This window comes from Romboutsia weinsteinii, from assembly GCF_002250835.2.
Classification (GTDB): domain Bacteria; phylum Bacillota; class Clostridia; order Peptostreptococcales; family Peptostreptococcaceae; genus Romboutsia_A; species Romboutsia_A weinsteinii.
Window position 1 is genome coordinate 1 of the sequence record NZ_NOJY02000020.1, and the last position, 57,671, is coordinate 57,671.

Annotated in this window: 60 protein-coding genes and 1 other annotated feature (1 of these 61 running past the window's edge); of the genes, 17 read left to right on the forward strand and 43 right to left on the reverse strand. The window is 28.5% G+C overall.

Features of this window, described 5'->3' with window-relative positions:
- The 13 genes from CHL78_RS11840 to CHL78_RS11900 all read right to left on the reverse strand — a co-directional run.
- Positions 1-417 (reverse strand): SLC13 family permease (locus tag CHL78_RS11840; protein WP_147295820.1); only part of this gene is annotated, 417 nt, incomplete at its 3' end.
- 100 nt (positions 418-517) lie between these two features.
- Complete coding sequence (locus CHL78_RS11845; protein WP_094369440.1) at positions 518-1,342, reverse strand: hypothetical protein; 825 nt, start codon at positions 1,340-1,342, stop codon at positions 518-520.
- A 91-nt stretch (positions 1,343-1,433) separates the two neighbouring features.
- Positions 1,434-2,273: a sporulation peptidase YabG gene (gene yabG, locus CHL78_RS11850; protein ID WP_094369439.1), complete on the reverse strand. Its 840-nt coding sequence runs from the start codon at positions 2,271-2,273 to the stop codon at positions 1,434-1,436.
- 115 nt (positions 2,274-2,388) lie between these two features.
- Positions 2,389-3,546, reverse strand: a complete 1,158-nt coding sequence (locus CHL78_RS11855) for a DUF116 domain-containing protein (RefSeq protein ID WP_094369438.1) — start codon at positions 3,544-3,546, stop codon at positions 2,389-2,391.
- 258 nt (positions 3,547-3,804) lie between these two features.
- Positions 3,805-5,232 carry an MATE family efflux transporter gene (locus CHL78_RS11860; protein ID WP_094369437.1) on the reverse strand — a complete coding sequence of 476 codons (1,428 nt, stop codon included), beginning with the start codon at positions 5,230-5,232 and terminating at the stop codon, positions 3,805-3,807.
- A 280-nt stretch (positions 5,233-5,512) separates the two neighbouring features.
- The gene (locus CHL78_RS11865) at positions 5,513-6,298 is read right to left on the reverse strand and encodes an endonuclease/exonuclease/phosphatase family protein (RefSeq protein ID WP_094369436.1); all 786 of its coding nucleotides are present in this window, start codon (positions 6,296-6,298) and stop codon (positions 5,513-5,515) included.
- Between the two features lie 2 nt (positions 6,299-6,300).
- Entirely contained in the window at positions 6,301-7,962 is a 1,662-nt protein-coding gene (locus CHL78_RS11870; protein ID WP_330408626.1) for a PTS transporter subunit IIBC, read from the reverse strand.
- A 44-nt stretch (positions 7,963-8,006) separates the two neighbouring features.
- On the reverse strand, positions 8,007-9,668 hold the full coding sequence (locus tag CHL78_RS11875) for a glycoside hydrolase family 13 protein (RefSeq protein ID WP_094369382.1): 1,662 nt from the start codon (positions 9,666-9,668) through the stop codon (positions 8,007-8,009).
- Positions 9,669-9,913: 245 nt separating this feature from the next.
- Positions 9,914-11,044 (reverse strand): hypothetical protein, encoded by a 1,131-nt coding sequence (locus CHL78_RS11880; RefSeq protein WP_094369383.1) that lies wholly within the window; start codon positions 11,042-11,044, stop codon positions 9,914-9,916.
- Positions 11,045-11,123: 79 nt separating this feature from the next.
- On the reverse strand, positions 11,124-13,103 hold the full coding sequence (locus CHL78_RS11885) for a GTP-binding protein (RefSeq protein WP_094369384.1): 1,980 nt from the start codon (positions 13,101-13,103) through the stop codon (positions 11,124-11,126).
- 58 nt (positions 13,104-13,161) lie between these two features.
- Complete coding sequence (gltA, locus tag CHL78_RS11890; protein ID WP_094369385.1) at positions 13,162-14,574, reverse strand: NADPH-dependent glutamate synthase; 1,413 nt, start codon at positions 14,572-14,574, stop codon at positions 13,162-13,164.
- Complete coding sequence (locus tag CHL78_RS11895; protein WP_094369386.1) at positions 14,574-15,467, reverse strand: sulfide/dihydroorotate dehydrogenase-like FAD/NAD-binding protein; 894 nt, start codon at positions 15,465-15,467, stop codon at positions 14,574-14,576. Before CHL78_RS11895 ends, gltA begins: the two co-directional genes overlap by 1 nt.
- A gap of 299 nt (positions 15,468-15,766) precedes the next feature.
- Positions 15,767-17,005 carry a VanW family protein gene (locus CHL78_RS11900; protein ID WP_094369387.1) on the reverse strand — a complete coding sequence of 413 codons (1,239 nt, stop codon included), beginning with the start codon at positions 17,003-17,005 and terminating at the stop codon, positions 15,767-15,769.
- Positions 17,006-17,256: 251 nt separating this feature from the next.
- Here CHL78_RS11900 and CHL78_RS11905 point away from each other — a divergent pair, with 251 nt between their 5' ends.
- Positions 17,257-17,850 carry a hypothetical protein gene (locus CHL78_RS11905; RefSeq protein ID WP_094369388.1) on the forward strand — a complete coding sequence of 198 codons (594 nt, stop codon included), beginning with the start codon at positions 17,257-17,259 and terminating at the stop codon, positions 17,848-17,850.
- A gap of 45 nt (positions 17,851-17,895) precedes the next feature.
- Here the strand turns inward: CHL78_RS11905 and CHL78_RS11910 are convergent, their stop codons facing one another.
- From CHL78_RS11910 to CHL78_RS11920, 3 genes are all read right to left on the reverse strand, one after another.
- A complete protein-coding gene (locus tag CHL78_RS11910) occupies positions 17,896-18,687 on the reverse strand; it encodes a GNAT family N-acetyltransferase (protein WP_094369389.1) in 792 nt (263 codons plus the stop codon).
- A 103-nt stretch (positions 18,688-18,790) separates the two neighbouring features.
- Positions 18,791-20,707, reverse strand: coding sequence for an ABC transporter permease (locus CHL78_RS11915; protein ID WP_094369390.1), 1,917 nt, complete (start codon positions 20,705-20,707; stop codon positions 18,791-18,793).
- Complete coding sequence (locus tag CHL78_RS11920; protein WP_094369391.1) at positions 20,694-21,461, reverse strand: ABC transporter ATP-binding protein; 768 nt, start codon at positions 21,459-21,461, stop codon at positions 20,694-20,696. Before CHL78_RS11920 ends, CHL78_RS11915 begins: the two co-directional genes overlap by 14 nt.
- A gap of 216 nt (positions 21,462-21,677) precedes the next feature.
- Here CHL78_RS11920 and CHL78_RS11925 point away from each other — a divergent pair, with 216 nt between their 5' ends.
- The 7 genes from CHL78_RS11925 to CHL78_RS11955 all read left to right on the forward strand — a co-directional run bounded on the left by CHL78_RS11925 (position 21,678) and on the right by CHL78_RS11955 (position 27,988).
- On the forward strand, positions 21,678-22,352 hold the full coding sequence (locus CHL78_RS11925) for a response regulator transcription factor (RefSeq protein ID WP_094369392.1): 675 nt from the start codon (positions 21,678-21,680) through the stop codon (positions 22,350-22,352).
- Positions 22,353-22,365: 13 nt separating this feature from the next.
- Complete coding sequence (locus tag CHL78_RS11930; RefSeq protein WP_094369393.1) at positions 22,366-23,370, forward strand: sensor histidine kinase; 1,005 nt, start codon at positions 22,366-22,368, stop codon at positions 23,368-23,370.
- Between the two features lie 98 nt (positions 23,371-23,468).
- On the forward strand, positions 23,469-24,590 hold the full coding sequence (locus CHL78_RS11935; protein ID WP_094369394.1) for an efflux RND transporter periplasmic adaptor subunit: 1,122 nt from the start codon (positions 23,469-23,471) through the stop codon (positions 24,588-24,590).
- A complete protein-coding gene (locus tag CHL78_RS11940) occupies positions 24,590-25,282 on the forward strand; it encodes an ABC transporter ATP-binding protein (RefSeq protein WP_199534042.1) in 693 nt (230 codons plus the stop codon). The genes CHL78_RS11935 and CHL78_RS11940 overlap by 1 nt, the downstream gene beginning before the upstream one ends.
- A complete protein-coding gene (locus tag CHL78_RS11945; RefSeq protein WP_094369396.1) occupies positions 25,276-26,508 on the forward strand; it encodes an ABC transporter permease in 1,233 nt (410 codons plus the stop codon). The genes CHL78_RS11940 and CHL78_RS11945 overlap by 7 nt, the downstream gene beginning before the upstream one ends.
- 203 nt (positions 26,509-26,711) lie before the next feature.
- Positions 26,712-27,113 carry a hypothetical protein gene (locus CHL78_RS11950; RefSeq protein WP_094369397.1) on the forward strand — a complete coding sequence of 134 codons (402 nt, stop codon included), beginning with the start codon at positions 26,712-26,714 and terminating at the stop codon, positions 27,111-27,113.
- A gap of 113 nt (positions 27,114-27,226) precedes the next feature.
- Complete coding sequence (locus tag CHL78_RS11955) at positions 27,227-27,988, forward strand: nitroreductase family protein (protein ID WP_094369398.1); 762 nt, start codon at positions 27,227-27,229, stop codon at positions 27,986-27,988.
- Between the two features lie 78 nt (positions 27,989-28,066).
- Here CHL78_RS11955 and CHL78_RS11960 read toward each other — a convergent pair whose 3' ends face one another.
- Both CHL78_RS11960 and CHL78_RS11965 read right to left on the reverse strand, forming a co-directional pair.
- On the reverse strand, positions 28,067-28,600 hold the full coding sequence (locus tag CHL78_RS11960; protein ID WP_094369399.1) for a (Fe-S)-binding protein: 534 nt from the start codon (positions 28,598-28,600) through the stop codon (positions 28,067-28,069).
- Between the two features lie 13 nt (positions 28,601-28,613).
- Entirely contained in the window at positions 28,614-29,519 is a 906-nt protein-coding gene (locus CHL78_RS11965) for a DMT family transporter (RefSeq protein WP_094369400.1), read from the reverse strand.
- A gap of 268 nt (positions 29,520-29,787) precedes the next feature.
- Between CHL78_RS11965 and CHL78_RS11970 the strand changes: the two genes are divergently transcribed.
- Positions 29,788-30,666: a polysaccharide deacetylase family protein gene (locus CHL78_RS11970; RefSeq protein ID WP_094369401.1), complete on the forward strand. Its 879-nt coding sequence runs from the start codon at positions 29,788-29,790 to the stop codon at positions 30,664-30,666.
- Positions 30,667-30,706: 40 nt separating this feature from the next.
- Here the strand turns inward: CHL78_RS11970 and CHL78_RS11975 are convergent, their stop codons facing one another.
- The 5 genes from CHL78_RS11975 to CHL78_RS11995 all read right to left on the reverse strand — a co-directional run bounded on the left by CHL78_RS11975 (position 30,707) and on the right by CHL78_RS11995 (position 35,084).
- The gene (locus CHL78_RS11975; RefSeq protein WP_094369402.1) at positions 30,707-31,057 is read right to left on the reverse strand and encodes a DUF4870 domain-containing protein; all 351 of its coding nucleotides are present in this window, start codon (positions 31,055-31,057) and stop codon (positions 30,707-30,709) included.
- A gap of 62 nt (positions 31,058-31,119) precedes the next feature.
- Positions 31,120-31,401 carry a BMC domain-containing protein gene (locus tag CHL78_RS11980; RefSeq protein ID WP_094369403.1) on the reverse strand — a complete coding sequence of 94 codons (282 nt, stop codon included), beginning with the start codon at positions 31,399-31,401 and terminating at the stop codon, positions 31,120-31,122.
- A 251-nt stretch (positions 31,402-31,652) separates the two neighbouring features.
- Positions 31,653-32,855 (reverse strand): tyrosine--tRNA ligase, encoded by a 1,203-nt coding sequence (gene tyrS, locus CHL78_RS11985; RefSeq protein ID WP_094369404.1) that lies wholly within the window; start codon positions 32,853-32,855, stop codon positions 31,653-31,655.
- 47 nt (positions 32,856-32,902) lie between these two features.
- Positions 32,903-33,148: a binding site (T-box leader), on the reverse strand.
- A 114-nt stretch (positions 33,149-33,262) separates the two neighbouring features.
- On the reverse strand, positions 33,263-34,096 hold the full coding sequence (locus tag CHL78_RS11990; protein ID WP_094369405.1) for a glycerophosphodiester phosphodiesterase family protein: 834 nt from the start codon (positions 34,094-34,096) through the stop codon (positions 33,263-33,265).
- Between the two features lie 19 nt (positions 34,097-34,115).
- Positions 34,116-35,084 (reverse strand): DUF2232 domain-containing protein, encoded by a 969-nt coding sequence (locus tag CHL78_RS11995; protein WP_094369406.1) that lies wholly within the window; start codon positions 35,082-35,084, stop codon positions 34,116-34,118.
- A gap of 160 nt (positions 35,085-35,244) precedes the next feature.
- Here CHL78_RS11995 and CHL78_RS12000 point away from each other — a divergent pair, with 160 nt between their 5' ends.
- From CHL78_RS12000 to CHL78_RS20775, 4 genes are all read left to right on the forward strand, one after another.
- A complete protein-coding gene (locus CHL78_RS12000) occupies positions 35,245-35,688 on the forward strand; it encodes a GNAT family N-acetyltransferase (protein ID WP_094369407.1) in 444 nt (147 codons plus the stop codon).
- A 385-nt stretch (positions 35,689-36,073) separates the two neighbouring features.
- Positions 36,074-36,634, forward strand: coding sequence for an accessory gene regulator B family protein (locus CHL78_RS12005; protein ID WP_094369408.1), 561 nt, complete (start codon positions 36,074-36,076; stop codon positions 36,632-36,634).
- A 12-nt stretch (positions 36,635-36,646) separates the two neighbouring features.
- Entirely contained in the window at positions 36,647-36,775 is a 129-nt protein-coding gene (locus CHL78_RS21345; protein ID WP_274541852.1) for a hypothetical protein, read from the forward strand.
- A 629-nt stretch (positions 36,776-37,404) separates the two neighbouring features.
- Positions 37,405-38,037: a sensor histidine kinase gene (locus tag CHL78_RS20775; RefSeq protein WP_158540687.1), complete on the forward strand. Its 633-nt coding sequence runs from the start codon at positions 37,405-37,407 to the stop codon at positions 38,035-38,037.
- A gap of 37 nt (positions 38,038-38,074) precedes the next feature.
- Here the strand turns inward: CHL78_RS20775 and CHL78_RS12015 are convergent, their stop codons facing one another.
- The 3 genes from CHL78_RS12015 to CHL78_RS12025 all read right to left on the reverse strand — a co-directional run bounded on the left by CHL78_RS12015 (position 38,075) and on the right by CHL78_RS12025 (position 40,437).
- A complete protein-coding gene (locus tag CHL78_RS12015) occupies positions 38,075-38,542 on the reverse strand; it encodes a hypothetical protein (protein WP_094367704.1) in 468 nt (155 codons plus the stop codon).
- A 108-nt stretch (positions 38,543-38,650) separates the two neighbouring features.
- Positions 38,651-39,871: an N-acetylmuramoyl-L-alanine amidase gene (locus CHL78_RS12020; protein ID WP_243446430.1), complete on the reverse strand. Its 1,221-nt coding sequence runs from the start codon at positions 39,869-39,871 to the stop codon at positions 38,651-38,653.
- 107 nt (positions 39,872-39,978) lie between these two features.
- Complete coding sequence (locus CHL78_RS12025) at positions 39,979-40,437, reverse strand: metal-dependent transcriptional regulator (RefSeq protein ID WP_094367705.1); 459 nt, start codon at positions 40,435-40,437, stop codon at positions 39,979-39,981.
- 149 nt (positions 40,438-40,586) lie between these two features.
- Between CHL78_RS12025 and CHL78_RS12030 the strand changes: the two genes are divergently transcribed.
- Together CHL78_RS12030 and feoB are read left to right on the forward strand one after the other, a co-directional pair.
- Positions 40,587-40,814 (forward strand): FeoA family protein, encoded by a 228-nt coding sequence (locus CHL78_RS12030; RefSeq protein ID WP_094367706.1) that lies wholly within the window; start codon positions 40,587-40,589, stop codon positions 40,812-40,814.
- Between the two features lie 22 nt (positions 40,815-40,836).
- Positions 40,837-42,414, forward strand: a complete 1,578-nt coding sequence (gene feoB / locus CHL78_RS12035; RefSeq protein ID WP_116041483.1) for a ferrous iron transport protein B — start codon at positions 40,837-40,839, stop codon at positions 42,412-42,414.
- Positions 42,415-42,451: 37 nt separating this feature from the next.
- On the opposite strand, the gene CHL78_RS12040 is transcribed toward feoB, so the two are convergent.
- The 13 genes from CHL78_RS12040 to CHL78_RS12095 form a co-directional block, all read right to left on the reverse strand.
- Complete coding sequence (locus CHL78_RS12040) at positions 42,452-43,921, reverse strand: recombinase family protein (RefSeq protein ID WP_094367019.1); 1,470 nt, start codon at positions 43,919-43,921, stop codon at positions 42,452-42,454.
- The gene (locus CHL78_RS20565; RefSeq protein WP_147295821.1) at positions 43,830-44,048 is read right to left on the reverse strand and encodes a hypothetical protein; all 219 of its coding nucleotides are present in this window, start codon (positions 44,046-44,048) and stop codon (positions 43,830-43,832) included. Before CHL78_RS20565 ends, CHL78_RS12040 begins: the two co-directional genes overlap by 92 nt.
- Before the next feature lie 397 nt (positions 44,049-44,445).
- Positions 44,446-45,312: a hypothetical protein gene (locus CHL78_RS12045; protein ID WP_094367018.1), complete on the reverse strand. Its 867-nt coding sequence runs from the start codon at positions 45,310-45,312 to the stop codon at positions 44,446-44,448.
- The gene (locus CHL78_RS12050) at positions 45,312-46,034 is read right to left on the reverse strand and encodes a hypothetical protein (protein ID WP_094367017.1); all 723 of its coding nucleotides are present in this window, start codon (positions 46,032-46,034) and stop codon (positions 45,312-45,314) included. The genes CHL78_RS12045 and CHL78_RS12050 overlap by 1 nt, the downstream gene beginning before the upstream one ends.
- A gap of 119 nt (positions 46,035-46,153) precedes the next feature.
- Positions 46,154-46,642 carry a P27 family phage terminase small subunit gene (locus tag CHL78_RS12055; protein ID WP_094367016.1) on the reverse strand — a complete coding sequence of 163 codons (489 nt, stop codon included), beginning with the start codon at positions 46,640-46,642 and terminating at the stop codon, positions 46,154-46,156.
- 304 nt (positions 46,643-46,946) lie between these two features.
- Positions 46,947-47,600 carry a hypothetical protein gene (locus CHL78_RS12060; RefSeq protein WP_094367015.1) on the reverse strand — a complete coding sequence of 218 codons (654 nt, stop codon included), beginning with the start codon at positions 47,598-47,600 and terminating at the stop codon, positions 46,947-46,949.
- Positions 47,593-47,826, reverse strand: a complete 234-nt coding sequence (locus CHL78_RS12065) for a hypothetical protein (protein ID WP_094367014.1) — start codon at positions 47,824-47,826, stop codon at positions 47,593-47,595. The genes CHL78_RS12060 and CHL78_RS12065 overlap by 8 nt, the downstream gene beginning before the upstream one ends.
- A 195-nt stretch (positions 47,827-48,021) precedes the next feature.
- Positions 48,022-48,534 (reverse strand): hypothetical protein, encoded by a 513-nt coding sequence (locus CHL78_RS12070; protein ID WP_094367013.1) that lies wholly within the window; start codon positions 48,532-48,534, stop codon positions 48,022-48,024.
- A gap of 11 nt (positions 48,535-48,545) precedes the next feature.
- Complete coding sequence (locus tag CHL78_RS12075; RefSeq protein ID WP_158540688.1) at positions 48,546-49,103, reverse strand: hypothetical protein; 558 nt, start codon at positions 49,101-49,103, stop codon at positions 48,546-48,548.
- A 56-nt stretch (positions 49,104-49,159) separates the two neighbouring features.
- Positions 49,160-49,339, reverse strand: coding sequence for a hypothetical protein (locus CHL78_RS12080; protein ID WP_094367011.1), 180 nt, complete (start codon positions 49,337-49,339; stop codon positions 49,160-49,162).
- Positions 49,340-49,351: 12 nt separating this feature from the next.
- Positions 49,352-50,395: a hypothetical protein gene (locus tag CHL78_RS12085; RefSeq protein WP_094367010.1), complete on the reverse strand. Its 1,044-nt coding sequence runs from the start codon at positions 50,393-50,395 to the stop codon at positions 49,352-49,354.
- Between the two features lie 219 nt (positions 50,396-50,614).
- Entirely contained in the window at positions 50,615-51,925 is a 1,311-nt protein-coding gene (locus CHL78_RS12090; RefSeq protein WP_094367009.1) for a hypothetical protein, read from the reverse strand.
- A 161-nt stretch (positions 51,926-52,086) separates the two neighbouring features.
- Positions 52,087-52,866, reverse strand: a complete 780-nt coding sequence (locus tag CHL78_RS12095) for a hypothetical protein (protein WP_094367008.1) — start codon at positions 52,864-52,866, stop codon at positions 52,087-52,089.
- A 93-nt stretch (positions 52,867-52,959) separates the two neighbouring features.
- Here CHL78_RS12095 and CHL78_RS12100 point away from each other — a divergent pair, with 93 nt between their 5' ends.
- Positions 52,960-53,382 carry a hypothetical protein gene (locus CHL78_RS12100; RefSeq protein ID WP_094367007.1) on the forward strand — a complete coding sequence of 141 codons (423 nt, stop codon included), beginning with the start codon at positions 52,960-52,962 and terminating at the stop codon, positions 53,380-53,382.
- A 251-nt stretch (positions 53,383-53,633) separates the two neighbouring features.
- Here CHL78_RS12100 and CHL78_RS12105 read toward each other — a convergent pair whose 3' ends face one another.
- The 3 genes from CHL78_RS12105 to CHL78_RS12115 all read right to left on the reverse strand — a co-directional run bounded on the left by CHL78_RS12105 (position 53,634) and on the right by CHL78_RS12115 (position 56,336).
- Positions 53,634-54,428 carry an abortive infection family protein gene (locus tag CHL78_RS12105; protein ID WP_094367006.1) on the reverse strand — a complete coding sequence of 265 codons (795 nt, stop codon included), beginning with the start codon at positions 54,426-54,428 and terminating at the stop codon, positions 53,634-53,636.
- Between the two features lie 223 nt (positions 54,429-54,651).
- The gene (locus CHL78_RS12110) at positions 54,652-54,837 is read right to left on the reverse strand and encodes a hypothetical protein (RefSeq protein WP_094367005.1); all 186 of its coding nucleotides are present in this window, start codon (positions 54,835-54,837) and stop codon (positions 54,652-54,654) included.
- A 131-nt stretch (positions 54,838-54,968) separates the two neighbouring features.
- Positions 54,969-56,336, reverse strand: a complete 1,368-nt coding sequence (locus CHL78_RS12115) for a DEAD/DEAH box helicase family protein (protein ID WP_094367004.1) — start codon at positions 56,334-56,336, stop codon at positions 54,969-54,971.
- Between the two features lie 193 nt (positions 56,337-56,529).
- On the opposite strand from CHL78_RS12115, the gene CHL78_RS12120 reads away from it, so the two are divergent.
- Positions 56,530-56,859: a hypothetical protein gene (locus tag CHL78_RS12120; RefSeq protein WP_094367003.1), complete on the forward strand. Its 330-nt coding sequence runs from the start codon at positions 56,530-56,532 to the stop codon at positions 56,857-56,859.
- A 261-nt stretch (positions 56,860-57,120) separates the two neighbouring features.
- On the opposite strand, the gene CHL78_RS12125 is transcribed toward CHL78_RS12120, so the two are convergent.
- Positions 57,121-57,671, reverse strand: the 3' portion of a protein-coding gene (locus CHL78_RS12125) for a hypothetical protein (protein ID WP_094367002.1). The gene runs 106 nt beyond the window's last position; only the last 551 of its 657 coding nucleotides appear in the window; the start codon falls outside the window, past its right edge — the gene reads right to left on this strand; it ends in the stop codon at positions 57,121-57,123.

Here is a 57,671-nt window from a genome sequence, read left to right on the forward strand (position 1 = left end):
ACTTACTAATAGGGGGATTATTGGTAAATTATATTCTACGGCTATATATAAAAGCATGTACGTAAATAACAATACTACTGTCAAATTATTCATAAACAATGAACATGCATACATAACAATAGGTATTATTATCATCAATAATGATTTTTTTCCTTTTGATGATGTTATAAACATATACCCAATGTAATCAATCAATCCTAAATCTTCAAATATTTTTGTAAAAATAGCTAATACTATTATAAGTACTACTATTTCACTTGGAAATTTTGCAAATGCTGCATTTACATCAAATGCTCCCGTTAATGATCCAAGTATTAATAATAATCCCGATCCCATCAACGCTATTGGTGTCCTGTGTTTACTAAAAAACACCATACCTATATAAGTTAATATAGATACAATAACTACAAAAATCATCTAATTTCCTCCAATATTTTTTTTAAAAAAAGTGTATACCAAAATCTTCAGTATACACTTTTTTGCTATCTATTTAAAATAAACTTGATATAGCTAAATACTAGTTACATCTATTCAAAGAAACTACTATTCTAACTACATCTGATTCTTTTACTCCTTTGACTTTATCCTCTTCTCTTAATACGCAGCTTCCCTCTGAATTTCTTGTGAATTCAAGTTCTGCATCTGGGTTGTCCCCAGCTCTTGCGCCTTCTACATGAAGATTACATTCAAATGGTATACATATTGTTGAATGTCTTAATACACCATCTATTCTAACTGGATCTAGAGCATCTTTATCTTTTTTACCATCTTTATCTTTTTTTCCGTCTTTATTATTCTTTCCATCCTTATTGTTCTTACCGTCGTTGTTATCTTTATCATTTTTTCCTTCTCTGTCATTTTTTCCTTCTCTGTCATTTCTTCCTTCTCTTTCATTTTTTCCTTCCCTGTCATCTCTTCCTTCCTCTTCCTCTTCCTTGCTTCTATATAAGCATGAACTTCCACCATCCATATAGTTCATATAATCACAATATGCACAATTGTCTCTTTCGTCTTCTCCATCTACTTCATAATATTGATCTGAGTATAAATTTTTCCTTTTAAAATCGCTTAGTCTATCAATGTCAGGTTTTTTAGCTGTAGTATATAAGATGCTTTTATATATATATCCTTTTACAGAAACAAAATCATCATCTTTTACTTCGGCTCTAAATAACCCAACAGCATTATTTACATCTACTATATCTAGTATCTCATCATGTTTTGGTGGCTCAAACATTACATCTGTTTCTACAAGTTCATGATGTGTTACAGTAGCTTCTACAACGCTAGGCTTATGCGGTCTGTCATAGTCACTAGCTTTCTTATAATACTTATTGTTCATGTAATAACCCCTACCTTTTGACTGTATTTTATGAAATTAGGTTTTTTGTTCCTACTACATATTATTACTTCAGTATTATTTTGTTACTATTTTAGTATATTTTCTTGTTCTTAAATACAGGCTTTATTTCCCTTGATTGGCCTCTTGTTTCCATGCCTCCGATTCCACCCATGCCTCCAAATGTATCCTTAACCGCCTCCTCTACATCAATAAATTCTCTTATAGATGTTGTTGCAATTTGATACGCTAGAAGTACAGGATCTAAGTGATGAATTAAGGTCCTGTTTGGTGAACTTGCAAAGTTTGCGCCAGCATCAATTAACTCTTCGTAATAGGATTGACATCCACCTGCAAAAATTACTAGTTGGTCATAATTAGGATTAAAAATCCTTGCTTTTTCTACACTTTCTTTGAAATATTTTGAATTTCTATAATTATCTATATCACTCCAATTGTTATATCCTCTAGCTAAATTATCATGCCCTGTAATTATAAGTATGCTAGGATTATGCTCCTTTAAAAGACTTACTATTTTTTCTGGCTGCTCAGATTCATTTAAATATATACCTACTGCTGGTATTTCTAACATATTATAATTTTCTATACTCTTATTTAAGTAATAGTTATCTCCATCAATATGAAGTATCTTCCCAATTTTTTTCAAATTATCAAGGTTATTTCTGCTAAAAATATTTGTATTTTTACATTCATAAATTAAACTACTTAATCTATTACCCATAACTTTGTTTATATCATGCTCTTTTATTTCATATTCTTTTTTAGAAAGTATATTTAGATCATCAATACTTGCATCTGCAATTAGACGAAAAGAGGTTCCTTTTAGTATTGCAATATTATTATTCAGTTCACATATCCTAAAGCAAATATCATTATTATATGAATTTCTTGTAACAATGTTTCCTACTTCCATTAAGTATTCTCCTTTTTCTTTGACTAGCGATATTAGGGTGTTTAAGATATTTTATGTGTGTATATTATAGATTTGTGATAAAAATAAATAAAAAATAAGAAATAAGAGTAACCTCTTATTTCTTATTTGAATAAATTATTAATTGTTTTAGTCTTTTAAAATTAATATCCGTCATTATAGGTATCTCTCTCCAGTGATTTTTACATCCACAGTAATCTAATACTATACATTGCGGCTTAAATCCTAGTCTAATAGCTTTTAAGCCTCCTGAAACTAAGTTCAGTACACAAGCTATACCTATTATACCTATACTTTCGTTATTTTTATATTCTAAGTTTAGCATAGATGCTTCGTGAGGAATTATAAGCACCTTATATCCATATTTTTCTACCATATTGCTCATTTCATTAATATTACATTTCCTACTGCAATGTTTACATATATATCCATTTCCTTTTTTTTCACTTAAGCATGTACTTTCTGTTTGACACATACATGATGGCAAAAATATAAACTTTTCTGATGTTCTTAAAAATTCTTCTCTATATGATTTATTCATAATTTCTGCACTTACCATATTAAAAAAATATTGTATTTCACCTTTACCACAATATATAATGTCTTCCTTATTAAAATGTTTTTCCTTGTACTTTTTTAAATACATATCTACATTTTCACTGTATTTTCCTAGTGAATTTTTACAAATATCATTTAGATGGTTACTAAGACTCATACATGTATTTAAAAAATAGTTAATATAATTACCATCTTTCGTAGATAAAAATATTTCCCAGTTCTTTAATCTTAATACCTCTTCTTTAAAATCTCCACTAGCATTCATCCATTTTATTAGTAACTTTAAATTTCCTAATGATAATGATTCAAAGTTATATCTTTTCTTCATTAGTATTTTTGTATTAAGCTTACCTCTAATTTTATCTATCTTGACTTTGTATTCTTGTTTTCTGTCCCTCAAATTATTTAAAACTTTAAAAATAGGTTCTATAGTAGGATTAAATGCCCTTGCATAATCATTATATTCAATTAGCATTACACCAATAAGTAATAATTCAATTCCATATTCTGCTCTACTTCTAATCTTTTCTAAATCTTTATATTCTATAAAAGTGATAATACCATTTATATATTCCTTTCCATCATTCAATACTTTTGTTGCTATATCATCACTTATTCTATCTACAATCTCATAGTAATCATCAGAGTCATCATCTCCTAATGATAAAGAGTATGTTACACAGTTAATATCTTTCACTTAAGCCATCCTCCAACATATTTATAATATTTAAGCTTTTATCATTTAGTAAGTTCTGTATATCATAACTATAGTATATATTAATAAATTTTCATCAATTATTTTAAATAATATAATCTTTATTTCTATTCATCATGATAAAGATATTCTTTTAAATATATAAATGTTACTATCTTTCTTAATTTATAATATTTATTTTCTAAATAAAAAAGACCCAAATAATTAAACTTTGAGCCTTTTATAATCAATATATTCTGCTTAATGTTTTGAATCAGAATCTAGAGCCAATTCTTTTTTCATACATTGTAGTTTCTTGCTATCTGATTCTTTTTCAGATTCTTGCTGTTTTTTCTTATAGCTACTTAATTCTCTAAAAAGAATAATCCCTGTTATTGTAGTAGATAAAAAATCTGCAAATGGTTGCGCCATCCATATTCCTGTAAGTTCAAAAAATCTTGGTAATATCATTACTGCAGGTATTAATAAAATTACTTGTCTTAATAAACTAAGTACCATTGCTTGCTTTGCCTTACCTATAGATTGTATAAAATTTGTACCTGTAACAGATATTCCTACTATAGGTAACATTATCGAATAAATTTCTAAACCTTTTATTGATATCTCCATTAATTCTGGATCAGAGTTAAACATTCCAACAATCATTTCTGGGAATAATCTTATAAAAATGTAACCTATACATAATACTCCTGTTGCTGCCGCTAATGATGCCAAATACGCCTTTTTTACTCTATGGTAGTTTTGTGCCCCGTAGTTAAATCCTATAATTGGCTGTGATCCTTGATTTAGTCCAAATATAGGAGTCATTAGAGTAATGCAAATTGAAGAAATTGTAGTCATTGCTCCTATAGCTAAATCGCCACCATACGTTCTCAAAGCATTGTTTGCTATTACTTGAACCATACTTGCTGCTAGTTGCATCGCAAATGGCGATACTCCTATTGCACATACCGAGATAATAATCTTTTTATCTAATTTTAAAGAAGATCTTTCAAATTTTAAATTAGACTTTCCTGATAGATAGTAATAAAGGCTCATTATAGCAGTTAAGCCTTGAGAAATAACGGTTGCGACTGCTGCACCTTGTATTCCCATATTAAACTTATATATTAATGTAGCATCTAATATTATGTTAGTAATACATCCAATTATCATTATTCCTGCTGATATTTTAGGACTACCATCAGCCCTTATTGTGTGATTTAGCGAGAATGCTAACAAGTTTACCACAGTACCCATAAGTATAATCTTTATATAATCTTTTGCATAAATTAAGGTATTTTCACTTGCTCCAAATATCATTAGCATTTTGTCTACAAATAATAGACCTACTACGGATATTATTATTCCTGTAATTACAGCTAATGTCATTGCATTTCCGATATGTTTTCTTGCCTCTTCAACCTTGCCTTGACCTAGTTTAATTGATATGTTAGTTGTCGTACCAATACCAATTAACATCCCAAATGCAAGTATTATCGTCATTATTGGCATCGTTACTCCAAGGCCTGTTATTGCCATTGGCCCAACCCCTGGTATGTTGCCAATGAATATTCTATCCACTATATTGTACAGACCATTTACCATCATTCCAATAATAGCGGGTACAGAATATTTTAATAATAATTTACCTATAGACTCTGTTCCTAATGTTTGTTCCCCGTTCATTTTCTATACCCCTTTCCTTAATAGTTTACAAATAGTTGCATATACAACTATATATCAAAAAAAATATCAATTAACTTAGTCAATTTGATATTTCTTTGCTTAGAATACTTATTTTAATATTCACTATTAATATTTTATTCTATATTGATAATATTGCTACTATATTACTTGTCATTTATATAAATAGTTAAAGGAGTCTATAGCCTCCCTTAAAAATATTATTAAGTTTCTCTACCATATATTATATAGTAAATTTACTAATATTCCAATTTTTTATTAATTAAAATTCTATTTCCACTCCATAATGATCTGATACTATATTTTTATTTATATTATTAAATATTACTTTAGAGTTTTTTACTGAAATATTTTGATTTGTAAAAATAATATCAATTCTTAAATCTTCTTTATTTTTATCCCACCCAGCAATGTTACCTTTAACAGTAATTCCTTCATCTGTTTCTTTAGCTAAAGTAAACGTATCATACATTCCTTTACTTAAGATATAATCATACCCCTCATCTTTTTTATATGCACTATTATTAAAGTCTCCCATTAAGAATACTACCTCATCACTAAAAGCACTATCTATTATAGAATCTATCTGATGAGTAAATGGTTCTTCTTCATCTCCCCACCAACCTAAGTGACAAGAATAGAAACTCATGTCTTTTCCTTCATAATCTAGAGTTGTTTTTATAATATTCCTGCTTTTCCAATAGCTTGTATCATTACTTATAGTGGCAAAAAAACTTTCTCTTCTTTTTATCGGAAGTTTTGTCATAATACATACTCCCTCTTCATATATCTTATATCCTATATGAGACATATCCCAGAAGAATTCATAATTTAAATTGCCAAGACTTTGTAGTTCTCTCTGAATTAATAACGCAAAATTATCTTCTTTTATATTTTCATATACTATCTTACTATCTATTGATTGATTAATTTCTTGCAATGCTATTACATCATAGTCATTTTCATCTATAACTTTAGCAATATACTTTATCTTTTCTAATGTATTTTCTTCTTGCCAAGCATGGCAATTTAATGTTAATAATTTCAAATCTACGCTCCTAACATGTCCAAAATATTCGACTTAATAACATCTGCTTTGGGACCATATACTGCTTGAACCCCTTTATCTTTAATTATTAGTCCTAGTGCTCCAGCACCCTTCCATTCTTTGTTATCAGCAACTTTACTTGTATCTTTTACTGTTACTCTTAGCCTAGTCATGCAGGCATCTACCTCTACAATATTATCAGGTCCACCTAACAATTCTATAATTTTAACTGATAAATCATCTTGTGATATTGACTTGTTTGAAGGTTTATTATTATCATCATCTTCTTCAACATAGTTTCCCTTACGACCTGGAGTTGCTATATTAAATTTCTTAATTAAAAAATTGAATATTACAAAGTTTAGACCAAAGAATGCTACACATGATAGTATAAAGTTTACTATATCCATTGTCAATCCAGCTTTTACCATCATTGGAGTACGAGTAATAAACTCTATTATTCCAAAAGCATGTACCCTTAAGTTTATTATATCTGCAATAGCAAATGCAAGTCCTGTTAGTATCGCATATGCTACATATAGTATTGGTGATACAAACATAAACATAAATTCAATTGGTTCTGTAACTCCTGTTAAGAAGCAAGCCAATAATCCTGATATAAATATAGGCTTATATGCTTTAACTTTATCCTTATCTACGTTCTTAAACATGGCCATAGATATTCCTGCAAGTGAAGCAGTAGATAATATTACTTGTCCTGCTTTAAATCTTGCTGGTGTAATTGTATTTAAAAGACTTGTATACTCTGCTGTGTTTCCTACACCCTTAAAGTTTATTAAATCTGTTATCCATGCAAGCCATAATGGATCTTGACCAGCAACCATTGTCCCTTGAGCTGCTCCTGTAGCTATTTCGTATATCCCACCAAGTTCTGTATAGTTCATAGGTACAGTAAGCATGTGATGTAGACCAAATGGTAATAATAATCTCTCAAGTGTCCCATATACAAATGGTGCTAACACTGGTGCTGTATCCTTTGAACTTGCTATCCACATTCCAAATGAGTTTAATGCTCCTTGAATAAATGGCCATACTATTGATAGTACTATTGCTGCAATAACCGATCCAATTATAACCACAAATGGGACAAAACGTTTACCATTAAAGAAAGACAAAGCATTAGGTAATTTATCAAAATTATAATATTTATTATATAAAATCGCACCTAAGAAACCAGATATTATACCTACAAATACACCCATGTTTAATGCTGGGCTACCAAGTATTGATGTAAAATAGTCTTTTACTATAAGATTTGCTCCTGTTAGAGAACTTATAGTTGCATCTACATCTAGTAACATGTCTGAATTTACTCCAAATATTGCTCCCGTAGTACGATTAATTAAAATAAAAGCGATTAAAGCGGCAAATGCTCCACCCGCACGATCTTTAGCCCATGAACCACCTATAGCCACTGCAAATAGTATATGTAAGTTTCCTATTATTCCCCATCCTAAATCTTCAACAACTCTAGCTATTGTAGTAACTATACTAGCATCTGATGACATACCTATTAATTTACCTATAGATATCATCAATCCTGCTGCAGGCATAACTGCTATAACTACTAATAGCGCCTTTCCAAATTTTTGCCAAAAGTCAAAAGATATTAGCTTTCTCTTATTTCCCATTGAATTTTCCATGTCTGTTATCTCCCACCTTAATAATTTTTAATAATAAATTTTTCCTATATTTTATAAAGCCTTGCTTCCCATGGCTTTAAATCTATCATTGTTGTATCCCCATGTTTTTCAACTTTGTAATTTGAAAGTTCTAAGTTTTTATATTTTAAATTTATATCTTCATAAGAGTATGTATTTTCTTCATTACTTAAATTACATAATATTAAAAATTTGCTATTATCTAACTCTCTTTCATATGCAAAAATATTTTCATCTTCTTCCAAAATAAGATTGTATTTCCCATATACTAAGGATTTATTTTCTTTTCTTATTTTAATCATATCTTTGTAGAAGTTATAAATAGAGCGTGGATCATTAAGTTGTGCTTCTACATTTATATCCATATAATTTTCATTAACTTTTATCCATGGAGTACCTTGTGTAAATCCTGCATTTAGTTTATTATCCCATTGCATAGGTGTTCTTGTGTTATCTCTTGAAGTATTGCATATATCATCAAGTACAAGTTCTTTCTCTTCTCCCAATTCAATTCTTTCTCTATACTCGTTTTTTGTTCTTACATCATTGTAGTCGTCGATATCATCAAATTTTATATTTGTCATGCCTATTTCTTGACCTTGATATATAAATGGTGTTCCTTTATGCATAAAGTATACTAATCCTAGAGCTTTGGCACTTTCTTTTAAGTACTTTTTATCATTACCCCAAGATGAAACTATTCTTGTTACATCATGATTTTCAATATACAAAGCATTCCATCCTATTTCCTCTAAGTTCTTTTGCCACTTACTCCATATCTTTTTTAAATTACGTACACTAAATCCTTCTTCTCGACTATTATTCCATAAATCAATATGTTCAAATTGAAATAGCATATTAAACTTCCCATTTTCTTCTCCAACCCAAATGTCAGCCTCTTCTGATTTTACTCCATTGGCTTCTCCAACAGTCATAATATCGTATTTATCAAAAGTTTCTTCCTTTAACTCTTTAAGATATTCATGTATACCATCAATATTCATATGCTTAGTAAAAGATGGTACATATTTTAAATTATTAGTATTTTCAATATCCTTTAATCCTTCTTCTTTATTTATATGGCTTATAGCATCTACCCTAAATCCATCTATCCCCTTATCTAGCCACCAGTTTATCATTTTATAAATAGCTTGTCTCATATCTTTGTTCTTCCAGTTAAGATCTGGTTGTTTTGAACTAAATAAATGAAGGAAGTATTCATCAGTATTTTCATCATATTCCCAAGCTGAACCTTTAAATATACTCTCCCAGTTATTTGGCTCTTTATTCTCTTTTCCTTCGCTCCAAATATACCAATCTCTTTTTTCATTATCTTTAGAAGATCTAGATTCAACAAACCATTCATGCTCATCACTTGTGTGGTTAATAACTAGATCTATTATCAGCTTCATATCTCTTTTATGTACTTCGCTTAACAATTCATCAAAATCATCCATTGTTCCAAAATCATCCATTATATCTTGATAATCGCTTATATCATATCCATTATCATCATTAGGCGACTTATAAACTGGGCATATCCATATTACATCTATCCCTAAATCTTTTAAATAATCTAATTTAGATATTACTCCTCTAATATCACCTATACCGTCATTATTGTAATCCATAAAGCTTCTAGGATATATTTGATAAGCAACTGCTTCCTTCCACCAACTTTTTTTCATATAACCCCTCCCAAGTGCAACCGTTTGTCTTTTTGTCAAAAATATATATCTGAATAATCATCCAGATTTTTACATGCATCTTTTAAATTTTATATTTTATAATAAGAATATAACATATGCTGCAAATGTTTTCAACTTTTTTAACTATTTATTTTATATTTTAATATACATGTCATGCAATCGATTGTCCTCTCAAATAAAAAAGATAGATTTATTTCTAAATAATAAATCTATCTTTTTTATTTTTACTCTTCCGTACTTTCTAATGCTTTTCTTCTTTCTTGTATTGATTTTACAAGGTTTTCAACCTCTTGTGATGGTTGTTGAGGTACCGCTTTATAATCTTTAAGAAGTATTTCAAGTGGAGGAGTTCCTTGTTGTGCTTCTTTTTTCCAATTCAAATTATTTTGTTTTTCTAGAAGTACCCCTGATGATCCACCTATGTCATAAGCTTCTTCATCAGGTAATCCAAAGAATCTTTCAGCATCTAAATTGTAGTCCTCTCTTATCATATCTTGATAAAATTTAAATGCTTCTTCTTCACTTATACTTAAACCTTCTATTGAGCGCATATTAGTAGCCATATCAAAATATCTAGCAGTTCCTTCTAATATATCTATAGATTTTGTAAGCTCATACTCCTCCTTATTATTTTTTTTATATTCTTCAAACCACCATTTTGCAGATTCTAAGTATTGTTGTTCTTTTTCAGGTTCTAGTATAGCTTTGTTTAATGCATTGATTATTTCTAATCGTTGCGTTCTTGCACTAAAGTTTTCCACTCCTTTAGTTAATAATTCTTCTTGATCAGTCTCTTTTATTTTCCATGTGCTTTGGTAATTATGAAATTCCTCATGTACAGTAAATGTAAATAGCATACTAGAATTAGGTAATGCTTTAAACTCACCATTATCATATGGATTATTGAACATCTCTGGGTCCACTTCTACTTTTATTGTTGGCTTTCCATTTAAAGTATTTTCAGAACTACTAAACATAAATGGATTTCCTTGAGCTTTAAATTTATCTGGTAAATCTTTGGCATTTAGTTTATTAATTTCTTTATCTGATGATATAAGCCAAGCATTATTTCCATTAGCCTCTACGTAAAGTACGTTATACTTTGAAAAATCTACTCCAGGCCAAATCTTATCTAAATCATTCCATGTACTCCATATTTGTTGTGCAACTCTTAATATATATTTATCCATAGTCATATTTGACCATTCTCTCTCCAGGTTTTCGTATGGCACTTCATTTATATCCATATTCATAGATATTGGCTTAATTTCCATATCATCTTTTTTATTACAAGCAGTCATACTAAGTAAACAAGTAAATGCTAGTATAGGTATAAAAACTTTCTTCTTAAGCATAATATATTTCCTTTCACATCTTGTATATTTAAACATAGTATGCCTAATTATTAATATTTTAGACGTTTTTACATTATATTTATAGACAATGCATAAAGGCTTTTGCATCTTGTGATATGACTGTATATGCTTGTCCTTTAGAGCAAAATATAGAATTTGAAGTATATTGGTTATCTAAGTTTTTATTGTAAGCCTTTCTTTTTATTATCTCTTCGTGATTATGACATTTATCATATCCGTCAAATATAAAACTAACACTTCCTCGTCCTTTAGTAAATGATGTCAATTCCATACTGTAATCCATAAAAGTTGCTACAGGTCCACGTCCATTTATTGTACTTTTATCATTATAAAGTTCTGGTGGCTCAAACTCTCCAAAATATTTTTGTATATCAGATAAAACCCTTCCTAAATACTCCGTATTTACCTCTATTCTAAACTTATAATATGGTTCTAATATAATATTTTCTACCTGCTCTATCCCCTGCCTCAATGCTCTTAATGTTGCTTCTCTAAAATCGCCTCCACTTGTATGCTTGTTATGAGCTCTTCCATTGAGTAAAGTTATATTTAAATCAGTTAATTCAAATCCTCCTAATATTCCTCTATGAACTTTTTCAAATATATGAGTTTTAACTAAATTTTGATGACCTAACTGTAAATTATCAACATGAGCAATACTTTTAAAGGTAATACCTGAGCTTCTAGGCGCTGGCTCTATTTTCAGATGTACTTCTGCATAATGGCCTAATGGTTCAAAATGTCCATATCCTACTGTATTTTCACATATAGTTTCTTTGTATAGTATTTCACATGGCCCAAAGTCTACGTATATACCAAATCTTTCCTTCATAATTTCTTTTAATATTTCTAACTGTATCTTTCCCATTACATGAATATGTATTTCTTTTAGAGTATCCTCATAATCTATATTTAGTGCCGGTTCTTCACTTTCTAAGATCTTAAAATATCTAAAAACATCATTTATATTTAAAGAACTATCAAATAATAATTTCGACTTCATATTTGGTATTAATTCTACTTTATTTGAACTAGTAAGCTTATCTAGAGTATTTTCTGTGTCCCCAATAGTTATATAGTCTCCCGGTATAGCATCTGTAATCCCTAGTACTGTAAAGAGTTGGCCTGCCTGTACATAGTTTTGCATTGTAAACTTGCTGCCATTGTATAGTCTTATATTACTAATTTTATTATATATTTTTTCATTATTTTTGATATATTTGACTTCATCTCTTGGCTTAATACTTCCCTCTAATGCTTTAATATATGTTAGCCTTTTGCCATTTTCATCGTGCTTTATTTTATATACAGTACCAACAAAATCACCATCTTTTTTATAAGATGTGTATGTCATCTTATCTAATATATCGATGAATTTACTTATACCTACATCTTGTAGTGCCGATCCAAAATAACAAGGATAAATCTTACTTTTTTTTATCATACTCTTCATAGAGTCAATCCACAATTCTTCTTCATAATTTCCGTCCAAATATAATTCTAATAAATCATTATTTCTATCTGCAATAAACTCGATAAGATTCTCACTCAAACTATTTTCATTAAAATCTTCAGTAATTTCAATTACATCTTCACTCAAGCTCCTATGTATTTCTTTTAATACCTCGTCTTTATTGGCTCCATCTCTGTCCATTTTATTTACGAATATAAAGGCAGGAACATTATATTTTTCTAATAACCTAAATACTGTTTCAGTATGAGACTGTACTTTTTCAACTCCACTTATTATAAGTACTGCATAGTCCATTATTTTAATAGCTCTTTCCATCTCTGGTGAAAAGTCTATATGTCCAGGAGTATCAATTAAATAATAGTTTGAATCATTATATACAAAGTTCCCTTGTTCAGAAAAAATTGTTATCCCTCTATTCTTTTCTAATATATGGCTATCTAAAAATGTATCTCTATGATCTACTCGTCCTCTTTTTCTAATAGTATTTGTATGGAAAAGCACCTGTTCACAAAATGTTGTTTTTCCTGCATCTACATGAGCTAATATTCCTACTGTCTTGTTCATCTTTTCTCCTTACTAAAAAGAGAGGGTGAAACTTTCCCCCTCTCTTTACTATAATAATTTATGCATAATGTGTTTCTTTTTGGTTAGCTTTTTCTTTGATGTATTCATCAATTGCCGCTGCCGCTGATTTTCCTGCTCCCATTGCAGATATTACAGTTGCTGCTCCCGTTACTGCATCTCCACCAGCATATACACCTTCTTTAGATGTACATCCATGTTCATTGGCAACTATACATTCCCATTTATTTGTATCTAAACCATCTGTAGTAGAAGTAATTAATGGATTTGGATTTGTACCAAGAGACATTATTACTGTGTCTACTTCTAATACAAATTCAGAACCTTCAACAACAATTGGTCTTCTTCTACCAGAAGCATCAGGTTCTCCTAATTCCATTTTAACGCATATCATTCCTTTAACATCTCCATTTTCATCAACTAAAATTTCAGTAGGATTTGTTAATGTATCAAATATCACGCCTTCTTCTCTTGCATGGTGTATTTCTTCTGCTCTTGCTGGAAGCTCTGCATCACTTCTTCTATATACTATGTGTGTCTCTGAACCAAGTCTTAAGGCAGTTCTTGCTGCATCCATTGCAACATTTCCTCCTCCTACTACTGCTACCGATTTACCAAGTCTGATTGGTGTAGCATAATCTTCTTTATAGGCTTTCATTAAGTTTACCCTTGTTAAGAATTCATTAGCTGAAAATACTCCATTAGCATTTTCTCCATTTATTCCCATAAACTTAGGTAGACCTGCTCCTGACCCTATAAATACTGCTTCAAATTTTTCTTCTTCTAATAATTCATCAATAGTTATTGTTCTTCCTATTATTACATTTGTTTCTATCTCTACACCTAATTTTTTAATATTATCTATTTCAGCTTGAACTATCTCTTTTTTAGGAAGTCTAAACTCTGGTATTCCATAAGTTAATACTCCTCCAGCTTCATGCATAGCTTCAAATATTGTAACATTATAACCTCTTTTAGCTAATTCCCCAGCACATGCAAGCCCAGCAGGTCCACTACCTACTACAGCAACTTTTCTACCGTTTTTAGGTTCAGTTTTAGTAAGATCTATATTATTCTCTCTTGAGTAATCCGCTACAAATTTTTCTAACTTACCGATTGCTATAGCACCAGCTTTTCTGGCAAATACACATTTACCTTCACATTGATTTTCTTGTGGACATACTCTTCCGCAAACTGCTGGTAATGAGCTACTTTCAGCTATAACTTTAGCTGCACCTTCGATATTCTCTTTTTTAAGTTCCTCAATGAAACCAGGAATATCTATACCTACAGGACATCCTGCTACACATTGAGGCTTTTTACATCCTAAGCATCTTTTCGCTTCTACTACTGCATCCTCTAAAGTGTACCCTAAACAAACCTCGTCAAAATTGCTTTTTCTTACACCAGCTTCTTGTTCTCTTGCTGGTACTCTCCCCATTTTATTAGCCATTATATATTCCCCCCGCATCCACATTTTGCATGATGGTGAGTATCTCCTTCTTCTACCTTTAAGATAGCTCTACCCTCTTGAGTCTTATACATGTTTTGTCTTCTCATTGCCTCATCAAAATCTACTAGGTGAGCATCAAATTCAGGCCCATCTACACATGCAAATTTAATTTTATTTCCTACACTAACTCTACAAGCTCCACACATACCTGTTCCATCAACCATTATTGGATTTAAACTAACAGTTGTAGGAATATTTAATTCCTTTGTCATCATACTCATAAACTTCATCATTATCATAGGACCAATTACTATAGCATGATCATAATTTTTTCCTTGATTTTGAACTAAGTCTTTCAATAAATCTGTAACCCTACCGTCAAATCCATAAGATCCATCATCAGTAGATATATATAAATTTTTAGCTGCAGCTCTCATCTCTTCTTCTAAAATAATTAATTCTTTATTTCTAGCACCAATTATTACATCCACATCTAGGTTATTTTCTTTAAACCATTTTACTTGCGGATATACAGGCGCAGAACCAACTCCTCCAGCTATAAAAATGATATTCTTATTCTTTAATTCTTCTATATTTTCTTCTATAAATTCACTCGGTTGACCTAATGGACCAACAAAATCCATTACATAGTCACCTTCATTAAGTAGTGCCAACTCTTTAGTTGATGCACCTACAGTTTGAAACACTATAGATACAGTACCTTTTTCTTTGTTGTAATCTGCTATTGTAAGAGGTATTCTCTCACCCTTTTCATCATTTTTAACAATTATAAATTGTCCTGGCTTAGAAGCTTTAGCTACCCTAGGAGCTTCTATATCCATTAAATAAATATTGTCTGTTAATTGAACTTTTTTTACTATCTTGTTGTTCATTTCCCTATTCTCCATTCTCCATTGTGATAAATATAATAAAACACATATTAGTTTAGTAAGCATTTCCCCCAGCTTACTAAATTTTTTAAACAAATATTAAATCTTCTATATAAATTATACTATTATTTGGTAATATTTTAAACAATAAATAATATTTTTTTAACAACATATTGTATCTTGTATAGATAATTATTTTACTTATAAAACAATGTACGCATATTCTGTCAACAAGTATTTCTAGTCTGTGCATTTAATCTTTAAAATCTGAAACTAAAAAAGGTGTGTAATATTACACACCTCTACTTCATCTTATATTTATTGTTAGAGATAAGCTCTTCTCTAATCTTATTATTTTCCTCATCTAAATAAATTCTATAAGTCTTAACCATTATCTTTTCTTTCTCATATTTTTCTTCGCATTTAAGATATATTCTTTCTCTGTCTTGACTGCATCCATAAATTTTTGAAGTAACTGCTCCGTTGTTTACTATATTTTTTATATACACAGGGTGAGAGTATGGATTTTTAAACTTTAAGTCTGTATATCCATAAGATACAGCAGCATCTCTACCCTTAGGTGCATACCTTGACGGATATGTATGATTGTGAACTTCTTCTATTTCCATACCAGCTAACAAAGCAGCATTATATATTGTAGTTGAAACTTGGCAAACACCACCACCTTCTCCATTAACATATCTACCACCTACAATAACTTTAGCTGATTTATATCCGTTACTCCAGGTTCTAGCACCTGTGGATTTATTATATGAGAAAGTATCCATCGGCATAACAAGCCTATCACTGCTACTTTTTCCTGCTACGTGAATGTTGCTCCCTCTAGAGGTATGATCATTAAATCCTGTACTGTATTGTCCCAAAATAGTATCGATTGAATTTACATCTTCTGTTGTTATTGTTGGCTTTATAATATTAATAGGAAGATCTGTATTTTTTATTTGTTTCTCTGCTAGCATATTATATATTTCTTCTTTTAATTTTACCACATCAAGTTCTATTCCTTCTTTTGAAGGTGTCCTAACTATTTCTCCTGAATCCTTAATTTCTAAAGTAGCTTCCTGTACTTGAACATCTATTTCTTCACTTATTTTATCAATAATTTCAGTTAGTTTTACTTCATCATAACTAGAGTGCAAATTAACTTCATATGTCCCCGCAAAGCTTAAATTAACAATCCTCTTTATATTATCTAGATTATCTTCTGATCTAGTATACTTATACGCTTTTTCAAGTGAATTATCTACATTAAAATCTAAGTCAATGTCTTTAGGATATATCCTCCATACTTTATCATTATATTTTAGTTCAATGGTTTTTGGCTCATATACTTGGTTAACTTTTAATTTTGCTTCACTTAAATTTAGTCCACCTATATCTATATCTTGTATAAATATGTTTTTAAATATTTTTTCATCTTTAGAACTTGCAGTTTTCTGCATCCCTAACATCAAAAACGAACCTAATAACAAGCTTATTATTAACATTAATTTCAATCTATATCTTGTAAATTTTAACATATTTTACTCCTTACATATTAATTATATAATAGTATTTTTACCCATTAATTTTTTAATATTCTTCATTGTAATTGTCTATAAAATTTCATGTTAAAAACCTTATAAAAATATGTAATTTTGTCGAAATTTGTGATATAATATTCAAGCATAACATATACCCATTAATTAAAGTAAATTTACAAAAAACTTAAAAAATATATATAATCATCAGTATACTTAATTTTAGTCTACTCAGTTTAAGGAGGTTTATTTTGACAAAGAAAATAATAAAGGAAATAAAGCTATCAAAAAGAAATGGAATTCTTTGTGAAAATTTGTACGGTGAACTCCGATATATTACACAAAATAAATTTGATGATATTATTGATTTATACAATAGAGTAGAATCGCAAATGGATAATAAGAATTGGCTTAAGTTCCGTGACGTGTTTTATTTAAACGACGTACTACATAACGGGGGATTTATCATTGGCTGTTATATTGATGATATCTTAGTAGCTTCAGCATTATGTGAAGAGCCTAGCGATAGTTATACAGAATGCTTACATGAAATTGGAATGACTTTAGAAGATATTAAAAATACTTATGCATCTGGTTATGTAATGGTTGATCCGATGTATAGGGGCAATTCCCTTCATCGTGTTTTGTTAGAGAGCAGGATAGATGTATCTATAGAGAAAGATAAAAAGTTTATAGTAACTGCTATTGCCGTAGAGAATGTATATAGTTTGAGAACGGTTTTAAATCTAGGGTTTGAAGTAAAAATGCAGCAACAAAATGAACTTGGTACTCTTAGAAATATTCTTGTCAAAGAATTGATATCTGATTCTGCTATTACGGCCTAATTAAAAAAGAGATATTAAATAAGTTAATATCTCTTTTTTTTATTTTTATTTCTCAATCAACATCGTCCACTTACCTATTTCTGTAAACCCGATACTATGATAAATTTTTCCAGCTTTAGGATTATCATAAAATAAACATAAATTTTTTCCTTCATTCAAGACATCATAACATAATTTAGATAAGCATTTACTTACTAATCCCATATTTCTATACTCTAATTTAGTTGCTACTCCAACTACCATAGTTGACTTACTATTTTCTGCTGTTGTCTGGGCTACACTTATTATCTCCTTTTTTTCATTCTCTATATAATATACTCGACCACTTCTATCTTTTATTTTTCTCATTACACTTTCCTCAGTAACTCGTGGCGTGTCTTTAAATTCCTCTATAGTATCTATTAACTTACAAATTCTTATTGCATCATCTTTTTTCGCTATTTTTACGCTTTTGTCAAAGCCCTTTAGTTTAGTTTTATTTATAAGTTCACAGAAATATGTATTTTTTTCTTTCTTATTCTTTAGTAATGGTTTGAATTGCTCAACAATATGCTCTTCTCCTGATATTAATTTACTACCTTTATATGAGGATATAATCTCTTTAAATCCACTTACATCTTCATTTAAATCGTCATAGTAAGGAATAAAATTTTCCGAGTATCTCAGTAGTACTGCCTTTATCTCATTATTTTTATCAAATTTTCCCCAAACATCTTGACGCATGTCATTAAATCCGAAGTTTTCTATATCTCCTATTATAAATAAGTTTATAGAAGAGTTCCTACTTAAATAATTTAATACTTTTAATCTATCATTTTCATTTAATTTTCTTATCATATCAATTCCCCCCTTCAGTATTTACAATAAATTCTATGTTCCAGTTAATTCATCCTTTAAATAAATAGACTGTAGCAAATCATTTACTACAGTCTATTTCATCTTATCTATCTATTATCATATTTTGTGCATATTTTAATGTTATAAAATAATAAATAAAGTATCCCGCGTAATAGGCAGCTAAAGTAATTGCTAGTGGAACTACTATACTTCTTGGAATAAGTAATTGCACAATTGACATAGCAAATAAATTATGCAGTGTCCCTATTATTAATGGGAGTAAAAATACTATTTTTAACTGTTTAGATATTATTTTTTCTATATCTTTATTACTTGCCCCAAGCTTTTTAAGCATTATATATCTATCCTTATCATCGTATATACTTGAAAGCTGTTTAAATAGTATAATACTTCCAGTGCAAAGTAAAAATACAAGAGCTAAAAATACACCAATGAATAAATATAACCCACCTGATTGTATATAGGTATTATACATTATCTTCTTAGATGTAAAGTTAAATGGATAATTAAATTCCATACTATCATTTATTAATTTTTCCATTTCCTGTGCCATCTCTAAATTATCACCTGAAATATCTATTATTCTCAATATCCTTGTATTACTACTATTTTTTATTTCATTAAAAACAGTATCTTTTACTACTAATAATTCCATGCTAGATTGTGTATTTAGCAAGCTATGATTAACTTCATTTTTAACCATAAAGTTATTTTTATATCCACTCATTACTATTGCAGATCCTTTTAGATTTTCATATGCTATTGCACCAAATTCATCTGATATATAATACGTATTGTCTTTAGAATTTAAGTTTTCATATGGTTTATTTTCATACTCTTTTAACTCCCTATAATCACTTTCTTTTATAAGTTCAATATTCGTGTTATACGGTTTTATTTTCCCATCTATCTTGCTTTTTAATTTATAAGATATCTCACTTTCAACTAGCTCTATACTCTTATCTAGTTGAATATTATTATACGCCTTAAATTTTTTTAAGATTTCATCTATTTTACTACTAATGATTTTATTGTCTTCTCTTATAGTATAAGAATATTTATAGTTTTCATTAACATTTCTATTTATATCATAGTAAAGAGATGCAGTAAATCCAAGTATTGTAGCACTTGTAGCGATAAGGATTGCAATAGTTGCAAGTATTTTAGAGTTACTTTGGATTTTATAACTAAGCTCTGAAAATGCGATTAAATTTCTACCTTTGTAGTAAATTTTCTTATTTTTCTTTACCATACTTAGTATTAATTCTATTGCAGATGAAAAGAATAAAAACGTACCTGGAATTATTGGCACTAATATTAAAGGTGATAGTGTTAGGTACCCAAGAATAAATTTACTTTTTGCTATTGTATAAGCAATTATTATAAGTAATATTCCTAATAATCCTTTTATTTTATAAAATTTATTTTGACCAGTTTTTTCTCCTTCTTTTTTAAACAATTCTATTAACTTCGTCTTTTTTATAATAATTGTATTTCTAACTGCAACTATAATAAATATTATCATAAATATTATTATAGTCTTATTTAATGCCTTGACACTTAAATTCATATTAACGATTATAGCTTCTCCCATCATTTTTACAAGCATCATAGTCATTATCTTAGAGAATAAAAATCCTAAAATCACACCTAACAGTATTGCTCCAGCTCCCATAATAAGAGTTTCGTAAAAAAATATTAATCCTATTTTATTCTTTCTCATACCCAACATGGAGTACGTTCCTATTTCCTGTTTTCTTCTATTTAAGAAAAACGAGTTTGAGTAATATATAAAAGCAAATGAAAATAATGCAATAACAATTGATGCACTATTAATTCCTGCTGTTGTCTTAGATCCTAATGTACTTAGTGCATCATTATATTGTATTGATTTAAAGCTAAAAAATATAAATACGCTAAATACTATAGATATAAAATACATTACATAATTAGAGAAGCTTTTTTTTACATTTTTTAGTGAGATATTAAATAAGTTCATTTTTGTCAACTCCTCCAAGTAATGCTACTGTATCAATAATTTTATGATAATACTCCTTAGTATTCTCTCCTTTTACTAATTCTGTAAAAATGATTCCATCTTTAATAAAGAGAATTCTATCGCAGTAACTAGCACTCATTGGATCGTGCGTTACCATAAGTATTGTTGCCTTGTTTTCTTTATTAAGCTTAGAAAATGAATCTAGTAAACTTCTAGCAGATTTTGAATCTAGTGCTCCTGTAGGCTCATCAGCAAGTATTAACGATGGCTTACCAACTACTGCTCTACACACGGCTCCTCTTTGCTTTTCTCCTCCTGACACTTCATATGGATATTTATCTAATGTATCTAATATGTTTAAACTCTTGGCAACTTCTTCTACTCTCTCTTCAATAAGTGATACTTTTTCATTTTTAAGAGAAAGAGGTAGCATAATATTTTCTTTTATTGTAAGAGTTTCTAGAAGGTTAGAATCTTGAAATACAAACCCTAAATTATCTCTTCTAAAATCTGCAACTTTATTGCTACTCATTTCACTTATATCTTGATTATTTATATAAACTTTTCCAGAACTTTGAATATCTATAGTTGATATAATGTTTAATAGTGTTGATTTACCAGCACCAGAAGATCCCATTATTCCTACAAATTCACCCTCTTTTATATTAAAGCTTACGCCTTTTAATGCCTCATATTTTGCTCCTCTTTTTCCATATTGCTTCTTAATATTTTCAACTTTCAAAATTTCTCTCATAGCTATCTCCTTTTATATTTTATATGTCTATTATATATTTTGCTTTATTTGTAAACCATTTATTTATATTAAGATAATGTTACATTTTTGTAAGTGTACAACATAAGTGTTTATTTATATGTAAAATATGATTAAATATAATAATGATAAGGTAACATAAAAATATATTATATATTAAGGCTAATATATAATCGACAAAATATAGGGAGGTATTAAATGTTTAAAATAATGATTATAGAAGATGATGCATCACTTAAAAATCAAATAGGCGATGCATTATCTAAATGGGGACACAGTGTTCATAAAATAGAAGATTTAGAAAATATTCTAAGTGAATTTAAGAGTTTTGATCCTCAGCTTGTGCTTCTTGATATTAACTTACCATTTTATGATGGTTTTCATTGGTGTAATGAAATAAGAAAAATATCTACAGTACCTATTGTATTTATTTCTTCTCGAGATTCAAATATGGATGTAATAATGGGAGTAAACCTTGGTGCTGATGATTATATACAAAAACCATTTTCTATAGATGTACTAATTGCTAAGGTTAATGCTCTACTAAGAAGAACCTATAATTTTGCTGATGACTCATCTGATAAAATTATACATAGCGGAGTTACATTAGACTTGTCTACTGCTGTGGTTTCCTTTAATGAGCAGTCTATAGAATTAACTAAAAATGAACTTAAAATATTACATGAACTTATGAAATATAAATCTCAAATAGTAAGTAGAGATAAGCTTATGAAAAAGTTATGGGATAGCGACTGGTTTGTTGATGATAACACATTAACTGTAAATGTAAATAGAATAAGATCTAAACTTAGAGATATTGGATTGGAAGAATTTATAGAAACTAAGAGAGGATTAGGCTATATAATATTATAGCTATTGATATTTTATGAGATTTTTAGATTTTTTAAAAGATAAAATAGGACTTTTGGTATTTAACTTTATTTTTTTATTTTTTACTGTATTAGTAGTGTTACTATCTCCTATAGGAGAATCATTAATTGGCAGTGTCATATACATTATAGTAATAAATCTTGTCTTGATATCACTCTTTCTTGTTATAAGTTATTTTAGAAAGTCAAAGTTGCTGAGTGCCTTAAAGGAAGATATAAACACCAACAGCTTTAGAGAAATAACTTTTTTAAAGCCAAATAATGAAGAAAGCATTTATATAGATATAATAAAGCAATATGAAAAAAAGTGTGAGCAAATCTTAAATAAAAATGCTGATAGATATGAAGAAAACCAAGCAATAATGAATATGTGGGTTCATGATATTAAGATGCCTATATCAATAATAAAACTTATTATTGAACAAAATGAAGTACCTTCTTTCGAAAATACCCTAGATGATATCGATAATGAAGTTATGAGAATAGAAAATGCAGTAGAAAGAGTATTATATCTCTCTCGACTTGAGAATTTTCATAGAGATTTTCTAGTTCAGTCAGTAAATCTTGAAAAAATTATAAGAGAAGTCATAAGAAAATATTCTAAGTACTTTATTAGTAACAAAATAACCCTAAATTTACAGGCTTTAGACTATACTGTTTTGTCAGATAAAAAATGGTTACTATTTATATTTGATCAGCTAATAGGAAATGCTTTAAAATACACTAATAAAAATGATTCTATATCAATATTTGGTACAATTAATAATGGTTTTATTGAAATACATATAAAAGACAGTGGATGTGGAATTAAAAAAGAAGACTTAAATAGAGTTTTTGAAAAAGGATTTACAGGAAGTAATGGTAGAAACAATGCCAAATCAACAGGTCTAGGACTTTTCCTAGTTAAAGAATTATGTGATAAACTTGAACATAAAATTAAAGTAAACTCAATTTATGGCGAATTTAGTGAATTTATTATTTATTTCAATAATTCTCTATAATTTTATTACAATATTGACATAATATACTAAAAAGTTTGACTTAGCCAAAAGCTTCCTCCTATAATCAGTATGAGGAAGCTTTTTTTAAGGAGGGAATTATGTCATTTTTAGAAAGATTTAAGAGTAAAAAAGTAAAAATAGGTGTAGGAGTAGTTGTATTAGCTAGCATAGGTGTAGGAACATTTTATGTCTATCCTAAATATATAAAACCTAATACTGAAGTTGGTGGGGAATTTGAAAATGTAATAGAAACTTATTCTATTCCTGAAAATGAAAAGATATTTATAAACGGTTCTATTGTACCTAAAGAGTCAAAAGATTTTGCATTATTAGGTGAAGAAGAAGTAAATAAAGTTAATGTAACTAATGGACAATACGTTAATAAGGGAGATCTTCTTTATTCTTGTAAGAACCCATCTTCTTTAAGCGAGATTGAAAATTTAAATATACAAATATCAGAACTTAAAAAACAAAAAAATCAAACGCCGCAAGACGCTGAAGTCCCAGCTGATCAAAGTATAGATGTAGAAATCAGCAAACTAAATGCTCAAGTTGCAGCTTTAAACAAAAAAGCATATACTAGCACTTATGCTCCATTCTCAGGTAAAGTATACATAAACGAAAAAAGCGAGACTCCTGAACAGGGTGCTGCATCTTTTATGACGCTTCAAAGTACTGAGTTTTATATGAAAGGTAAAGCAAGTGAGCAAGATTTAGCTAAGATAAAAATAGATCAATCGGTTGATATATTAGTATTTTCAACTAATGAAAAATTAACAGGTCACATAAGCTTTATATCTGATAGACCATCAGATCAAACAGATAATACGATGGGAGGATCTCAAGGTTCTCTATCTTACTATGATATAAATGTCAGTTTCGACTCTCAAGAAAATCTAGTAAATGGGTTCCATATTCAAGCAACTGTTGAAGTTGAAAATGCAAGTCCTAAAATACCAGCTTCATCTATATTAAAGGATGGTGAAACTTCTTATGTATTCAAGAGTCTAGATGGAATACTTAAGAAACAAGTTTTAGAATTGAAAGAAGAAAACGAAGAATATGCAGTTATACAATCTGGCCTAGAACAAAACGATGTAATAATCAAATATCCTACTGAAGATATGAAGGAAGGCGACGAAGTATTCACTGATGGCGGTGGCTCTTTTGATGAATCTGTCGGTAGTTTAGATCTATCTAAAGATAAGGTAGGTTATTAATATTGAAATCACTAATAAGATTAGAAAATATTCAAAAGTATTATAAGGTCGGAAAAGATAAACTGCATGTTCTAAAATCTATGAATCTAGATATAAAATCAGGTGAATTCGTTATGATTATGGGTAAGTCTGGTAGCGGTAAGACTACTCTTCTTAATATTTTAGGGTTTTTAGATAAATTTGATGAAGGCGCTTATATATTTGAAGAAAAAAATGTTACTAGTTTAAATGAAAGTCAAAGATCTGTATTTAGAAATAAAAATATTGGATTTGTTTTTCAACAATTTAATCTAGTAGAAACTCTAAACATATATCAAAATGTAGAACTTCCCATGATATATGATGGGAAACTTAAAAAACATGAAAGAGATTTTATTATAAAACAAAAGTTAGATGCAGTTGGTTTATTAGAAAAACAAAAACAACTACCTCTTCAATTATCAGGTGGTCAGCAACAACGTATAGCTATTGCACGTGCTCTTGTAAATGATCCTCAAATAATTTTTGCTGATGAACCTACTGGAGCTCTAGATAGTGAAACTAGTAAAGAAATAATGACTCTGCTAAAAAGATTGAATGATGAGGGAAAAACTATAATAATGGTTACACACGACCCTGATTTAACTAAATATGCTAGTAAGGTGATAAGGCTAAAAGATGGTGTGTTTGATTTGGAGGCTAGTAAATGTTAACTTTAATAAAAAACTCTCTTGCAAATCTAAAAGGTCATAAGCTTCGTGTGGCTGTTGCTCTTTTATGGATTATTATAGGTATTACTTCTGTAATTGTTGTTAGTTCCATTGGTAATGGTCTTGAAGCTGAAGTAAAAAAATCTATAGACAAGGTAAGCGCCAATAAAACTAGAATAGACTTTGAAACTAATGACTACGGTGCATTTGATGTAAGTGTATTTCTAAAGCCCTTTGCTCAACAAGACATAGAGACTCTTTCTTTCTTAGAGGGTGTAGAAAGAATTGGCCCAAGTAAAGATGGCTTTGATATGGGATCAACTTTTTCAACTGATATAACTTTTGATAAGAAAAACTCATATATAGAAGTCTCACCATTAAAAAAAGACTCTACCGTTAAAGCTATGATTGGAAGAGACTTTACTTTAGATGATGATAATAGAAATGTAGTTATGCTAACGATGCAAAACGCTACTGATTTATTTGAAAACCCTGAAGATGCTATCGGCAACGGTGTAACTATAAGTGGAGGTATATACCAAGTAATTGGTATTGTAGATGATTCTTCTGTCTTGATAGAAGAAGAACAGAACATGTTTGGTGGAGGCTTCTCGGGATGGGTGACTGCTTATATGCCTCAAAAATCGTTTGATAACTTAATGAATCAATTTAGTTATCCTACTGAAATATATAGTCTAGATTTGGTTGTATCTAAAGGATATGATGTAAGTGAAATTGCTTACAAAGTAATAGATAAGCTTCACGAACTTCATCCAGATATCGAAGGATCTTATACTACTCCAGATCCTAGCCAACAAGACAGCGAACTTCAATATATGACAGACAACATAAATAAGTTTGTAACTATAATTACATTTGTAGCTATGTTTGTAGGTGGAATTGGTGTAATGAATATAATGTATGTTTCTGTTATGGAACGCCAGCGTGAGATTGGTATAAGACGTGCTATTGGTGCTAAGCCAATTGCTATACTATTCCAATTCTTAGTTGAAGCAACCTTTATAACTGTATGTGGAGGTATTTTAGGAATGTTTGTAGGAGCATTTGCTACCGATTACGTTTCTAATTATATTGGATTCAAAGCTATTCCAAGCCTAAATAGCTTTATGTATGCTATCTTAGCTACAATATCTACTGGTATTATCTTTGGTATTATACCAGCTTATAAAGCTTCAAAGCTTGATCCTATAAAGGCAATATATAAATAATATTTGAAATATAAGCTATCTTTTTTATATTAATTTTAGAATATTAATTTTTCAAAATGATATTTATTCATTTAAGGTTAATATTCTACTTAGTATAATTAAGATAGCTTTTTGCTTTACTATATCTCATTATGAATAATAAATTTTATTTGAAAAATAATATATACAAAACCAGATAAATATTAAACATAGGAGATGAATTTATGAAAAAATTCAATTTAGCTTTTTTGACATTATTAATTGTTTTATCCTTTAGTGTTATTTCAAATGCTTATAGTTCTACTATAAGCGCTGAGAATGATATCGAAGCTACAAATGAAAAACACTATCCAGTAGCCCTTATTACTAATAATAGGAATGTAGATATTACAGTTGAATGGGGGGCTTATGGTGATGAGTTTCAAGGTAATATATTAGTCCCTGCAAATACTACAGTTTCTCTTGAGTTACCTCAATTATCTTTTTTGGGAAATAATCATGAAACTACAACTATTTGGCTTACATGGAATGAAGAAAATGTATTAAAACCAAGAGGAGTAGATTTAATTACAATACCTTTTAACGCTCCTGAAAATAATGATAGTTCTGTTGAGGAATTAGGTTAAAATATTAAAGGTCTATATTCATAATTATATTATGCATATAGACCTTTTTATCTTATGAAGACTTAAAATATACTATACTTATATTGTAGATATTATTTAAAGGGGGATATAATATGAATGCTGTAATTGATACAATAAATAATAGAATATCACTAAGAAAATATGATGATAAAGATATTTCTAGTGAGCACCTTAAAATCATACTGGAAAGTTCAATAAAAGCACCTACAGCAGGAAACATGATGATGTATTCAATTATAAAAATAACAGATGAAGAAACTAAGAAAAAGCTTAGTATAACATGCGATAATCAGCCATTTATAGCTAAATCAAAAGTTATCTTGGTATTTGTTGCAGATATGCAAAAATGGTATGACTATTATGAATTATGTAATATCAAAAATATTAAGACTCCTGGCATGAATGATTTTATGTTATCTATTAATGATGCGTTAATAGCATGTCATAATGCTGTAATAGCAGCAGAAAGCTTAGGTATAGGAAGCTGTTATATTGGAGATATAATGGAGAGTTATGAAATACATAAAGACTTGCTAAAACTGCCAGATTACACTTTCCCCGCTGCTATGATAACACTTGGTTATTATCCTAATAACTATCAAAGAAAATTCAGGGAACGATTCAACATAGATTATGTTGTATTTGATGAAAAATATAAAAAACTAGATAATCAAAGTCTAAAGTCTATGTTTGAAAATAAAGAGCAAAATATTCCTAAAACAAACCCTTATGGTGCTGATAATTTCGGTCAGCTTATCTACACAAGAAAAACAAATGCTGAATTTTCAAAGGAAATGGATAGATCTATCCGTGTAGCAATTAATAGCTTTACAGGTGGCATATGTGATAAATAATTTTAATTAATTAAATACTCAAAAAGTAATTGCTACTTGTGTATATAAGTAGCAATTACTTCTTGATAAATATTATAATTATATTTCATACCCTAACATTAAGACAATATCTTCTATTTTTTGCATATTAGCTTCATTTCCTTTTTCATACAAATGCAGACATTTTTTCATATTTATATCTCCATGTATTAAGTTTGTAGCAAACGCTAAACAAGTTGCTTTTCCACACTTTTTACAATTTAACTTTGGTAAACAATTATATATCTCCAGTGGACTAGGTAATTTCTTTAATTCAAATGATGGCTCTATTTCTTTTCTTTTACTATCCACCTCATTAATTATATCCTTTAAATAATCTAATACCTCAAAAGCTTCAGTTTCATTTAATAATTTTGATATGTTTACCCTATCACTATACATTGTTATGATCTTATGTTCTTTGTTAAAAGCAATAGTATTTGATTTTTTATTATACATTGCACTGTTTAAATAAGAATTTAGGTATGGAAATATATCACTTATATCTTTTGAAAAAAGCCCTTGAATCCTAATTCTAAGTGAATCTGTTGTACACGGTTGAATAAAATTTAAATTTACTTCTTCTAGATACATTATTTGCCCCCTTTTAAGTGTTATCATTTGAATAGTCTACATCTGGTTTGTTAGGTTTTAAAAATGATAATTTAGTTTCAGCACTTATTATAGCCCCTAATATAAGTATGCAGCCTATAATCATCTTTATTGTAATCACTTCACCTAATATTATAATAGAAAAAATTGTTCCAAACACAGCTTCTGTCGATAAAATTATTGCTGTCTTAGTCCCATCTACCTTCTTTTGACATATAGTTTGTAATAAAAATCCAATTGTTGTACCAAATATAGCAAGATATATTACTCCTAAGTATCCTGCACTAGTTGCAACTATCTTTCCTTCTCCTGATATTATTTGTAAAATCAAAGATAATAAAAATGCAGACATAAATTGTATTGATGTAAGTGCTATTGAATTGTATTTTAAAGTAAATTCTCTGGTTAGAAAAATATGAAATGCAAAACCAATTGCACATATTAAAGTTAAGAAGTCACCTATGTTTACAGAGACCCCTTCATCTAATGATAATACCCCTATCCCTATAAGCGCTACTATACTACTTATTATTCCAATTTTATCAAGTTTTCTTTTGTATAGTATAAATCCTATAAATGGTACAATAACAACATTAGCAGCTGTTATAAATGCATTTTTAGAAGGTGTTGTATACACTAATCCTACAGTTTGTGCCGCAAATGATAGACATAACACCGCCCCTAAAATACTACCTGATATTAATATGCCTTTACATAGATTTTCTTTTATTTGCTTAAAAAATATAATATTTAATATAATCGTAGATAGTAGAAATCTCAATGTTAGAATTTGTATAGGTCTAAATCCCCCATCTAGTGATAACTGAGTACCTACAAAACCACTTCCCCATATAATTGCAACTGCAATTAGACCTATCTCTCCACTATGTTTTTTAGTCATAATACCTCCTTCATTCCCTATTTAGTTTTACATCAATGTAAACCCTAATTTATAAAGAGAATCATATTGAAATTATATATACCTATAATAAAAGGTAGTATAATTAACATATTTTGTAAATACATTTTAACTTTTTTAATATTTTTTCAAAGGTTACAATATAGTAATTTTTTTTACAAATTAATCATTTTACTTTGTTTATTCTTTTAGTTATAATTAAATGTATAAATATTTTGGGAATTTCTACAAAAAGAGGAGATTTAGAGTAATGATTAATAAGTTTTCAAGTAAAACTACTATAATTACTGCAGTTATAGTGGTATCTATAGGTGCTATATCTATAGTGTGGGCTGATAAAGCAAAAAAAAGAGAAATAGCTGAGCAAGAAGAACAACTAAGATTAGAACAAATTGAAATTCAAAAAGAAATTGAAAGAAATAAACCAATTGTAGGTGCTAAAGAAGAATCTGTAAAAAAGCACGGCTATGATTCAAGGCTAATTGCAAATAAGCTTAACACTTACGATTATTCAAATAACGGAGATAAAATGGTATTTCTTACTTTTGATGATGGTCCTTCTACAACTAATACACCAGGAGTATTAGATATACTTAATAAGCATAATGTAAAAGGTACATTTTTTATTAAGGGCAACTCTCTAGAAAAAGAAGGTGCTGATAAAATATTAAAAAGAACATTCAATGAAGGTCATTCCATAGCTCATCACTCATACAGCCATGACTATAATTATTTATATCCAAATAGAACGCTTAATATAGACAACTTTGCTAATGAAATTGCTAAAACTGATAAAGCTATAAAAAATGTCTTAGGCGAAAAATTTAGTTCTAATGTTTTAAGATGTCCAGGCGGCCATATGTCATGGAAAAATATGGATCCATTAGATAAACATTTAGAAGAAAAAGATATGGTATCTATTGACTGGAATGCGCTTAATGCAGATGCTGAAGGAAAAAAGAAAAATTCAGATGCACTATTTGAATACACTAAAAAAACTTCTGAAAACAAGGATATAGTAGTACTTCTTATGCATGATACTTATGGTAAGGAAGAGACTGTAAAATCTCTAGACCAAATAATAACACACTTTAAAGATAGCGGATATTCATTTAAGATTTTAGTATAAACAATACATAAAAAAGCCATCTACTTTGAGATGGCTTTTTTTAGTATTTAATTATATTAAATGTCATAGGATAATTATAACTCTCATGAGATCCATACTTAAATAATCCAATTAGTGAAAGAACAAAGTATGCTATACCTACTAATGGTGTTAATATAAAACCAATAAGTACTATACTTGATATTCCTGCAATAGCCGTATAAATTACAAAAGATATATGGAAGTTAAGTAGGTTATACCCATTTCTATCTATATAATCAGATTCCTTTCTATATTCTTTCCAAATAAAGTACGCAGCTATAAATCCTATTAAATTAAACACTATTATTATTGCTGCTAATCCCAACATTATAAGATTTTCTCTTTTTATAGATTTTGCAAATTGATCCAATTATTTATCCTCCTCATAGTAAAACTAACGCTATTTATTATAAAATATATTACATATTTTAGCTAATTTTTGTTGCTGTTTTTTATCATTTTTTCAATCTCTTCATGTGGATCTTGAATTATTAGAACTGAGTATACTTCTCCTATACACCTAGCTGCCTCTACACCAGCTTCTACAGCAATATTAATTTCATCAATATCACCACTTACCATTACAGTTACTAATCCAAATCCAATTTTTTCATACCCTATTAAAGTAATATTAGCTGACTTTAGCATTGAATTAGCTGCCTCAATTGCACCTATTAACCCTTTAGTCTCTATCATACCTAATGCATGATTCATATTTATTCCTCCTCAAATTTACACTTCTTAGCATGATTTATTAACCAGGAATTATTCTATTTTGTATTATTAATTACCTTATATTAATTATATATGCTTATTATTTCATTTAGTGTAATATAACAAATGTTTATTTTGTCATAAAATATCTACTTATTCATTTGGTTGATGAGTTATTTTGAATTAGGATGTTATTACTTTATAATAAAAAACTATCCTCTAAATACTGAGAGGATAGTTCTATCAATAATCTATACTAATACTATTTTTATGAACTTCTTCTTACCTACTTGTATTACTAACTCATCTTTGGCATTAACTTCAGCTAAGTTGGTAACTTTCTCTCCATTTACTTTAACTCCACCTTGAGTTGCAAGTCTTCTTACTTCACTTTTACTTTGTACTATTTTATTTTCTACAAGAACACCAACTACATCTAAGCCTTCTTTAGAAACTTCAACCGTTAATATGTCTTCAGGAATTTGACCTTTTTGGAATACAGATTTAAATCTTTCTTCTGCAGCTACAACATCTTCTTCACTATTGTATAATCTTACGATTTCTCTAGCTAACTCCATTTTTATATTTCTTGGATTTTCACCATTTTCTAATCTTTCTACTACCTTAGCTACTTCATCAGGGTGAACATCAGTTACTAAGTTGTAGTACTTGATTATTAATTCATCAGGTATTTCCATTGCTTTTTGGTACATTACAGCTGCTGGTTCATCTATACCTATATAGTTTCCTAAACTCTTACTCATTTTATTAACACCATCTAATCCTTCAAGTAATGGCATCATTATAACAACTTGAGATTCTTGCTCAAACTCTCTTTGTAAACTTCTTCCCATTAATAAATTAAATCTTTGGTCTGTTCCACCTAATTCTATGTCAGCATTTAACGCAACTGAGTCATATCCTTGCATTAATGGGTAGAAGAATTCGTGAACTGATATTGGCTGTTGATTTTCATATCTCTTTTTGAAATCTTCTCTTTCTAACATTCTTGCAACAGTTATAGTCGCAGCTAATTTAACAACTTCATCAAATTTTAATTCTCCTAACCATTCACTGTTGAATCTTACTTCTGTCTTTTCAGGATCTAAAACCTTAAATATTTGCTCTTTGTAAGTTTGAGCATTTTCTAAAACTTGTTCAGTAGTTAATGCTTTTCTAGTTACAGATTTACCAGTTGGATCTCCTATCTTACCAGTAAAGTCTCCTATTAATATTACAACCTTATGTCCTAAGTCTTGTAATTGCTTCATCTTTCTAAGAACTACAGTATGTCCTAAATGTATATCTGGTGCACTTGGGTCTAATCCTAGTTTTACTGTTAGTTGCTTTCCTTCTTTTTCTGCTTTCTCTAGTTTTTCTTTTAGATCTTTTTCATCTATTATAGAGTCTACACCTTTTAAAATTATTTTTAATTGTTCATCGATAGTCTTCATAATAATCCTCCTAATATATTTATGCAATAAAAAAGCCCTCATCCTAATAAAAGGACGAGAGCATTACTCACGTGTTACCACCTTAATTCATTAATATCTCACAATATTAATCTCTTTAAGTATAAAAATATACTTGCACTGTAACGTGTGCTAAACGATAGCTGCCTACTAGTTGTTATCTTTCGGAGCTACTGCTCAGAGATGTATTCAAACTAATTCCTTTGCCCCTCTCACCACCCGGGTACTCTCTTTAAAATTACATTAGTCTTACTTCTTCTCGTCATAGCTTTAATTATATAAATGCTTACCTAATAATATATTAATTTTTTTAAGATTTGTCAACTTATTTTATAGTTATGTACAGTTTTTTTTAATATATACAATTTTTACAAAATAATTAATTTATATTACGGTCTTATCTTATCAAAAATTATATTATCACTATACTTATATGCTTTATCTAACTCTTTTTCACTTTCTACTGTCCAGCTCAAAATAGGTATATTGTGTTTTCTTAATAATGATACCCTAAAATGAGGTAATCCTTTTAATTCATAAGCAATAAAATTAGGCTTGCTCTTAAAGTTAAGCATTAAATTTTCGAGAGCAAATTTTTCATAAACCTTAAGATTTCCACTTGAATCGCCTGTAAAAGTACCTGATAATTGCCCTCTTAGTACTTCTTGGGCATTATTTTTATACCATTCCAATACAAAGGGATTAAAAGATTGTACTGCATATTTACCGTTATAGGACTTTACTATATTATATAATTCTTTACCTAGACGAATAACATCATCTCCATTTTTTATTTCTATTAGTATCGGTGTTTTTCCATCTACAATTTCTAATACTTCTTTTAATAAAGGTATACTTTCATAGCTATTTTTTAGTTTTAGATTTTTTAGTTCATTGTAGTTAATATCTGATACATCTCGATTATCGTTTGTCATTCTTTTTAAGTTTTCATCGTGAAATACTATAACCTGATTATCTTTTGTTAACTGTACATCTAGTTCTATGGCATAGTCATTGTCTATAGCATTTTTAAAAGCTGATATTGAATTTTCTACATGACTATTATCATGTAGCCCTCGATGTGCTATAGGAGTTTCTTTTATCCATGATATATCATCTCTAGTTGAGACCTGTGCACTTGAAATATCAATATATATCGCTGTTATTAAAACAATAAATCCTACTATCAAAGTAGATATAATTTTTATATATTTACTTTTCATAAAATCATCCCCCTACTCTTTACCTTTTTGCAAATGTATCTGCATAACTACTTACTATATTCATTTGTTTAACTCTAATATTAATCTTTTTATCTAACAATACACTTATACTTACAAGTATCATAGTAGTAATTTTAAATATTATCATTAATAAAATTAATATAATTATAGATAATATTCTTACATATAGTACTTTATTATACTTTGAAAAAATATAGTTTTGTATTGTTGAGAAAGAGTCTTTTATTACAAAGTAATAACAAATATACTGTGATGATATTACAATAGTATTTATGTATGTATTATCTATATGAATTTGTATTAATTTAAGTAAATCAACTAAAATTATCCAGGTAACACAAATATAGAATACTTTTTTAGAACAACAAACAAATCTTCCATAATTTCTAAAATTACTTATTACATACAACTTTTTCTTCGTATTCCCTCTTAATATATCTAGCTTTTTACCTACAAAGAGAGAGAGAGAATATATACTAAAAAACATTCCAAGTGGAAATACTGCTATAAATAAATAATACACGATCTCAGCATATTCTTTAAATGGAAACATATTTGCGTAACCTTGAAACTCTTTCATAAAACTATATCCAATAATTGCAGATGCATATATATCTACAAACACCATAAGCATTATCCCAATAATTGATCCATATACTAGATCATCTATGATAGTACTGTCTCTGCTAAGTAAATATCCACATACAATCCCCAAGACTATACTTTGGCTACTCCATATGGCTGCACCAATATTTCCAAGAACAAGAAATATAATAATTAATGAACTAACCCCAGACAAAACAGTATATTTTAGTTCACATTTTAAACATACTACACAGAAAAAAATCGGTACTATAAAATCCAAATAAATACCATAACCTAATCCGGTTCCAACTGCAATAATTGTAGTAACAATAAATAACGATGATAACAAAGATGCCTCTGTTAACTTTTTAGTAGTACTCAATTTTAAACCTCCACACTGTTAATTTCTAGATTGAGCTTAGTATATCATTTTTGCATGACTCTGTATATTTTTCACCATTTCATACAAATAATTCATACTCCTATATTTTACACTTTGCTGATATAATTAATATATTAATAAAGTATAAAAGGAGATAATTATGTTTAAAATAAAACATTTTAATGAATTAAATGTAAATGAATTTTATGAAATAGCAAAAGCTAGATATGAAGTTTTTGCATGTGAACAAAAAATATTTGAAGAAAATGACTTTGATGATACAGATAAAAACTGTTACCACATATACTTAGAAAGTAATAATAACGAAATAGTTGCCTATTCAAGAATTATTCCTAAAAACTTTAGTTCTTATGGTGATGTATCAATAGGACGTGTGTTAGTTCTATCAAGTCATAGAAGAAAGAATCTTGCTAAAGAAATGATTGAAGCTTCTATAGAATTTATTAAAAATACTCTTAATGAAAATCATATTACCTTATCTGCACAAGAATATATAAAAAGTCTTTATCTATCTTGTGGATTTGAAGTAATATCAGATATTTATGATGAAGCTGGTATTCCTCATATTAAAATGAGATTATAATTTTTTAAGATTTTTTGTTGACAATTATATAAAATACTCCTACAATATTATTAGAATTACATATTGAATAGAAGTATAGATATTTGAAAATATCTTAATTAAGTCAGGAGACTTTTGTCTTCCTGGCTTTTTTTGTTTTCATATTCAATAGTCATCATACATTTAAAATGATGATTTTATTCTATATTCTACTTTCCCCAAAAGTAAGAATTACATCAACTCAAGGTGGGCATTTGCCCATCTATTTTTTTATATTATTTAATAAGTTATAAATCCTATCTTTGTCGAATTATGTAATAATTTGTTTGTCTTTTTATTTGCTGTTTTGGCATTTTTAGTGTTATCATGTAAAATATAAAATATTTTCGGGGAGCAAATAATTTAAATGATTAAAGAGAAAATTGACGCTTTTACACAAAATATATGCGAATATAATAATTTTACATCTGACCAAACAGAAGAAATTAAATACTCAGTAAAAATAATTACATTAGAAGTTATAAAATTGTTTATTGTTATTTCATTATTTTCAGTTTTTGGGTATTTTAAAGAAATATCTATATTAATATTTGTAATGTCCTTAACAAAACCTTTTACAGGTGGTTATCATGAAAATACACAATCAAGATGTTTAGTTGCCACAATTATTTTATCATTAATTATTATTACATTATATAAAAATAATGATTTAAACTTAATAAGTATTATATTATTAAATTTTATAAATATTTTTAGTGTTTATCATCAAGCACCTATAATAAATACAGATATGCCATTAACTAGAGCAGATTTGATAAATAAAAATAAGTGGCTTGCAATTATAAATTGTTTTATTTTTTTTATAATCTCGATAATCTTACACGAATACAAAATTTATAGCAATATTATAACATGGACATTATTTATAAATTCATGTCTAATGTTTAATTCAAAACATAAAAATTAGGAGGAATATAGTATGGATTTCAAAAGAAAAATAGGTGGATTAATGGCTTTATTATCAATATTATTTATTAATTCAGGAACTGCATCAATGCTAGCTGTTGGAACTGAAGATATGCCTAAATCCCTAAAAAATAAAAGATAAATATGGTCGAAATAGTAGATATAGTTAACACATTAATTCAATCATTTTTAATAAGCTATTTTCCCTACTATTCACTTGTAAAGGACAATTTAACTACTAAAAAAGAGGGTAAAATAAAACTTCTATGGAGTTTTATTATTATTTCTACTATTGTAGTATTTTTTACACATACAATTAAAGGTAAAGACTTATTGATAATTATAGTAAATTTATCAAACATGATAGTAATAGGATGTATTTACTATAAAAATTATAGAAAAGCTATTATATCATATTTTATAGTCTATTTTATTATGCAGATATCTGTTATAGCTTGTAGTAGTATTAACTGGCCTATTGCTAGTATATTAAATTTTGACCAAAATCTAGCTAGAATAGTAAGTGTATATATCCCTGTAATTATAATCGAACTTATTACATTATATTCGGTAAAGCACTTATACTCTATATATAAATACTTTACTAGATATAGCTATTATTTTGGGTTAAGTATCTTATTTATTTTTGCATTTGATTATATACTTTCTATATCAGTAAATGTACACAAGTGGTCTGATATTCTTTTTAAAAACTTAACACTTATTACTTTTAGTATTTATATCATCCTAGCTATTTCATATATGTATAATATGAATACTAAAATGCTTGAAATTGAAAAATTAAATAAAGCATTGAATAATAAAAATAATGAGTTAAAAAAGATAAAACATGATTATGGTTCTCAGATTTCATATATTAATGGTCTATGTTTAATGGATCAATATGATAGATTAAAAGAACTTCTACAAAAAATAATAGAGGGAAATGATCTTGTCTCAGATAATGTAAAAATAATATCTAATGATAACTCTATAATTGCACATATTGTTAATTCCTTAAATACACAAGGAGTTCATATAATAATCGATGAAGAGTTCGATTTGAATAAAATCGATATACCTGAGCATGATATGCATAAGATTTTATCAAATATAATAAAAAATGCTCTAACGGCACTTAATAACAACGGTTTAATTATTATTAAAACGTATAAGATATTTACTACAGTATATGTAAGTATAAAAAATAATGGCCCCAAAGTAGATTCTGATATAATAGATAAAATCTTTGATTTTGGATTTACAACAAAAGAAGAATTCAATAACGATGATCATGGATGTGGTTTATCTATTGTCAAAGAATTGGCAGAAAACAACAATGGAAAAGTATATGTAGATAGCAATTCGGATTATACGGAATTTAAATTGGTATTTAAAATTTAAATATAAATAAGCTAGGTAGGGTAAATCCCTACCTAGCTTATTTATATTTATTAAAATTGGCATCTCCTATATACTTATACTCTATTGCAGCTCTCAATTTATCATTACTTCCTTTAGAATCAAGAAATGCAGTCAAATTATCTATTGTTGCTAAATATGCATCAGTAGTAAGTATCAAAGAGAATATTTTTGATTTATCAGAATAATTTTCTGTTTGTTGGTGCCATTTATTAAGATTATTTCTTAAATCTACAATTTGAGACTCATAAAATTTAACTTGGTCTTTTAATTTTTTTGCTTGCTCAGTATATTCTCCTGGATCAGTACTATTTACTTGCATAGAAATATTAATAGCTCTGTCTAGTAATTGATCGATATTACTTTCCATTCTTTCTAAGGTAGCCTTTTGGTTAGTTAAATCAATATCTGGACTCAATTCTAATGCATATACTGATGTATTAAGCAAATTACATACTAAAGTAAATATCAGCAAGAATCTTTTCATATATGTTCTCTCTCCTTTTTTCATTAGTTTGAGACATAGTCTATAAATTTATTTATGGTAATAATTATAATATATACTTCTAATACTCATATATATTACTTCCTTACATCATATCAGCTGAATATAGTCACCACTTACAAAGCCAACTTGCCCAAAATCATATGTGCTAAACCATCCATTTAAGCAATAATCAATTGTTATAATAGTTCCCTTAGGAATTACTTTAATAATTGTACTATAATTAGATTGACCTGGTCTGCCTTTTCTACAATTTAAGTTTTCAGTAACCTTTGCTTTTACCTGATATGTTCCATTTTTCCAAGGCTTTGATATTGAAGGAAGTTCTATTTTTATTAATTCAATATAGTCTCCGCAAATAAAGCCCTGCTTTCCATTGTATATTATCCCAAACCAGTTATCTAAACAATAACCTACATTAACTATATCACCAGATTTTAAATCACCTATTTTTTCGCTTAATTTTCCATTAATAGGTCTAGCTTCTCTGACTGATAGTACACCATCTGAAGATATTATTTTTGCTTTACAATTATAATCTCCATTCTTATATTTATAATTATCTGCTACTTCGTTTTCTTTAACTAATTCGACATATTCACCATTAATAAATCCTTGTTTTCCATTAAAGTTAATACCAAACCAACCATCTAAACAGTATCCTACAAATACTATATCATCAGTGTGCAGCTCTCCTAATTTGTTTCCTAGGTTACCATTAACTGGTCTTGATTCTCTAACTGATAATATTCCATCTGAAGATATTACTTTTGCATTGCAATTATAGTCTCCATTTTTATATTTAATACTTTCTGATGGTCTATTTGGAGATGACCCATAAAGTTCAGCTTTAACTCTTGCTATAAATTCGGTATGATTAGTCACTGATGGACAGTCCTTACCACTCCAATGTTTATGCGGCTTTAATCTATCAATACTTAAGTTAAATTGTTTTAATAACTGAGCACATATGATAACTGCATTGTCTTCAGCTTTTTTAAATTTTGCATTATTTGCTCCTAATTCACTATAACAAATTTCTACACCAATACTTTTTCTGTTTCCATCTCCATTTCCATCTCCTGCATGCCATGCATTTCTATTAAATGGTATACCTTGTATAGCCTCAATATCATCAACTGCAAGATGGAAGGATATCTCATTATTATTGCTTATCATATAACTTATTTCATTTTTAGCAGGTGCATCGTTATCTGTATTATGAAATGTTACATATTGTGGTGTCATACTATATGGACACTTTATATTATATTTACTTTTACTTACTAGATTTTGTTTTATTTGCATCATTATTTTACCTCCTATAATAACTTTATTAATCTCACTGTCATTTTGTTACTTGTTTCGACTAATAATTTCTATGAGGTCTTTGATAAACAAAATCTAGCTTCTATATTCTACTCACTTTGATATTCTCTAAATCTGCCTAATATATCTTCATTTCTATCTATAAATCCTATAAATTCATCAATTTTCACCAATGTTTCGATACTTATAGTATGCTCAATCTTTTCCGTTTCTTCATGAACATAATTCTTAACACCTATTATTTTCAAAAATTTTTGAATCACATTATGTCTATATAATAGCCTTTGACCAATAATTTTACCAACTTCAGTTAGTTCAACAGATTCATATCTTCTATATATTAATATATTTTTACCATCTAGTTTTTTTATCATCTTCGTAACAGAAGGCGGCTTAATATTTAATGCTCTAGACACATCGCTTACCTTAATTATTTCTGAATTAAGCGATAGTCTATAAATCATTTCTACATAATCTTCTTCACTTGGAGTAAGGCTATTTCCTTTCATGTATTCATTAAACGTGTAGTACTCTTCTCTATTTGACAAACAATCGCCCTCCCATTCCCTATTATATTAAGTATATTTATGTAATCTATTTTTATTCTATTTATTTGTAACAGGTTTATATTCTTTTGCATAATTTAAAATTAAGAAAGTTAGCCTAGGCTAAAAAATATTTATAGGAGGTGTAATCAGTGGAAAAGCTTACTGACATCCAAGTAAAAAAAACTGTTCAAGTAGAAGGCCTTTTATCTGATGGTAATTTAAGAGAAAGAATGCTTGCACTAGGACTCACTCAGGGTGCTTTAATAGATGTAGTTAGAAAAGGTCCAAAAAAAAATTTAACCGTTTACAACATTAGGGGTAGTAAAATAGCTTTAAGATCTGAAGAAAGCAATTTAATTTTAGTTTCTTATATTTAATATTCATAAGGGGGAATCAGCTATGGGTTTGACTCATGAATCAACAAAAATTAAATCTTTGAAGGATATCTTTGATATAGATAAAAGAGATAATCAATTTGTAATAGCCTTAGCAGGAAATCCAAATACAGGTAAAAGTACTGTTTTTAACTATCTAACAGGACTTAAACAGCATACAGGAAACTGGCCAGGTAAAACAGTGGCTACAGCTCGTGGAGATTTTAAATATAACAATAAAGATTATTCACTAATTGACCTTCCAGGAACATATTCTTTATTTGCACTTTCTCAAGAAGAAGTTGTAGCTCGTGATTTTATCTGCTTTGGAAGACCTGATGCTGTAGTTGTAGTTTGTGATGCTACGTGCCTTGAGAGAAATCTTAATTTAGCATTTCAGGTTATGGAGCTTACAGACAATATAATATTATGTATAAATCTTTTAGATGAAGCTAAGAAAAAAGGAATTGAAATAAATAAGAAAATTATAGAAGAAGAGCTTGGTATACCAGTTGTTCTAACCGCAGCTAGAAGTGGCTTAGGTATGGACGAACTTTTATCAGCCATTCATAATGTTTCTTCTAATAAATATAGTTTTAATAATAAACCCATACGATATGATAATAAAATTGAAAGTCTTGTTGACTCTGTAAAAAATGATTTAAAGTCTTTAATTCCAGATATTAGCCCTAGATGGTTAGGACTTAGGTTAGTAGATGGGGATGAAAGTATCCTTGAATCTATGTCAAATTATATTACTGGCGACTATAAAGATAAACTTTTACTTATAAAAGATAGAGTATCTATAAATATTGATAAAAAAACTATTCGAGATGAATTTGCTAGAATCAATTATAATGAAGCAAAGATATTAAGTGATAAAGCCTCCTATAACTCTAATAAAAAATCCTTAAATCGAGATGATAGAATAGATAAGGTTTTAACCTCTAGATTTTTAGGTCTTCCTATCATGTTATTACTGCTTAGTATGATATTGTGGATTACAATACAAGGATCTAACTATCCATCTTCTTTGTTAGCTGATTTTTTATTCGGATTTGAACCATCTATGACAAGTGCACTGATTAGTATAAATTGTCCTACTTGGTTAAATGAAATGTTAGTATTAGGCCTATATAGAACTTTGGCATGGGTAGTTTCCGTTATGTTACCTCCTATGGCAATATTCTTCCCTCTATTTACTTTGTTAGAAGACTTTGGTTATCTTCCAAGAGTAGCTTTTAACCTAGATCATCTATTTAAAAAAGCTTGTGCTCATGGTAAACAATGCTTAACTATGTGTATGGGGTTTGGGTGTAATGCTGCAGGTGTTATTGGATGTAGGATTATTGATTCTCCAAGAGAGAGATTAATAGCTATTATCACTAATAATTTCGTTCCTTGCAATGGTAGATTTCCTACTTTGATAGCTATATCAACAATATTTTTCTCATCCGTAATATCAAATTCATTTATATCTAGCGTCAGTACTGCATTGTGTATTACCTTACTAATAATATTAGGTGTTATTACTACCTTACTAGTATCTTATATTCTTTCAAAAACGCTGCTAAAAGGTGTTCCTTCAACTTTGATTGAATAGTCATTAACCCACACTATTTAATTTTGAATTAAGTTTATCATATGTTTAGTATGATTTCAACATCTGTTTCGGAAATAATAATTTTATCTATTAGTTCTTGTAACATCATCTTCTTATCGTGTAAATCGGCAATCTCATAAATATATTCAAAGTCTTTGTATTTTTCAACTAACTTTCCTACATTTATATTGCTTCTTTCTTGTGATGCTAATTCACTTTTTGAAGTTAATAATAATTCTTCTAGTTCTACTATCTCGCCCTTCAATTTAACTATCATTGTATTTATAGTTTCCATATCCATCGAACTTTCGCCCATAAATACTTTCTCTAATGTACTTGTCGCATTTTCTAAGGCTTTCTTTTTCTTTTTTAAATTCATAGTAGTATTAGCAATAAGAATTTTAATTTGGTCGATGTTTTCTGATTTTGTTTCATTGAATTCTTTTTCTAATTTTTCAATAGATAAATTATTCAAAACATCCTTAATATGTTCTTCTATTAGCTTATGATACTTCTTCCCACCATAACTTTTTTTGACACCTTCATATTTATAATTTTTACAATGGCTACATCTATAAAGTAACTTCTTTTCTTTTACATTTTTATAAACACCATAGTTTCCATAATCTACATGAAGTTTTCTTATATGTTCATCCCCACATATATGGAATAGTAATCCCTCTAAAAGAGCATCACTTCTATTTAAGAATTTAGTTGTATGACCTTTCTTTCTAGTAGTTCGTAGTTCCATTAATTCTTGAACTCTATAAAATACTTCATCACTAACTATTCTTAAACTTTCATCATAAGGTATTTCTCCATCTTCCAAAGGCTTTTGACCTCTATATATAGTATTCTTAAGTGTCTTTATTAATTTGGTTCTAGTCCAAGGTTTACCACGTTTTAAAATTCCTTTGTCGTGAAAAGTATCTAAAACTAATTTAGAACCACCCTTAATATATAAATCAAAAGCTAACTTCATAATTTCGCTTTCTTCTTCATCTATTATAAGCCTTTTCTCTCCTAATCTATAACCATAGTTAGGAACTCCACCTAAGAATTCACCTTTAAGTGCTACGGCTTTTTTTCCTGCCTTAACCCTCTCGGAAATCTTCTTACTTTCATATTCTGCCATCCACATTTTTATAGATGATATAAGACTATCTGTATCATTTCCATCATTTAAACAACCCTCTGTAACGGATAGGATTTTAACTCCACATTCATCCAAAAGAGTTATAAACCCTACTAATTCCATTCTTCTACCAATTCTATCTGAGTTGAATATTATAAGTTTTTCTATTTCATTATTTAAAGCCATTTCCTTAATTTTCATTAGTCCAACTCTATCTTCAAGCTTAGTCTTAAACCCACTAACTCCATCCTCTTCGATGTATTCGTGGATTACGATTTGATTATCTTGAACATACTTTTCTATTGCTGTTCTCTGTGCTAATGTTTCTTGCATATCCGTAGATACCCTCATTAGACATACATTCTTCTTCATCTGCTTCAACCTCCCTTACATTATTCTTCTGTATATCTTTCTTAATTATATTACACATTAGTTTGTATAGTCTATCTTCGTTTGAATTATCCGATTTTTCGTGTTTGTATGTAATTTTAACATTCATAGATATACCCCCTTATTAAGAAAGAACTTAATAATATAAGGTATGAGAAATGAATTTTTGATGTGTATGTCCTTATGAAATGCACTTTGACTCGTTCTCCCTTCGTTATGTCTTTGTCTATATTAGTCATTATATATAGTTTTCTGAAATGTTCAATAGTTCTGAAAAAAGTAAAACTATTAAAATCATTCAAAATCGTGTAGTGCATTCATTCGACAAATCTAAATTCATATTCTATAAAAAGAATTAAAGGTGTTACATCATTTTGAGCCATCCTGTTGGGTCTACTAGCTTTTTGAATTATGTATTTGACTAAATATACGTTGATGTGTTTGTGGAAATCTGAGAAGAAAAGTTCTGAACTCAACATAGACAAAAAAATAAATAGGTAGAGAAATTAATCTCTACCTATCTTTTCACATCCTTCACAAGTTGTATCTATTTGAATAACTGGATTTACTTTTGGATGTATCTTGTGGTCTTTAGTATTTGTCGTAGATGTCGAATTTAAACATTCTTCCGTCAATACCCTAGGAGCATTAGGATGTAATGTTATAGCTTTAGATGTATCTACTTTAGAAGGGTCTACAACCATATCTTCTGTAAGTAATCTATATTCTTGTCCATTTCTATATTGAGTAACTGACTTAGGTGATATTGTAGGGTCTATTATTTGTCCCCCATCACCTAAATTTGATATATCATAACACTTATATATGTTATAAAATGTTTTTGAAGATGATGATGCACCGAAAGCCTGATAACCAACTCCAAAAGTAACGTAGCTATTAATCATAGTGAATAAGTATTCATCAAATATTGTACCTACTGCTTCACTATATTCGCCATTTTTCAATCTTGTCTCACACACTTCATCACCATATCCATTAATAAATTTCTTTTTATAAATTATAATGTCTTTGTAGCTTGGTACTGTAAATCTTTTTATTTCTTTATTAAATACACCATTTATATATTCTAATTGTCTAATATTTCCACTTGGATTTAATTCCAGTACGTATATCTTATTTTCAGAAGTACTATATACAATTTTTGTACTATCTGAGTAATTTAAACATATACCATCTATACTATTATCAAGTTTCATATAGACAAGTTCATTTTGTTTTGTTGTATTATAATCTATCTTATAACTCAAATAACCAAATGTACTTGTCGATACGGTTATCCCATGTGTAGGAATATTATTTGAAGTCATGACAATATCCTTTTGAATAATTTTTTTTCCTAAAATTTCACTCATTAGTTTGTACCTCCAATTTCTACATCCCTACAAATTGTATCTCCATTTTTGAATTTAGTACCACCAACTGGATTTTCGTAGAATGTCATATAATTATGTGTATGTTCTTTATCTGCATAGTTTTCATGTTCATGCTCTGCCATTGCATATTCACTATGTTCATGGTTCTTTAAAGCATAATCGTCAGGATTTATCCCTTGTGCTTCTTTGACTTTTTCATCAACTTCCTTAGATGTGTAATAATTTTCATCTAAATTATTTTGATAGTTCTTTTGTTTACTTAATATCTCTTGCATATAATTAAGCTTATTAGTTTTAGTTAAAGCTACCCCATCCATCGTACTTCTTACTAAATATCCAAATGAAGGAAACGTTAAAGTTCTACCTCCATACAAAGTTATTTGTACTAAGTGGCTACCTGCATTCTCAATACAATATGAAGGTAATGTTATTACTAATTTATTTCCATTATATACAAAGTTCTCGTTAGTAAGTTCTAACAACCATTTACCATAGTTGATACCTATGTATATACTATCGTAACTTGCTAAATTTATTGGAGCATTTGTAGTATCATTGTATAAGCCTATCTCCATGATACAAGCCAATGTATCATTTTGGTAGAAATCCATATCTCTTGGAGGACAATGAAGTCCTCCATTATGCCTTATATTAAGGTCAAATTTATATTTCCTTTGTAAATCTAATTTTTTTGTTTCCATTGTGCTTACCTATTCACAGACTTAAATCCTGTGTCCTTTCTTTTTTAATTTTTTGCATAAAAAATAGTCCTTAATTTCTTAAGCACTAAACCTTATCTTTTATAATTATTTATATATATCTAACCCTTGCAACATTTAGATTTTAGTCTTCCTTCACGTTTCTTTAATAGTTGTAAAAGTGGGTCATTTTCTTCTTCTTGTTTTTGCAAGTTTAATGCTACAAATTTTGCCCTTGTTGAAGGTGTCAAACCTAATTCATTATACAAACGTGGCAAAGCATCACTAAATTGCTTCATCAATCTACCAATCTTTGTACGTTTTTGAAAATCCAACTCTTCATTAAACAACTGACCAAGTTCCTTATAGTTCGCATAAGTATTACTGAATTGTTCTAATACAAACCTATCAACATTTCCGAATGTTTGGGCTTCCTCAGCTTCCTTAACCAAGAACTTAAATATCTTCTTAGCTTCTTTTGTCATATATGTAGGGGGCTTAAGTTTATCGTTGTTCCCTCTTAGCCTTTTTTCTGTTTCTAATCTTCTTTCCTTTTCCTCTTTTGTCAAGTGTTTTCTTTGTAACTCAACTGGTACACTAGCTTTTGCCATAACCTTTCACCCTTTCCTTTTCTGATAAAAATATCTCCATTGGGGAATTTTGTGTAAATTGTCCTCCCCCTTGTCCTTTCATCCCCCTCGGTAAAAATTATTTTTAAGGGGGGCGGTATCCCTAGTAATTTCAATGCCTTCAATAGTCTTTCTTGTTTTCTATTTTAATTTTTAATTTATAAATTCCTTTCAATATTTCTTTATTTATTATAATTCATTGATTTAAAATCTATCAAAATATATATAAAAAGTGCTAAAAACATACTATTTTTAGCACTTTTATCTACATTTTTAATATATAATTTTATAAAAATAATCCTTTGTTTGTTCCACATACCCAATTTGTAGCTTTCTCATTATCCAATATATCTTGCATAATCTCAGACTTTCTACCTTCATCTTTAATATTACATAACCCACTATTTATCTTCATTGGTATTATCTTGATAGTATCTTCACTATATATCTTGCTCTTTGTACTATCCTTATCTAGTGCATATTTAATCCCTTTATAGTTTTCTATTATCTTACTTTGATATAATAAATCTCCATTATACATTCCTGTAATATCATAAACAAAATTACTAAAACTATGCCATTCCTCACAAACAGTTACTCCCTTTGCACCATATAGATGATACTTATTATGTTTTGTATTATAGCATCTATCTAATAATCTTAACCATGTAGTATATAATGGATGTCTACTATCACATCTTAATTTACTAAAATCTATGCCTTCTCCATGATATCCAATTCCTAAGACTGATTTTCTATATGGGTTCTTGACTTGCATTTGTCTTATACTCGATAGATGTGCTTCTCCAATATATTTATATAGGTCTAAAAATTTAATTAATCTATAATTATAATCATTGCACTTTCCTATAATCTCAAATTTTTCCCCATGTTTATTTTCATGTATCGTTCCTATCCCATACTTTTCTGTTTTACTCATACTCTTTACCTTCCTTTTTTATCAATTCATTAAAATCACTAATACCTAATACTTTTGCTATTTCCCCTAAAGCATCTATTTTTGGATTACCTTCTCGCAACCATCTATGTATACTTTCTTTGCTATATGAGGTATAATCTGCAAATTCTTTAACACCATCATCATAGTTACTTTTTATTTTTGCTTTAATTAAATCTGAATTAATTCTATATTTACCTTTTGACATAAACCCTCCCTCTAGTGTTGAATGTTACATTTGACACTATTTTAATATAATTGCTATTTCCTCACCCAAATGAACTAGGAGTGAGGAATAACATTAATAGAAATTGTAGAGATTAAATATCCCTACACCTCAATATCTTTTCCGATAGGTTTTTATAGGGTATATATTTCAATAAAAATAGTTACAATTTCGTAACTATTCTAATACATAATGAAGTTCATCTTTATGTACTGTAAATCCTAATTCGTATGCTATCCTTAGTAAAGAAATATAGCCTTTTCTACTCACTTCTCGCTTTGGATTGCCTAGACAATATACCGAACTTGCTTTATCTAAACCTAGTATCCACATCAAATCATCTACCGTATATTGCTTCGATTTCTTGATGAATAAATATAATTCTCTAGTATTGTGCATTCTCTTAGGCTCTTTTGCTCTACCTATCTTAATACATTTCTCTATCTCATATATTTCTTTAATATAAGCTAAAGTATCTGTTGGAATAGGCTCTAATCTAACTTCTCCATCTTTAATTATGATTAAATTTCCATCATAAATACTTTTATCAAATTCAAATAATATATCAAAATCTTCTATATATCTTTTACTGTTCTTAGCCCATTGCTTTATAATTTCCAATGGATACCTGTCCTTTCTACTTGTTGCAATTCTATATCTTGAACCTCTAATCCCCCCAATTGATGCCATCTAACTATCTCCTAATCTATGCACCTATTCGGACATTTCCCCTTGTAACACTTCTTGCACAAATCTTCAAAATTGCAATTTTTAGGTATTTCAATATAATACAATCCATCTTTAGCCTTCTCAAAGAATACAATTTCCATAAATCTCAACCAACTGAATAAATAAGATTTCCCTTTATTTCGATAATTTACGTTATCTCTTTTATATGTAAGTCTTATAATTTGCAATAATTTATATTGCTCTTTTTCCCCAAGTTCCCTACCAAAGAAACCATGCTCTACCATCAACCTTAAAACTTCTTCTTTGCATTTGCTATCATTTCCATAAAGTTTATTCTTAATTGGAATTGTTCTTTTCCCAAAATCACTTCTTATTCTATCTAGTTCGGATGTATCCTTACCTTCATTATGTAAAATTCTTGAAGCCATTAACAACCCATTTATAATAAGTTCATTATCTTCCATATCCTTTATCAATTCTGAATTAGAGTTTATTAAACTTAAGTCATACCCTAGCCCTATTAACTCTATATTTACTTGTGTTTTTACTTCTGACATTTTCTTCACCATATCTACTGGGAATTCTATTCCCGTAGCCTTTCCTTTATATTTTAAAAATCTAAGTTTTATTCAACTATTAATTTAAGTAATTCATTGTGCATTTCTATTACAAGATTATCTAATATTCTTTCTTTAGATTTACCTACTGCATAATTTGTTATAGCCGTACCATGAACACCTAAAGCATCTGCTATTACTTTCTTTTTTACTCCAAGTTTTATTAATGTATCAATTTTATTTTTCATAATAATATGCTCCTAATCTACTTCAATATTTAATATTAATGGTATTTCAAAATTCTCTAAATCTACTTCTTCATCTATTTCTGTATATGTTGCTTCTATGTAATCTTCTTCATTTAACATATTAGATACCATCTTTTTACATTTTTCTATTGCTTCATTGGTTGCTTTTTTTGTTAGCTTATCTGCTAATGTTCTAATCCTATATTCTTCTGTATAATCCTCTATCTCAATTACATCATCAGAATTATATCCAAAAACTTCGATTATCTTAAATTCACCTCTGATGATACGTAATACCTCATAAGCATCAGCATCTAAATCTACTTCTGAACATTTAAACATAATATATCCATCATAGTCTTTTATAAGCTTATTATGTTTAAATACATTCATTATTAGCATTATCACATCTTCCTTTGTCCTATATTTTGCTTTCCCAACAGTTAAGTCAATATATTCATCTTCTTGTAAATATTCAGAGCCAATTTTACCCTCACCTAACCACAAGGCTTGTCCATCTACAATAGGTATATCGCTATCATTTACTAATAATGATATTGATTTCTTTTCTGTTTCACCTTCTAGTAAGAAACTAAAACCTATAACCCTTTCTTGGCATCCTTCCTTTTCTAATTTTGAATTAAGTTCTTCATATTTTTCTTCAATATTTTTATCATACTTTTTAAACTTTATTTCTTTTTTCATTTCTGCATCAGTATATTCTAAAGATTTATGTACCATATCTTCATTGATACTACTATCCATTTTTGTTAGTAGATTTACAAAACTGTTTGCACTAAGACTTGTCTTAAAAGTTTCTACTCTATCCTTAATTTTAGTTTCCATGACAACAACCGAACCATCTATTTCTAACATACTAACTTCACTCTCTCTTATATATAAAGAGTTTCCGTATCCTTTTAATTTACTTACTTTTATACCACTCTCTTTAATAGCCTTTTTTATTTTGTAAATGCTATACTTGTTACCGTACACATGAACTAAGTCATTTACTTTATAATAAACTTGTCCATCATATATCAATCTATTTATCATAATTAATTTACCGTCCTTTTAATTTATTTTTCTTTATAAATTTTATCTTACATATATATTATATATTTCCTGCACGAAATCGTAACACAATATTTCAAATATTCTGATATTTTGTATAAAAAAAGAAAGTCCCTTTAAGACCTTCTCTTTAAAACTAAAATTTTATCTAAATTCAATATTCTACTAAAAACTAACACACATATATATTAAAATGCTTTTTTAAAGTTTATCTTTTTTATTAGATATATTTAAGAATTCATTAGTTTTTTCTTTATCAAACGTTTCATCGAACACTTTAAATAAATTTTCCTGGAATACACTAATTAACCTCTCAATTATATAATCTAAAGTAAATATTTTTTTCAAAATGCACATACCTTGATTTGGACACTCACTGCATATTTGCCTACCATGTAAAACGGGATTACGTTCTTCATACAATTCATTGCAAAATTCTTTTAAAAAATCATTGTCTAGATATTCTTTTGCATAAGTACGCTCCAAAATATCCCTAATTCTTTTGCTTTCAAAATTACAATCTTTGTTACAATCATATATTTCAGTGTCTGATATATATATTTTTTTTGTCTTGTGAACTTCATTAACTAATTCCCATAATATTCCTTCTATGACAGAAAAAATAATAATTAATGCACTATCAAATCTTTTTTCATTAATATTTGCAAATATATCTTTAATCAAATGAACTCTTTTTCTAATTGAAATCAGTGGAACATTCATATTTTCATTAATATTATTAACGGCATGACCATATTGCTTTTTCCAAGTTTCTGTATTAGTATGGTTATTAATAAACTCTTTATAATCAGATACAGTTAGTTTTCTATGCCAATACCAATTACAAGGTATCTCTTTATTGTCCTTTAAAACATCATTCAAAGATAGTGGCATTAAAAAATTAGGATAACATACAGCATATGAAATAGTATCAATCAGATGTGAGTTACATTTTAAAACTTCACAAGAAAACACACTAATATCTAAAATATCTATTAATATTCTAAATTGTTGTGTGTATTTCTCAATTTTTTCGTATTTGTTCGGATTTGACTCATAATGCTCCCTTATTATCCTTTTAACAGTTTCATCTTTTCCCCTTTGTTTTAGATTAATTACTTGTTCTTTTTTTTTCTTAGGAAGCTTACTCTGTATATATTCTCTTATTTCTTTCTCATGTTCATCAACCAGACATGATACATTTTTACTATAAATGTTCGTAACTTTTGATATCAAATCATTGTTTCCATCTTTTATTTTAGTGAATATATCTAATACATTTTGAAAATCTGCTTCATTCCTTATTAATTCAATATCTTCTTCTGATATATTAGTTAATAACAGTGCCTGTTGCATAAAATCTATGTCATTTTGGGGTAATTTCTCGATAGTATATTGCTTATTTTTTTCATTCATCCATAACGGTAAAAAATAATTAATTTGTTCGTCCAGTAGTTCCTTCTCTTTTGGGTTGTTCTCTAAATGTTCCACAATATTTTCTCTTGTTATCATATATTCCCCTCCGTTTTTTATAGTTCATATTATAGTATAAATATAATTTATTTATAATTCATCATTCTAATTTTATATGAAATTATACTTTTTCTCATACCTATAAAATTAAAGTACAAAACCTTATTTCTAAAACTACCTACTATTCTAAAATTATCATTTTATTTATCATCTTCTTCATCTTCTTCATCTTCATATTCCTTCAATAATTCATTGTAATACTTAGATGGGTCATAAAAGTCCCTTATATTTTCATACAAGTTCCATATATGGACACCAAACAATTCTAATAAATTTTCTATTTTATCTGAGGTATATTCTATTTCATCCCCTATCTTTATATCAGGGTATATTTTAGATAAATCTTTAATAGCTCTTTTATTAACTACACCGTTAAAATGTACCAATAAGTTTCTTTCTATTCTAAATGTATTTGCTTCATCTATGAATTTCTTATCTATCTCAAACTCATAGTGTGTCTTACATATTTTGTTTATTTCTTTTAATTTAGAACTAATCCCCGTTAATGCTTGGTCTAATATATTATCTACAAATAATTCTGTTATATCATTTTTATCTTCACAATTAATAGCATCTTCAAACTCTAACCTTATTTTACTATTTGCAACAACTGAGCTATTATACATACAAATAGTTTTATAGACCCTACCCAAACATTCATCTACAACAATATAGAAGTTTAAGTAAATCATTCTTAGAAATTTTTCTTCCATATTGAAGTTTAATTTTTCTATACGTTCTTCAAGATAGGTTTTATAATCATTATTACTTTCTATTTCAAGTTTAGGCTTATTTTTTAACATCATAGTAAATATATGTATTTCTGAACCTAACCACTCCGATGCTTTCATTATGTCGTGGTCTGTTCCCCAATCATAAAAATCATCTCTATCAAAATATTTTCTTTTGTTATTTTCCAATATACATCCCTCCACAAACATAATCACTTATATTATACCAAAATATGGTATATTATTATAAGTATATATTTTATCAAAAGGGGATTATAAGATATGAAATTACTACCAAAGATTATTGTATCAATTTTAATATTAGGTATAGGTGTGGGTATAGGTACTTTTGTATCTAATAAACCTAATACTAATGAGCCTACTAAAGAAGTTGCTCAAGAACAAGAATTTACACCTAGCGAAGTAATGGAAAGCCAAAGACAAGCAAAAGCAAAAAGGGAAGAAGTTGCTGGTGTACCTTATTATAGCAATCAAGAATATTATGATGCTTTTATAGGTATGAATGTAAATGACTTAATATACGAACTTGAACAAGGTACATACCAACTTGTAAAAGGTGAAATAGGGGTTACGGAAAGCCTAACATATGAAGAAGGAAACGGAAACCAAGTTATAATTGATTATGAGGTTGACACTAAAACAATAGACAATGTTAATCTGAAAGAGGTTCAAGGGGACAAATAACGTTCCTCTTTTTTATCTAAAATAGTTTGTTTGATTTAGATAATCTATAAATTTCATGTGTAACTTATTTTAATAAATTGCAATATATAGGTATAAAAAAAAGAGTTATACGGTAAATTGCCGTATAACCCATTCCTAAACTAAAAGTTTACCAATACTATACTATTTTGCTTTAGTTACAGTCTTTAATATTCTGATAGCTTGTTTGTTTCTTATTGCGTTGTCTAATTGCATATCAACAAATATTCCGACTATTTATCTATTTTTTTCTCAACTGCATCTATAAATGATTTCACTGCTATTACACTATTGAATATAAATACACTTTCATCATAATTCAATACATCATTATCATGTGCTAATGTCTTGTTATTCCTTACAAAACTAAGGTCGTCTAAAATCTTTATATTAGATTTTAATATTCTTATAGTCATTTTTGTTTCTATTAAATTGCCATGCTCTATAAATTTAGCATACTTCCCAAATAAATTATGAAGTGGTTCATTATCTAAAAATGGTATGCTATGTTTATTACACAGTTTTCTCATAAACTTCATCATATATGTATGTAATCTATCTAAAGCACCATCTGCTTGACCATTATCTATACTTATTTTAATTTGGCTAACTAATAATGTAAAATCTTCTTCTCCAGTTTCTAATGCTTCTACATCTACTGAATTTTCATTTAATTTATCAATTGCCATTTTACACTTTTTATATGTTCTAAGTTTCGCTCTATCTTCAATTCCCTCGATATCATCTACACCATTTCTTCTTAATTGGATTTCTACCCACTCTTCAAGAAGTTTATCTAATACTTTTGCAACTATATGATTATCTTCTATATCTATAAATGCTCTTAACCTTTTAGCTTTAGATGTCCCAATAACATGATATTTACTATCATCAATATCTATATTTACATTTTGATATATAAATTGCCTAAATCTATTATCACTAAATCTATTTCCTAATACATATCCACTACCCATATCAAATAAATCTTCAAACTGCATCTGCTCCAACGATTGTAAATCTGACATAATCCATCCCCTTAAGTATTATATTTATCTTTTTCTACATTATACCACATATCTCTAACCTCTCGAATGACCGTATAAACCTTTTCAATAGTTCTTTAATATATTTAATACCTATAATACTAATACAACCAATATAAGAGATACCAGTTGTAGTGGAACATGAAATAAGGGTATCTATCTGTGTATGCTTCATATCCAATCTTCCCTTAGTAACAAGACTTCGCTATGCCACTAAGGAATATCTATCCAAGCACTTCACAAGTTCCGTTACTTGAATATCTATTAATAAAAATCTTTTTTCTTTTTCATAAATTAATAAATGAATTGGAAAAGTTCCTTTAGGTACTTTTAGGGATGATAAAAAGGGGTTAGGTTTGGAAGGGGATATTAAGAAGGGGGCTTCGTTCATCGTTGCCCACCCCCTTCTTATTTTCCCAATCCAATAGTATTTAGTAAAGGTTCGTATCTGATTAAAAAGTAAAACTCTGACATTTTGGAAGTTAGGCAGATACCCAACTTCTATTTTGTCAGAGTTTTATATTACTTTTCTATAATTTTATCAAATCTTTGTTGCTTACCATTAATCTTATCTCTACCACTTAGTATTAAGAATTTATCATTTTCTAATATTAAATTCTTAATACTTGACCACTTTAATTGCTTTCCATCCTTATTTACCAAATCATAATGTTGCACTAGCTTGTCCTTATCCTCTTTAATTAATGGTCTGTTTAAGAATTCACTCGGTATTGATGTTACTTTAGACTTCTTACTATTGTCTTTGTGGAATAGTAATTTTATATCATGTCTTATTCTACCTGTAACTTGAATTATTGTGTCCTTGTCGGTACTATTAACAAGAACTGTAAATGTCTTATGTAATGAAGTATCTTCCATATTTTCTAAGTTCCAACCTGTTTGGTAAGCATCATTTATTATTAACACATCGTATAGGTCTAATAATAAATTCTTATTTATAAGATTATCCCTCACTATTAATTGCTCTTTGCTCATTGGCTCATTGGCATTTGTTGACCATAGTACAATAGTTTCAAATCCCATTTCTTTAAATTGTACTTCTATTTCCTTGCAACTTTTTATAGTTTGAGAATATACAAGTATATTTCCGAAATCCTTATGCTTCTTGTCTTTAAAGAACCTAAATGTATTTTTAATATTATCAAATGGGATAGTTTTATCTATACTATAACCTCTTAGCTGATACCCTTCTAGTACATCATATAGGTAATTTGAATAAGGTTTATGCTCCATTATCCTATTAGGTGTAGCCGTCATTAGTACAAAATCCGTATCATATTCGTCTATAAACCTTGTCAAGTTGTGTGCTAGGTAAGAACATCCACTAAGTAGTTCAGAAGCCCTTCTAACTTCTTCATCCTTGGCATATTTGAAATTTTTAGTCAATACATCACTATCCATATCTGAATACTTTAACAAGTTATGTGCTTCGTCTATAACTATTAAATCTATATGTTCAAGTATTGAGTTATCTCTTTTTACTAAATGACCAAACCTATGATAACTCATACATCTTATTTTAGCTTGTTCCTCTCTCAAGTCTAAGTATATGTCTAAGTCATTTACCCAATCTTTGTCATATATCTTCATCATTGAGCCGTACTCTTGTACCATGCTATCCTCTAGCATATTTGTATCAACTAAGTATAATATCCTTTTCATTTCTATGTATTTATCCTGTTGTGATAATTCATTGAAGAAGTAAGTTGTCTTACCACATCCACAAGGAGCATTCACCAAGTTTACTTTGCCCTTCTTTATCTTGTAGCCATTTGCTCTAGCTACTTTTGTTAAAAACTCTCTGTCTTGCATATCTATATAGCCTACCTTTCCATCTTTATAATTTAATAATATTTGTTCATTGTTCATATTGGTTCGCACCTCCGATTTTTTCTCTATACTATTATTATATATAGACTGACGATTTTTGTAACATTTTTCTGATTATTACTGGGTTTGAGGGTTCTATGTGGAACAATTTATCATTTGAATTTAAGTGTATTGTTTTAGTAAGTGTATACTATAATATAAGTATATTTATTTTGAAAATTAGGGGGTTTTTATGAAGGAAATAATTGATTTAATAACTAAATCTGCGATATCGATAGGGGATGACTTAGGCAAAGGATATGATAAATTTAAAAAGGGAAATCATGTAAGGAAAATCAAGGATAAAATAATTTGGCATGAAAAAGAAATTCTTAAAAGAAAAGGTGAAATTACAAGAAGGGAACAAGAATTAAAAAAATCTACTGATGAAAGTAGAATTAAATATTTGAAAGAAAGGCTAGATTATCTTTATGAAAAATTAGAATATAGCGAAACTAGATTAAAAACTTACAATGATACACTTGATAGCATTATAGAGAAATCTAAAGAACGTAATAAATAATTGAAAAATGTTTATAATTACATCGGTGGGTTAGTTGCTTAAAGATTAACTCACCTTTTTATTAAGGACATATATTATCCCAATTTTTTTGTTTTATTAAGTGCTTCCCATTTTGGGAACTACCTAATAAGTTTACGAAAATGACTTAAAAGTTTAGTATTATTATATTATAGAAGAAAATAGGTACATATTTTGTCATACAACTTAAAAAAATGTGAATTTTAAACAATAAAAAACACCCACGTTAAGTGAGTGCTTATGTTAGTTATTATTTTCTTGTTCTAATACTTTCATGATAAGTGGCATTATAGTTGTTGCTACTTTAACCCCTTTTGTACTTACCCAATTGAAACACGCTTTCAGTTTTCTCCACTTTTGAGGTCTTGCTATATCTTCATTTCCAACTTCCTCAATTTCATTAATTTGTTCTATAATCTCTTGTACTTCTTCTTCACCTAATGCTTCATCTTCTTCAATTACTTTTCTAGCACTATCGAACATAGTTTTTAAGTCTACTGCATTAGTATTTGTGTTTGTGTTAGTATTTGTAGAGTTTCCACTTTCTTTAACATTACCAATTTCTCCACTTATATTTCCTATATTTTCAAACCTATTCGGGCTTTCATTATTAAGATTATTTTCAGATTGTAATGTAACTTTAGCTGACTTAGATTTTTCTATCTCTAGTTCATGTAATCTATCTTCTTTATAGACTTCTAAGCTTTCTTTTATTATGTGTAACTCCTTAGCTCCAAATATACTTTTATTTCCCCTTATATATGCTATTGCTGTAATCTTCGGTGAATATAATT

What these genes read in the sequence shown, in the direction of transcription:
- CHL78_RS11925 (WP_094369392.1), top strand. Translation starts at nt 21,678, where the DNA reads ATGTTTAAAATAATGATTATAGAAGATGATGCATCACTTAAAAATCAA.
- yabG (WP_094369439.1), bottom strand. Translation starts at nt 2,273, where the DNA reads ATGGAAGTAGGAAACATTGTTACAAGAAATTCATATAATAATGATATT.
- CHL78_RS12100 (WP_094367007.1), top strand. Translation starts at nt 52,960, where the DNA reads ATGAAATTACTACCAAAGATTATTGTATCAATTTTAATATTAGGTATA.
- CHL78_RS12040 (WP_094367019.1), bottom strand. Translation starts at nt 43,921, where the DNA reads ATGAAGAAGAATGTATGTCTAATGAGGGTATCTACGGATATGCAAGAA.
- CHL78_RS11920 (WP_094369391.1), bottom strand. Translation starts at nt 21,461, where the DNA reads ATGAGAGAAATTTTGAAAGTTGAAAATATTAAGAAGCAATATGGAAAA.
- CHL78_RS11965 (WP_094369400.1), bottom strand. Translation starts at nt 29,519, where the DNA reads ATGACTAAAAAACATAGTGGAGAGATAGGTCTAATTGCAGTTGCAATT.
- CHL78_RS12075 (WP_158540688.1), bottom strand. Translation starts at nt 49,103, where the DNA reads ATGGTGAAGAAAATGTCAGAAGTAAAAACACAAGTAAATATAGAGTTA.
- tyrS (WP_094369404.1), bottom strand. Translation starts at nt 32,855, where the DNA reads ATGAAGACTATCGATGAACAATTAAAAATAATTTTAAAAGGTGTAGAC.
- CHL78_RS11900 (WP_094369387.1), bottom strand. Translation starts at nt 17,005, where the DNA reads ATGTTAAAATTTACAAGATATAGATTGAAATTAATGTTAATAATAAGC.
- CHL78_RS12000 (WP_094369407.1), top strand. Translation starts at nt 35,245, where the DNA reads ATGTTTAAAATAAAACATTTTAATGAATTAAATGTAAATGAATTTTAT.
- CHL78_RS12065 (WP_094367014.1), bottom strand. Translation starts at nt 47,826, where the DNA reads ATGTCAAAAGGTAAATATAGAATTAATTCAGATTTAATTAAAGCAAAA.
- CHL78_RS21345 (WP_274541852.1), top strand. Translation starts at nt 36,647, where the DNA reads ATGGATTTCAAAAGAAAAATAGGTGGATTAATGGCTTTATTATCAATA.
- CHL78_RS12070 (WP_094367013.1), bottom strand. Translation starts at nt 48,534, where the DNA reads ATGGCATCAATTGGGGGGATTAGAGGTTCAAGATATAGAATTGCAACA.
- CHL78_RS12105 (WP_094367006.1), bottom strand. Translation starts at nt 54,428, where the DNA reads ATGTCAGATTTACAATCGTTGGAGCAGATGCAGTTTGAAGATTTATTT.
- CHL78_RS11880 (WP_094369383.1), bottom strand. Translation starts at nt 11,044, where the DNA reads ATGCTTAAGAAGAAAGTTTTTATACCTATACTAGCATTTACTTGTTTA.
- CHL78_RS12090 (WP_094367009.1), bottom strand. Translation starts at nt 51,925, where the DNA reads ATGATAACAAGAGAAAATATTGTGGAACATTTAGAGAACAACCCAAAA.
- CHL78_RS12020 (WP_243446430.1), bottom strand. Translation starts at nt 39,871, where the DNA reads ATGATGCAAATAAAACAAAATCTAGTAAGTAAAAGTAAATATAATATA.
- CHL78_RS12045 (WP_094367018.1), bottom strand. Translation starts at nt 45,312, where the DNA reads ATGAGTGAAATTTTAGGAAAAAAAATTATTCAAAAGGATATTGTCATG.
- CHL78_RS20565 (WP_147295821.1), bottom strand. Translation starts at nt 44,048, where the DNA reads ATGAATGTTAAAATTACATACAAACACGAAAAATCGGATAATTCAAAC.
- CHL78_RS11930 (WP_094369393.1), top strand. Translation starts at nt 22,366, where the DNA reads ATGAGATTTTTAGATTTTTTAAAAGATAAAATAGGACTTTTGGTATTT.
- CHL78_RS11935 (WP_094369394.1), top strand. Translation starts at nt 23,469, where the DNA reads ATGTCATTTTTAGAAAGATTTAAGAGTAAAAAAGTAAAAATAGGTGTA.
- CHL78_RS20775 (WP_158540687.1), top strand. Translation starts at nt 37,405, where the DNA reads ATGAATACTAAAATGCTTGAAATTGAAAAATTAAATAAAGCATTGAAT.
- CHL78_RS12085 (WP_094367010.1), bottom strand. Translation starts at nt 50,395, where the DNA reads ATGATAAATAGATTGATATATGATGGACAAGTTTATTATAAAGTAAAT.
- CHL78_RS12050 (WP_094367017.1), bottom strand. Translation starts at nt 46,034, where the DNA reads ATGGAAACAAAAAAATTAGATTTACAAAGGAAATATAAATTTGACCTT.
- CHL78_RS11860 (WP_094369437.1), bottom strand. Translation starts at nt 5,232, where the DNA reads ATGAACGGGGAACAAACATTAGGAACAGAGTCTATAGGTAAATTATTA.
- CHL78_RS11845 (WP_094369440.1), bottom strand. Translation starts at nt 1,342, where the DNA reads ATGAACAATAAGTATTATAAGAAAGCTAGTGACTATGACAGACCGCAT.
- CHL78_RS12055 (WP_094367016.1), bottom strand. Translation starts at nt 46,642, where the DNA reads ATGGCAAAAGCTAGTGTACCAGTTGAGTTACAAAGAAAACACTTGACA.
- CHL78_RS12080 (WP_094367011.1), bottom strand. Translation starts at nt 49,339, where the DNA reads ATGAAAAATAAAATTGATACATTAATAAAACTTGGAGTAAAAAAGAAA.
- CHL78_RS12015 (WP_094367704.1), bottom strand. Translation starts at nt 38,542, where the DNA reads ATGAAAAGATTCTTGCTGATATTTACTTTAGTATGTAATTTGCTTAAT.
- CHL78_RS11895 (WP_094369386.1), bottom strand. Translation starts at nt 15,467, where the DNA reads ATGAACAACAAGATAGTAAAAAAAGTTCAATTAACAGACAATATTTAT.
- CHL78_RS11955 (WP_094369398.1), top strand. Translation starts at nt 27,227, where the DNA reads ATGAATGCTGTAATTGATACAATAAATAATAGAATATCACTAAGAAAA.
- CHL78_RS11910 (WP_094369389.1), bottom strand. Translation starts at nt 18,687, where the DNA reads ATGATAAGAAAATTAAATGAAAATGATAGATTAAAAGTATTAAATTAT.
- feoB (WP_116041483.1), top strand. Translation starts at nt 40,837, where the DNA reads ATGGGTTTGACTCATGAATCAACAAAAATTAAATCTTTGAAGGATATC.
- CHL78_RS12110 (WP_094367005.1), bottom strand. Translation starts at nt 54,837, where the DNA reads ATGAACGAAGCCCCCTTCTTAATATCCCCTTCCAAACCTAACCCCTTT.
- CHL78_RS11945 (WP_094369396.1), top strand. Translation starts at nt 25,276, where the DNA reads ATGTTAACTTTAATAAAAAACTCTCTTGCAAATCTAAAAGGTCATAAG.
- CHL78_RS11870 (WP_330408626.1), bottom strand. Translation starts at nt 7,962, where the DNA reads ATGGAAAATTCAATGGGAAATAAGAGAAAGCTAATATCTTTTGACTTT.
- CHL78_RS11885 (WP_094369384.1), bottom strand. Translation starts at nt 13,103, where the DNA reads ATGAACAAGACAGTAGGAATATTAGCTCATGTAGATGCAGGAAAAACA.
- CHL78_RS12115 (WP_094367004.1), bottom strand. Translation starts at nt 56,336, where the DNA reads ATGAACAATGAACAAATATTATTAAATTATAAAGATGGAAAGGTAGGC.
- gltA (WP_094369385.1), bottom strand. Translation starts at nt 14,574, where the DNA reads ATGGCTAATAAAATGGGGAGAGTACCAGCAAGAGAACAAGAAGCTGGT.
- CHL78_RS12005 (WP_094369408.1), top strand. Translation starts at nt 36,074, where the DNA reads ATGATTAAAGAGAAAATTGACGCTTTTACACAAAATATATGCGAATAT.
- CHL78_RS11950 (WP_094369397.1), top strand. Translation starts at nt 26,712, where the DNA reads ATGAAAAAATTCAATTTAGCTTTTTTGACATTATTAATTGTTTTATCC.
- CHL78_RS11915 (WP_094369390.1), bottom strand. Translation starts at nt 20,707, where the DNA reads ATGAACTTATTTAATATCTCACTAAAAAATGTAAAAAAAAGCTTCTCT.
- CHL78_RS11875 (WP_094369382.1), bottom strand. Translation starts at nt 9,668, where the DNA reads ATGAAAAAAAGTTGGTGGAAGGAAGCAGTTGCTTATCAAATATATCCT.
- CHL78_RS11980 (WP_094369403.1), bottom strand. Translation starts at nt 31,401, where the DNA reads ATGAATCATGCATTAGGTATGATAGAGACTAAAGGGTTAATAGGTGCA.
- CHL78_RS11990 (WP_094369405.1), bottom strand. Translation starts at nt 34,096, where the DNA reads ATGAAAAGTAAATATATAAAAATTATATCTACTTTGATAGTAGGATTT.
- CHL78_RS11970 (WP_094369401.1), top strand. Translation starts at nt 29,788, where the DNA reads ATGATTAATAAGTTTTCAAGTAAAACTACTATAATTACTGCAGTTATA.
- CHL78_RS12120 (WP_094367003.1), top strand. Translation starts at nt 56,530, where the DNA reads ATGAAGGAAATAATTGATTTAATAACTAAATCTGCGATATCGATAGGG.
- CHL78_RS12060 (WP_094367015.1), bottom strand. Translation starts at nt 47,600, where the DNA reads ATGAGTAAAACAGAAAAGTATGGGATAGGAACGATACATGAAAATAAA.
- CHL78_RS11960 (WP_094369399.1), bottom strand. Translation starts at nt 28,600, where the DNA reads ATGTATCTAGAAGAAGTAAATTTAAATTTTATTCAACCGTGTACAACA.